53 protein-coding genes (2 of these 53 running past the window's edge) are annotated in these 57671 nt (G+C 61.1%); 36 read left to right on the top strand and 17 right to left on the bottom strand.

The window, feature by feature from the left end; genetic code table 11:
* The 3 genes from HMPREF3149_RS01530 to HMPREF3149_RS01520 form a co-directional block, all read left to right on the top strand.
* On the top strand, window positions 1-237 hold the final stretch of the coding sequence (locus HMPREF3149_RS01530) for a glycosyltransferase family 4 protein (protein ID WP_070536042.1). The gene continues 897 nt to the left of window position 1, outside the view; only the last 237 of its 1134 coding nucleotides appear in the window; its start codon lies beyond the left edge, outside the window; its stop codon occupies window positions 235-237.
* 23 nt (window positions 238-260) lie between these two features.
* Complete coding sequence (locus HMPREF3149_RS01525) at window positions 261-1217, top strand: ROK family protein (RefSeq protein WP_070536039.1); 957 nt, start codon at window positions 261-263, stop codon at window positions 1215-1217.
* A 64-nt stretch (window positions 1218-1281) separates the two neighbouring features.
* Window positions 1282-2028 carry a lysophospholipid acyltransferase family protein gene (locus tag HMPREF3149_RS01520; RefSeq protein ID WP_070536037.1) on the top strand — a complete coding sequence of 249 codons (747 nt, stop codon included), beginning with the start codon at window positions 1282-1284 and terminating at the stop codon, window positions 2026-2028.
* Between the two features lie 34 nt (window positions 2029-2062).
* Here HMPREF3149_RS01520 and HMPREF3149_RS01515 read toward each other — a convergent pair whose 3' ends face one another.
* Window positions 2063-2842 (bottom strand): glycosyltransferase 87 family protein, encoded by a 780-nt coding sequence (locus HMPREF3149_RS01515; protein WP_246819911.1) that lies wholly within the window; start codon window positions 2840-2842, stop codon window positions 2063-2065.
* Window positions 2843-2901: 59 nt separating this feature from the next.
* On the opposite strand from HMPREF3149_RS01515, the gene HMPREF3149_RS01510 reads away from it, so the two are divergent.
* Window positions 2902-3411, top strand: coding sequence for a polyadenylate-specific 3'-exoribonuclease AS (locus HMPREF3149_RS01510; RefSeq protein WP_042531587.1), 510 nt, complete (start codon window positions 2902-2904; stop codon window positions 3409-3411).
* Window positions 3412-3471: 60 nt separating this feature from the next.
* Entirely contained in the window at window positions 3472-4860 is a 1389-nt protein-coding gene (locus tag HMPREF3149_RS01505; protein ID WP_042531585.1) for a class II 3-deoxy-7-phosphoheptulonate synthase, read from the top strand.
* Window positions 4861-4885: 25 nt separating this feature from the next.
* Here HMPREF3149_RS01505 and HMPREF3149_RS01500 read toward each other — a convergent pair whose 3' ends face one another.
* Window positions 4886-6136: a protein kinase domain-containing protein gene (locus tag HMPREF3149_RS01500; protein ID WP_070536031.1), complete on the bottom strand. Its 1251-nt coding sequence runs from the start codon at window positions 6134-6136 to the stop codon at window positions 4886-4888.
* A 56-nt stretch (window positions 6137-6192) separates the two neighbouring features.
* On the opposite strand from HMPREF3149_RS01500, the gene HMPREF3149_RS01495 reads away from it, so the two are divergent.
* Window positions 6193-6585, top strand: coding sequence for an Rv2175c family DNA-binding protein (locus HMPREF3149_RS01495; protein ID WP_371440932.1), 393 nt, complete (start codon window positions 6193-6195; stop codon window positions 6583-6585).
* On the opposite strand, the gene HMPREF3149_RS01490 is transcribed toward HMPREF3149_RS01495, so the two are convergent.
* Genes HMPREF3149_RS01490 through HMPREF3149_RS01480 form a run of 3 tightly spaced genes read right to left on the bottom strand, consistent with a single transcriptional unit; the run spans window position 6554 to window position 9787 of the window.
* Complete coding sequence (locus HMPREF3149_RS01490; protein ID WP_070536028.1) at window positions 6554-8077, bottom strand: alpha-(1->6)-mannopyranosyltransferase A; 1524 nt, start codon at window positions 8075-8077, stop codon at window positions 6554-6556. The two genes, HMPREF3149_RS01495 and HMPREF3149_RS01490, sit on opposite strands and share 32 nt — an antisense overlap.
* A gap of 1 nt (window position 8078) precedes the next feature.
* Window positions 8079-9170: a polyprenyl synthetase family protein gene (locus HMPREF3149_RS01485; RefSeq protein WP_070536025.1), complete on the bottom strand. Its 1092-nt coding sequence runs from the start codon at window positions 9168-9170 to the stop codon at window positions 8079-8081.
* Between the two features lie 32 nt (window positions 9171-9202).
* On the bottom strand, window positions 9203-9787 hold the full coding sequence (locus tag HMPREF3149_RS01480) for a GNAT family N-acetyltransferase (RefSeq protein ID WP_042531575.1): 585 nt from the start codon (window positions 9785-9787) through the stop codon (window positions 9203-9205).
* A 232-nt stretch (window positions 9788-10019) separates the two neighbouring features.
* On the opposite strand from HMPREF3149_RS01480, the gene HMPREF3149_RS01475 reads away from it, so the two are divergent.
* The 21 genes from HMPREF3149_RS01475 (at window position 10020) to HMPREF3149_RS13515 (ending at window position 32151) form a co-directional block, all read left to right on the top strand.
* A complete protein-coding gene (locus HMPREF3149_RS01475; protein WP_070536023.1) occupies window positions 10020-10463 on the top strand; it encodes an SAV_6107 family HEPN domain-containing protein in 444 nt (147 codons plus the stop codon).
* 133 nt (window positions 10464-10596) lie between these two features.
* Window positions 10597-10995 (top strand): DUF3040 domain-containing protein, encoded by a 399-nt coding sequence (locus tag HMPREF3149_RS01470; RefSeq protein WP_070536021.1) that lies wholly within the window; start codon window positions 10597-10599, stop codon window positions 10993-10995.
* Between the two features lie 493 nt (window positions 10996-11488).
* The gene (mraZ, locus tag HMPREF3149_RS01465) at window positions 11489-11923 is read left to right on the top strand and encodes a division/cell wall cluster transcriptional repressor MraZ (protein WP_010190539.1); all 435 of its coding nucleotides are present in this window, start codon (window positions 11489-11491) and stop codon (window positions 11921-11923) included.
* Window positions 11924-12091: 168 nt separating this feature from the next.
* Entirely contained in the window at window positions 12092-13135 is a 1044-nt protein-coding gene (rsmH, locus tag HMPREF3149_RS01460; RefSeq protein ID WP_256366401.1) for a 16S rRNA (cytosine(1402)-N(4))-methyltransferase RsmH, read from the top strand.
* A gap of 50 nt (window positions 13136-13185) precedes the next feature.
* On the top strand, window positions 13186-13962 hold the full coding sequence (locus HMPREF3149_RS01455) for a cell division protein FtsL (protein ID WP_246819910.1): 777 nt from the start codon (window positions 13186-13188) through the stop codon (window positions 13960-13962).
* A gap of 304 nt (window positions 13963-14266) precedes the next feature.
* Window positions 14267-16135: a peptidoglycan D,D-transpeptidase FtsI family protein gene (locus HMPREF3149_RS01450; protein ID WP_070536016.1), complete on the top strand. Its 1869-nt coding sequence runs from the start codon at window positions 14267-14269 to the stop codon at window positions 16133-16135.
* 74 nt (window positions 16136-16209) lie between these two features.
* Window positions 16210-17802 (top strand): UDP-N-acetylmuramoyl-L-alanyl-D-glutamate--2,6-diaminopimelate ligase, encoded by a 1593-nt coding sequence (locus HMPREF3149_RS01445; protein ID WP_083280733.1) that lies wholly within the window; start codon window positions 16210-16212, stop codon window positions 17800-17802.
* Window positions 17799-19331 (top strand): UDP-N-acetylmuramoyl-tripeptide--D-alanyl-D-alanine ligase, encoded by a 1533-nt coding sequence (murF, locus tag HMPREF3149_RS01440; protein ID WP_070536014.1) that lies wholly within the window; start codon window positions 17799-17801, stop codon window positions 19329-19331. The genes HMPREF3149_RS01445 and murF overlap by 4 nt, the downstream gene beginning before the upstream one ends.
* A 23-nt stretch (window positions 19332-19354) precedes the next feature.
* Window positions 19355-20467 (top strand): phospho-N-acetylmuramoyl-pentapeptide-transferase, encoded by a 1113-nt coding sequence (gene mraY, locus HMPREF3149_RS01435; protein WP_070536011.1) that lies wholly within the window; start codon window positions 19355-19357, stop codon window positions 20465-20467.
* Window positions 20464-21855, top strand: coding sequence for a UDP-N-acetylmuramoyl-L-alanine--D-glutamate ligase (gene murD, locus HMPREF3149_RS01430; protein WP_070536009.1), 1392 nt, complete (start codon window positions 20464-20466; stop codon window positions 21853-21855). Before mraY ends, murD begins: the two co-directional genes overlap by 4 nt.
* Before the next feature lie 15 nt (window positions 21856-21870).
* Window positions 21871-23331 (top strand): FtsW/RodA/SpoVE family cell cycle protein, encoded by a 1461-nt coding sequence (locus tag HMPREF3149_RS01425; protein WP_070536006.1) that lies wholly within the window; start codon window positions 21871-21873, stop codon window positions 23329-23331.
* Window positions 23332-23360: 29 nt separating this feature from the next.
* On the top strand, window positions 23361-24434 hold the full coding sequence (murG, locus tag HMPREF3149_RS01420; protein ID WP_070536003.1) for an undecaprenyldiphospho-muramoylpentapeptide beta-N-acetylglucosaminyltransferase: 1074 nt from the start codon (window positions 23361-23363) through the stop codon (window positions 24432-24434).
* A gap of 39 nt (window positions 24435-24473) precedes the next feature.
* Window positions 24474-25964 carry a UDP-N-acetylmuramate--L-alanine ligase gene (murC, locus tag HMPREF3149_RS01415; protein ID WP_070536000.1) on the top strand — a complete coding sequence of 497 codons (1491 nt, stop codon included), beginning with the start codon at window positions 24474-24476 and terminating at the stop codon, window positions 25962-25964.
* Window positions 25957-26616 carry a cell division protein FtsQ/DivIB gene (locus tag HMPREF3149_RS01410; RefSeq protein WP_070535997.1) on the top strand — a complete coding sequence of 220 codons (660 nt, stop codon included), beginning with the start codon at window positions 25957-25959 and terminating at the stop codon, window positions 26614-26616. The genes murC and HMPREF3149_RS01410 overlap by 8 nt, the downstream gene beginning before the upstream one ends.
* 207 nt (window positions 26617-26823) lie before the next feature.
* Window positions 26824-28179 carry a cell division protein FtsZ gene (ftsZ, locus tag HMPREF3149_RS01405; RefSeq protein WP_042531550.1) on the top strand — a complete coding sequence of 452 codons (1356 nt, stop codon included), beginning with the start codon at window positions 26824-26826 and terminating at the stop codon, window positions 28177-28179.
* 24 nt (window positions 28180-28203) lie between these two features.
* Window positions 28204-28944, top strand: a complete 741-nt coding sequence (pgeF, locus tag HMPREF3149_RS01400; RefSeq protein WP_070535994.1) for a peptidoglycan editing factor PgeF — start codon at window positions 28204-28206, stop codon at window positions 28942-28944.
* Window positions 28945-28948: 4 nt separating this feature from the next.
* Window positions 28949-29653: a YggS family pyridoxal phosphate-dependent enzyme gene (locus HMPREF3149_RS01395; RefSeq protein ID WP_070535992.1), complete on the top strand. Its 705-nt coding sequence runs from the start codon at window positions 28949-28951 to the stop codon at window positions 29651-29653.
* A 68-nt stretch (window positions 29654-29721) separates the two neighbouring features.
* Entirely contained in the window at window positions 29722-30147 is a 426-nt protein-coding gene (locus HMPREF3149_RS01390) for a cell division protein SepF (RefSeq protein WP_042531544.1), read from the top strand.
* A 141-nt stretch (window positions 30148-30288) separates the two neighbouring features.
* Window positions 30289-30600, top strand: a complete 312-nt coding sequence (locus HMPREF3149_RS01385) for a YggT family protein (RefSeq protein WP_042531542.1) — start codon at window positions 30289-30291, stop codon at window positions 30598-30600.
* Between the two features lie 169 nt (window positions 30601-30769).
* Window positions 30770-31891 carry a DivIVA domain-containing protein gene (locus HMPREF3149_RS01380; RefSeq protein ID WP_070535989.1) on the top strand — a complete coding sequence of 374 codons (1122 nt, stop codon included), beginning with the start codon at window positions 30770-30772 and terminating at the stop codon, window positions 31889-31891.
* Between the two features lie 89 nt (window positions 31892-31980).
* Window positions 31981-32151 (top strand): hypothetical protein, encoded by a 171-nt coding sequence (locus tag HMPREF3149_RS13515; RefSeq protein ID WP_042531539.1) that lies wholly within the window; start codon window positions 31981-31983, stop codon window positions 32149-32151.
* Window positions 32152-32211: 60 nt separating this feature from the next.
* Here HMPREF3149_RS13515 and HMPREF3149_RS01375 read toward each other — a convergent pair whose 3' ends face one another.
* Complete coding sequence (locus HMPREF3149_RS01375; RefSeq protein WP_070535987.1) at window positions 32212-33288, bottom strand: HNH endonuclease signature motif containing protein; 1077 nt, start codon at window positions 33286-33288, stop codon at window positions 32212-32214.
* Window positions 33289-33651: 363 nt separating this feature from the next.
* Between HMPREF3149_RS01375 and ileS the strand changes: the two genes are divergently transcribed.
* Complete coding sequence (gene ileS, locus HMPREF3149_RS01370) at window positions 33652-36849, top strand: isoleucine--tRNA ligase (RefSeq protein WP_070535984.1); 3198 nt, start codon at window positions 33652-33654, stop codon at window positions 36847-36849.
* Window positions 36850-36916: 67 nt separating this feature from the next.
* On the opposite strand, the gene HMPREF3149_RS01365 is transcribed toward ileS, so the two are convergent.
* The 6 genes from HMPREF3149_RS01365 to HMPREF3149_RS01340 all read right to left on the bottom strand — a co-directional run bounded on the left by HMPREF3149_RS01365 (window position 36917) and on the right by HMPREF3149_RS01340 (window position 43386).
* Window positions 36917-38101 (bottom strand): MFS transporter, encoded by a 1185-nt coding sequence (locus tag HMPREF3149_RS01365; RefSeq protein WP_070536097.1) that lies wholly within the window; start codon window positions 38099-38101, stop codon window positions 36917-36919.
* A 122-nt stretch (window positions 38102-38223) separates the two neighbouring features.
* Complete coding sequence (locus HMPREF3149_RS01360; RefSeq protein WP_070535981.1) at window positions 38224-38865, bottom strand: GntR family transcriptional regulator; 642 nt, start codon at window positions 38863-38865, stop codon at window positions 38224-38226.
* 124 nt (window positions 38866-38989) lie between these two features.
* Window positions 38990-39595: a metallophosphoesterase family protein gene (locus HMPREF3149_RS01355; RefSeq protein WP_246819909.1), complete on the bottom strand. Its 606-nt coding sequence runs from the start codon at window positions 39593-39595 to the stop codon at window positions 38990-38992.
* A complete protein-coding gene (locus tag HMPREF3149_RS01350; protein WP_042531524.1) occupies window positions 39588-41249 on the bottom strand; it encodes an ABC transporter permease in 1662 nt (553 codons plus the stop codon). The genes HMPREF3149_RS01355 and HMPREF3149_RS01350 overlap by 8 nt, the downstream gene beginning before the upstream one ends.
* Before the next feature lie 34 nt (window positions 41250-41283).
* Entirely contained in the window at window positions 41284-42360 is a 1077-nt protein-coding gene (locus HMPREF3149_RS01345; protein ID WP_042531522.1) for an ABC transporter substrate-binding protein, read from the bottom strand.
* A 33-nt stretch (window positions 42361-42393) separates the two neighbouring features.
* Window positions 42394-43386, bottom strand: a complete 993-nt coding sequence (locus HMPREF3149_RS01340; protein ID WP_042533327.1) for an ABC transporter ATP-binding protein — start codon at window positions 43384-43386, stop codon at window positions 42394-42396.
* Between the two features lie 111 nt (window positions 43387-43497).
* On the opposite strand from HMPREF3149_RS01340, the gene HMPREF3149_RS01335 reads away from it, so the two are divergent.
* The gene (locus HMPREF3149_RS01335; protein ID WP_070536091.1) at window positions 43498-44922 is read left to right on the top strand and encodes a DNA polymerase IV; all 1425 of its coding nucleotides are present in this window, start codon (window positions 43498-43500) and stop codon (window positions 44920-44922) included.
* Here the strand turns inward: HMPREF3149_RS01335 and HMPREF3149_RS01330 are convergent.
* Window positions 44919-45857 carry an asparaginase gene (locus HMPREF3149_RS01330; RefSeq protein WP_070535979.1) on the bottom strand — a complete coding sequence of 313 codons (939 nt, stop codon included), beginning with the start codon at window positions 45855-45857 and terminating at the stop codon, window positions 44919-44921. The genes HMPREF3149_RS01335 and HMPREF3149_RS01330 overlap by 4 nt on opposite strands.
* A gap of 105 nt (window positions 45858-45962) precedes the next feature.
* Here HMPREF3149_RS01330 and HMPREF3149_RS01325 point away from each other — a divergent pair, with 105 nt between their 5' ends.
* A complete protein-coding gene (locus HMPREF3149_RS01325) occupies window positions 45963-46559 on the top strand; it encodes a WKL family lipoprotein (protein ID WP_070535976.1) in 597 nt (198 codons plus the stop codon).
* An 83-nt stretch (window positions 46560-46642) separates the two neighbouring features.
* On the opposite strand, the gene HMPREF3149_RS01320 is transcribed toward HMPREF3149_RS01325, so the two are convergent.
* Window positions 46643-47590 (bottom strand): DUF6263 family protein, encoded by a 948-nt coding sequence (locus HMPREF3149_RS01320; RefSeq protein ID WP_070535974.1) that lies wholly within the window; start codon window positions 47588-47590, stop codon window positions 46643-46645.
* 68 nt (window positions 47591-47658) lie between these two features.
* Here HMPREF3149_RS01320 and lspA point away from each other — a divergent pair, with 68 nt between their 5' ends.
* The 4 genes from lspA to HMPREF3149_RS01300 are packed head-to-tail and all read left to right on the top strand — an operon-like array spanning window position 47659 to window position 49920.
* Window positions 47659-48126: a signal peptidase II gene (gene lspA / locus HMPREF3149_RS01315; protein WP_371440930.1), complete on the top strand. Its 468-nt coding sequence runs from the start codon at window positions 47659-47661 to the stop codon at window positions 48124-48126.
* Window positions 48119-49042, top strand: a complete 924-nt coding sequence (locus tag HMPREF3149_RS01310) for an RluA family pseudouridine synthase (RefSeq protein ID WP_070535968.1) — start codon at window positions 48119-48121, stop codon at window positions 49040-49042. Before lspA ends, HMPREF3149_RS01310 begins: the two co-directional genes overlap by 8 nt.
* Window positions 49039-49638, top strand: coding sequence for a hypothetical protein (locus HMPREF3149_RS01305; RefSeq protein WP_070535965.1), 600 nt, complete (start codon window positions 49039-49041; stop codon window positions 49636-49638). The genes HMPREF3149_RS01310 and HMPREF3149_RS01305 overlap by 4 nt, the downstream gene beginning before the upstream one ends.
* 9 nt (window positions 49639-49647) lie before the next feature.
* Entirely contained in the window at window positions 49648-49920 is a 273-nt protein-coding gene (locus HMPREF3149_RS01300) for a permease (protein WP_070535963.1), read from the top strand.
* Here HMPREF3149_RS01300 and rarD read toward each other — a convergent pair.
* Entirely contained in the window at window positions 49917-50813 is an 897-nt protein-coding gene (gene rarD, locus HMPREF3149_RS01295; RefSeq protein WP_070535960.1) for an EamA family transporter RarD, read from the bottom strand. The two genes, HMPREF3149_RS01300 and rarD, sit on opposite strands and share 4 nt — an antisense overlap.
* A 64-nt stretch (window positions 50814-50877) precedes the next feature.
* Here rarD and dnaE point away from each other — a divergent pair, with 64 nt between their 5' ends.
* On the top strand, window positions 50878-54453 hold the full coding sequence (dnaE, locus tag HMPREF3149_RS01290; protein ID WP_070535957.1) for a DNA polymerase III subunit alpha: 3576 nt from the start codon (window positions 50878-50880) through the stop codon (window positions 54451-54453).
* Window positions 54454-54540: 87 nt separating this feature from the next.
* A complete protein-coding gene (locus HMPREF3149_RS01285; protein WP_070535954.1) occupies window positions 54541-55737 on the top strand; it encodes a cobalamin-independent methionine synthase II family protein in 1197 nt (398 codons plus the stop codon).
* A 98-nt stretch (window positions 55738-55835) separates the two neighbouring features.
* On the opposite strand, the gene HMPREF3149_RS01280 is transcribed toward HMPREF3149_RS01285, so the two are convergent.
* On the bottom strand, window positions 55836-56558 hold the full coding sequence (locus HMPREF3149_RS01280) for a hypothetical protein (protein ID WP_070535952.1): 723 nt from the start codon (window positions 56556-56558) through the stop codon (window positions 55836-55838).
* A 97-nt stretch (window positions 56559-56655) separates the two neighbouring features.
* Window positions 56656-57671: the end of a choice-of-anchor I family protein gene (locus tag HMPREF3149_RS01275; protein ID WP_070535949.1), read on the bottom strand. It continues 1021 nt past the right edge of the window; only the last 1016 of its 2037 coding nucleotides appear in the window; its start codon lies off the right edge, out of view; it ends in the stop codon at window positions 56656-56658.

Genomic DNA, 57671 nt, shown 5'->3' with positions numbered 1-57671 from the left:
CTGCCGGTCATCGCAGGGGATTCAGGTGGCGCGCCGGAGACCGTAACGCCTGAGACGGGCGTGGTGGTCCGGGGTTCCTCACTGCCTGAGCTGGTGGAGGCGTTGGAGCAGTTGCTTGGTGACGTCCCCTTGAGGCACCGCATGGGCGCCGCTGGGCGCCGCCACGTGGAACAGCACTGGACGTGGGAAATCATGGGAGCGCGCCTGCGGGATGTTCTTGAATGTGACCACACCTAAGGCTGAGGTATATCCTACTAGTCATGCTTGAACACTCTTCCTCCGCCGACGGCGACCCTACGAGCCTCACCATTGGCTTCGACATCGGCGGGACCAACTTGCGCGCAGCAGTGATTGATGAGGCGGGGGAAATCCTAGATTCTATGAGCGTGCCCACGGCGATGGACGCAGCTCAGCTCGACGATGACATCGTGCGCTGCGTGGATGAATTGTCGGACCGCCATGACATCGATGCAGTGGGGTTGGCTCTCGCCGGTTTCTTGGATCCCGAGTGTGAAGTTGTGCGTTTTGCCCCTCATCTTCCCTGGCGTGATGCGCCGGTGCGTGAGACCTTGAGCAAGCGTTTGGATGTTCCGGTTCGCCTCGAGCACGACGCCAACTCAGCGGCTTGGGGCGAGTGGCGTTACGGCGCTGGCCGGGGTGCGCAAGAATGGGTCTTCTTTGCCGTCGGTACTGGCATAGGTGCAACGCTGTTCACGGAGGGACGGATTTATCGCGGAGCTTTCGGCACCGCTCCTGAGTTCGGGCACCTCGTTGTGAACCCAGGCGGACGCGTGTGCTCCTGCGGTAAGCGCGGCTGTTTGGAGCGCTATGCCTCCGGTACCGCGCTGCCGGATACAGTCGCGGATCTGCGTGGGCAGTATGAGACCACGTTGTCGGAGACTCCGTCCGGGGAGGAGATCGCCGCAGCTGCTCGTCAGGGAGATCCTTTGGCTGTTGCAGTGATGAAGGACTTTGGCCACTGGCTGGGACAGGGGCTGTCCATGGTGGCGGATGTGCTGGATCCAGAGCTCATTGTTATCGGTGGGGGAGTATCCCAAGACGCGGATCTGTACCTTGATACAGCACGGGAGTGTATGGCTCGTCAGATTGTTGGCGCCGGTCACCGGCCGTTAGCGCGCGTCGCGACTGCCGAGTTGGGTTCGGCTGCGGGTATGATCGGAGTCGCTGATCTAGCCCGTCAGGAGCGCCGAGGTTAACACCGCACACTTCCCGTCGCGGATTCTTCCGCGTGGCCTGCACAACCAGATAGGACTATAAGCGATGCGAAACAAGTGGTACTGGGCATTTAAACACATCTTCTTTGGCCCTGCTCTGCGGGTATGGAACCGGCCGTGGTCCGAGGGGATGGATCGCATCCCGGAGACCGGCCCGGCTATCCTCGCGTCCTCGCACCAGGCCGTGATGGACTCGTTTTACTTCCCGCTGTTGTGCCCGCGGCAGATCACGTTCTTGGCCAAGAGCGAGTATTTCACTACGCCGGGTCTTGTAGGTCGCCTTCAGAACTGGTTCTTTAGCTCCGTGGGCCAGGTACCGATCGATCGCGTGGACAAGAACGCGGGCGATGCCATGCTAGCTAGCGCCGAGCGCATCATGGGTCGCGGTGATCTGTTTGGCATCTACCCAGAGGGCACGCGCTCGCCGGATGGCCGTATTTACAAGGGGCGCACTGGCATGGCGCGCATCGCGCTGACTACCGGTGAAAAAGTGCTGCCTATCGCGATGATTAATACGCGCAAGGCTAACCCCATCGGTTCGTGGATTCCGCGCCCCGTACGCGTCGGTATGCGCGTGGGCGAACCCATCGATCCGAAGGCGTGGGCGGCCGAGCGTGGTATGGATCCTGATGAGTATGAGACCGCACGTGCCTTTACCGATTATGTAATGAAGCAGTTGTCGGAGCTGACGGGACAGCCCTATGTGGACGTCTATGCCTCCGACGTTAAGGCTTCCCTGCAAGCTGGACACGGCTACCCGGAAGGGGCCGAGCCCAGTCCGGAGGCCCGATAGTCTGTGAGCTCTTGTTTTTCTCCCAGCGCCGTGCCTAGCGGCTCTCAGGCGCTGTGGGCTTTGGACAAGGCGTCGTGCTGGGGTGGTCGGTGAAGCCGCGGGCATGGGGATGCCGCCAAGTAGCGCCCATTGAGCCGCTGGAGAACCAGACGCTTGCTATGACGAGCACTACGGTGACAAAAACATAGTCATTACCGGGAATCTGCTGCCACCACGACCACCCTAGCTCGCGGTGGTCTGCGTAGGGGACGAGCCAGTGTCCGCGGGCGAGGAGGACGAACCACGTGAGGGCGGCGAAAGTCCAGCGTCGGCGCAGCACAAGGTAGACCGCGGCCAGGCTGAGCCACGTGTAGTGGTGGGACCATGAGACAGGGGAACACAGTAGGGCTGCGGAGGATGCCAGGAGCATGAGAGCGACCTCGTCGCCGGTGTGCTCTTCAATCCACCTCATAATCCACCACAGTGCCGCCATAGTGATGATGCATCCGAGGGACCACATCGATGAGGCATGTTCGGGAGCGATACGGCTAACCATGCCGCGAAGAGACTGGTTACCGGAGTACGCCATGTTCCCGATGCGCGAGGGATCCCATAGAGCCCGAGCCCAGTAGGTGAGAGAGCTGCCAGGGGCTGCGAGGAACCCGAGGGCGCCGCAGGAAAGGAACCCGCCTTCACGGTATACATCGAGGTCAATGGCGTATCGCGGTGTGCTACCGTCCCCGGCTCCGTAGGGCGAGAGATACATCAGCCACGCCATCGCTGCCAGGCCAACGAGGCAGAGGGGAAGAAGTGAGGAGCGGAGAGATTTTGTCACTGCCCTGAGTATAGGCCCCAGTGACGGTGGATTAAGGGGAGGGACTAGGATACGACAACGTGCGCTACTTCTACGACACCGAGTTCATCGAGGACGGATCGACCATTGAACTGGTCTCCATCGGCATCGTGGGCGAAGACGGTAGCGAGTACTACGCAGTGTCCACCGACTTTGACCCGGCCAAAGCCAATGCTTGGGTGCGCGAGAACGTCCTGGACAAACTGCCGAGTCCGGGGAATCCGGTCTGGAAATCCCGTGACACTATCCGCGAGGAGCTCCTTGAGTTCATAGGGCGCCAGTCCACCCCCATTGAGCTGTGGGCCTGGGTAGGCGCTTATGACCATGTCGTTCTGGCTCAGCTGTGGGGTGACATGGCGGGCCTTCCCAAGGGGTTGCCCCGCTATACGCGCGAGCTGAAGCAGTATTGGGAGTTTGCGGGGCGTCCGAAACTGCCGCCGGTGCCGAATGGTAACCACGATGCGCTTGTCGACGCCCGCCATAACCTCGCCAAGTTCCGCACCTGTGAGCAGCACCTGCCCTTGACTCGCGGTAACCGCGTGAATTTATAAGGTGGGGAGATTGGGGGATTAACTAACGCGCTATAGGTGCAAGGTGGTTTAATACTGGGTGTGAGTTGGACAGTAGATATCCCCAAAGACGCCCTTCCCGATCTCCCGCCGCTGCCGGAGGGAATCAACGAGAAGTTCCAGGACGCCATCGCCCGCGAAGCCAAGCAGCAGCCCAGCTGGGACCAGCTGCAGGCGGATAATGTGCGCAAGATTCTGGAATCCGTCCCGCCCATCGTCGTGGCCCCTGAGATTGAGGAGCTCAAGCGCAAGCTTGCCGATGTAGCCTTGGGCAACGCTTTCCTTCTTCAAGGCGGCGACTGCGCGGAGACTTTCGAGTCCAACACTGAGCCGCACATCCGTGGCAACATCAAGACCTTGCTGCAGATGGCCGTGGTCCTGACTTACGGCGCCTCGACTCCGGTGGTGAAGCTAGGCCGTATTGCCGGCCAGTACGCGAAGCCTCGTTCATCGGATCTGGATGCCAACGGCCTGTACAACTACCGCGGTGACATCGTCAATGGTGTGGAGGCCAACGAGGAATCTCGCCGCCATGACCCCGCCCGCATGATTCGTGCCTATGCGAACTCCTCGGCGGCCATGAACCTGGTACGGGCCCTGACGCATTCCGGCACCGCCGATCTCTACCGCCTACACGAGTGGAACCGTGAGTTCGTGGCAAACTCCCCGGCCGGTGCGCGCTACCAGGCGCTTGCGGATGAGATTGAGAACGGCCTGGCCTTCATGAATGCATGTGGTGTCTCCGATGAGACCCTGCGCTCGGCAGAGATTTATTGCTCGCACGAGGCACTGCTCAAGGACTATGAGCGCTCCATGCTGCGCTTGGGCACCGATACTAACGGCGATACCAAGCTGTATGATCTCTCCGCGCACCAGCTCTGGATTGGTGAGCGCACCCGTGGCATTGAGGATTTCCACGTGGCGTTCGCCTCCATCATCGGTAACCCGGTAGGCATCAAGCTTGGGCCAGGTGTCACACCGGCGCAGGCTGTTGAGTACGCAGAGAAACTCGATCCCAACCGCGAACCGGGTCGCCTCACCATGATTGCCCGCATGGGCCACGACAAGGTGCGCTCTGTCCTTCCTCCGATTGTGAAGGCAGTGGAGGACTCCGGCCACAAGGTGGTCTGGCAGTCGGACCCGATGCACGGCAACACCTTCACCGCCTCCAACGGCTACAAGACCCGTCACTTCGACAAGATCGTCGACGAGGTGCAGGGCTTCTTCGAGGTCCACCGCGAGCTGGGCACCCACCCGGGTGGCGTGCACCTGGAATTCACCGGTGAGGATGTCACCGAATGCCTCGGTGGTGCTGAGGACATCACGGACGTGGATCTGCCGGGCCGCTACGAGTCCGCCGTGGACCCGCGACTGAACACCCAGCAGTCGCTGGAACTGTCCTTCCTCATTGCGGAGATGCTGCGCAACTAGCAAGCTGCGGCACTTTCGCCGCAGGTTAGTATGGCCTCCAGAGGATCGGCCACGTGCCGTATTCTCCGGAGCCAAACCACCACGCTGCGACGGCAACAGCGAGCGTGGCGAGGCCGACCAGGATGAGGAAGCCGATGAGCGCGACCGCGCTGCGGTTGCTGAGCGGGCGTTCCTCGGGTTCCTCGATAGCACCCGGAGGCGCGTAGGGTTCATCCACGGGAGCCGGGGGAGCAGTGTGCGGAGCAGCTGGTGGGGGAGCCAAGGGAGGCTCGACTCTCGTCTCATAAGAGGGGCCGTCATAGACGGGTGTTTCTACGCGAGGGGTTTCAATCGCCGAGGTTGCGTCAAAGACTCGAGTATTGCCCGCGCCTCCAAAGTCGGTGGGAACGGCGGCCGTGCGTGCCGCGGCCGAGTTGTGAGGGATGGGGACAGTGAAGGCCGGTAGCTGGAGCTCGCGGGAGACGTCATCGAGCGCGTCGAGGAACTCACCGGCGTCGGCGAAACGCTCAGCGGGATGGCGTGCGGTGGCGGTGGCCACGAGGGCGTCGAAAAGCATGGGCACGCCCTCAATACGAGAGGACGGAGCCGGAACATCCGCATGGACACGAGCGGTGGCATGCGCCAGTGGGGTTTCACCGGAGAAAGGGACAGTGCCGGTGAGCAGCTCGAAGAGGACGATTCCGGCTGAATAGACATCAGAGGCGGGGGTGATGTCTGCACCTGTTACCTGCTCGGGGGAGAGGTAGCTGACGGTGCCGACAATGTGGCCGGAGCTGTCGTGCTCGGCGCGTGCTGAGCGCACGAGACCGAAATCACCAACCTTGACGCGGTGGGTGTTGGTGATGAGGACGTTGTCCGGCTTGATATCGCGGTGGACAAGTCCGGCATCGTGGACCTCACTGAGCCCCGCCAGCACTGAGTGCATGACCCCGGCGGCGGCATGCGGCGGCATGGGACCGCGCTCAGCTAGGAGTTCGCGCAGCGTGCCGCCGGTAATGAGCTCCATGATGAGATAGATGGGCAGCCCGTCTGCGGAAAAGTCGTGGACCCCGACGAGGTTGGGGTGACTGAGCTGCGCCATGGCGCGGGCCTCACGCTCGAAACGGGTAACGAAGACGGGGTCATCGTGGTAGCGCTCATCCATCACCTTAGCGGCTACGGCGCGGCCCAAACGCATGTCCACGCAGCGGTAGACAGTGGACATGCCTCCGCGGGCGATCGGCTGATCGATGCGGTAGCGTCCTTCAAGAATATCGCCCACGTTCAGCCTCGTCATGGATTCCAGTATGGCCGATCCCCGCGCCAAAGTGTGATCCCGCTACAGTTGTGTCTGTGACTAATTCTGCTAACTCTCACGAAAATTCCCATCCCGAGCTGCCGCAACTTCTGGCGGGTGAGGAGCTTCTAACGCTCAAGGAGGTAGCTGAGAAGCTAGACCTGCCGATTACCCGCGTCTTTGATTTGCTCAATGCCCGCAAGTTCATCGCCTGGCGTGATCCGGAGGGTAACCGACGTGTCCCAGCCGCCTTCTTCAACACCAAGGGCGCGATTTCCAAGTACGTCTCTGGCGTGATTACGGTGCTGTCGGACAACGGGTGGAGTGATAACGAAATTCTTGCCCACCTGTTTACTGAGGATGATTCCTTGCCAGGCCGTCCCATCGATGGCCTGCACGGTCACCTCGCGCGCGAAGTTATTCGGCGCGCGCAGGCGTCGGCTTTTTAGTGGACGCGGTAGCAGACGAAGGCACGCCCGCGAAAATCCACTGCGTGGCTGTCCAAGCCACCACGATCATGCCGATGACCCAGAACCAGTTATAGAGCTGGTGGTTTCCATCGCCGGCGAAGGCGACGCCGATGAACAGTGCTGCGCCAGTCGTGAGTTTGATGATGGACAGCGGTGGGCGGAACGTGCCCATGAGCGTCAGCACCGATGCGTAGTACCAGGGCAGTGTTACCGAGTTGAAGACAAAGGCCACCTGGTAGGCGGCGGCCGTGCCAGCGATGGCTCGGCGCACGCCGGTGCGTCCCCACCACCACACCAGGACAAGTCCCAGAAGCATGAGCACCATGCCGGCGGAGCGCAGCGCGCCCAGTACGTCGTTGTATGTGGTGTCGGGGGAGAAGAACTGGATGAGGGGCACGAGGACGTCGGCAAGCAGCGTTGGACCCGCTAGCGGGTTGATCACCTTCGAGTTGCCGCTGATTTGTGACAGCCATCCCCACGAGCTTCCCGACGCCCACGTGATCACCGCCACCGCCACCGCAACCTCCGCCACGGCGAGAACCCCCGCCATGAGGAAGATACCGACACGCTTGACCATGCGGGTACCGTCCGGAGCCCAGCGGTGCACCATGAGCCAAACGATAAACGGCGCGGCGATGACTGCCGTGGCCTTGAGCGAGACCGCAACGCCCACGAGGAGAAGGCTGGCATGGAACCGGTGGTGCACTGCTGCCAAGAGACCCACAGATACGAGCCCGACCATGACAGATTCATTGTGCATACCGCCAATGAGGTGCAAAATCATGACGGGGTTGGCCACGCCTAGCCACAGCGCTAGCGCTGGATCGCCGCCGATAGAGCGGGCAAGGCGCGGAATCGACCAGGCGATAGCCGCGAAACCAAGGACGGAAATCGCCTTGTAGACAATGATGCCCGCCGCAACGTGATCGCCCACGAGGTGCGTGACGGCGTTGCCCATCCACAGGTGAAGCGGACCATACGGCGTGGTGGTGTTGCGCCAGTCGTGAGAGACCTCAAGTAGGAAAGGTCCGGGGTTAACCGCTGCGCCTTCTGTATAGGGATCGAAACCATCGCGCACCATCGCTCCCTGCATGAGGTAGGAATACACATCTCGGGAGGCCAAGGGAGCTGCGACGAGAAGCGGGGCAATCCAGCAGAGGAGCATGCGCTGGATCTCGCGCAGACCCCCTTCCGGTGTGGGCTCCTTCAGTTGCGGCGCGATGACGTGACGTCCCGCCAGCACCCAGGCGGCGACGAGTCCAAAGAGGCCTATCCAATAGAGCACCATGCCAATGTTGCGGCCGTGACCGTAGGACAGAAAACCGATGTTGAGGGCTTCTAGAACGCCTCCCCGGTTGCGTGAGGCACCACCGGAGAAGGAAGCCAGCGCCAGGATGGTCGCGGCGACGATGCCCAGAGTTAGAGGCTGGGGGACGCGCAGTGTCAGGCGCGTGGACGAGCGGGCGGCCATGCTACATCCGACGAGCCGTGGACTTGCGAGCGAGCTCTTCCAAGGTCGTAGTGACTTCAGGAGAGACGGGGGCATCGTGGAGATGCGCCAGGCCCGAGCGGGTGAGGTCACTAATGCGCTGCTCGACGACGTCCGGTGCCCCCGAGGCCTCAATAATTTCCGCCATGCGCGCAATCTCTTGGGGATCCTCAGTCTGCCCAATAAGGCGACGTAGCTCGGCGGCCGCAGCGGGGTCGGATTCATCCGCGCGCTGCAGTGCAAGGGAGAGCAGGACGGTGCGCTTGCCCTCACGAAGATCGTCTCCGGCCGGCTTTCCTGTCACGGCGGGGTCACCGAAGACCCCCAACAGGTCATCACGCAGCTGGAAGGCAATGCCGATGTCATGTCCATAGCCGCGGAAAGCAGCAATGAGCTGGTCGGAAGCTCCCGCGACGGCAGCACCAAGGTGGAGGGGACGCTCAATGGTGTAGGCGGCCGTCTTGAATCGGTTCACCGAATCCGCCAGGGAGGCGTCCTCAGAGCCTTCTGCCTCGAGGGAAATATCCAGCATCTGGCCGCCAATGACTTCTCGACGCATCCCCCGCCAGGGGTCGCGCACACGGGCAAGCGCCTCCGGACTCAAGCCGGAGTCCTGGAGCATGTCCTCCGCCCACACCAGCGCCATGTCACCGATGAGGATGGCCAGGGATTGGCCGAAGAAATCCGAGTCACCGCCCAAGCCCAAGTCGCGGTGCCGCTTGGCGACGCCCCGGTGGACCGTCGGATTACCGCGCCGGGTATCAGATGCGTCCACGATGTCATCGTGAATAAGTGCGCAGGCCTGGATGAATTCCAACGATGAGGCTGCACGCAGCATAGCGTCGGGAGATTCTGGCCCCTCGAGGCCACGTGCGCCGACAAACCCTGCCCAGGCGTAGAGCGGGCGGATGCGCTTTCCGCCGTCGAGGACAAAGGATTCCAGGTAGGAGATGGCGTTGGTTACTGGCTGGCCAATAGCGGCGATGGCACTACGTTGGCCGGCGAGAAACTGCGCGAGCTCGTCGCGTACAGCGCCGGGAATGTCGTCCAAGGAAGGAATCTTCGGTTCAGTCACACTTGCCACGATACCTGGCAGGGGCACGGGGGTTAAGCGCCAGGCTGGGTGGCCTCGACGGGGTTAAGTGGCACGGAGGATTGAAGGATGGCGAAGGGGCGGGAATCAGCGGGGTAGTAGAGCTGACGGAGAAAGTCAGTAAAACCCATCCTCCGGTAGAGGCGGAAAGCCGAGTTAGATTCGGTCGAATGTTCTGGGGTGGATAGAAGGATGTAGCGAGCTGGAAGGTTCCACGCGAAGGCATCGAGGATGCTGTGCCCGAGCCCGTGGCCTTGTTCCCCTGGGCGGACATGGATCTCAGCGAGCTCGTAGTAGTTGTGCAGCACGTCTTCTTGTTCCGGGGTAGGGCCACCCCTGGTCATGAGAGCTCGGCGAAGCTGCCGGTCCCACCATGTATCAGGAGAACCTAGGAAGCCGTAGGCAAAGCCAGAGATTCCATGTTCGGTCGTTGCTACCACGCAGGAGAATCCTGGGCGGATGGCATCGGACCGCCAGCGGGCGATGGACTGGTCACGCAAGCCCGGCGAATAATTCATTGCCTCGATGTAGATGTCCACCAGTTGCGGGAGGGCAATGGCGAACTCTTGGGGGCTCAAGCGGCGCAGCGTATAACTCACGGTTCTAATAACAGCAGATCCTCATCGAACACGAAAGTAAAGCGGAAAACGAGTGACGTTGGCTATCCTTTATGTGTTCGAAAAGTCTTTACTGTCATGTGCTTAAACCATTGCTATGATCGAACATGTGAGCTAAACTTGGTGATGGATGTACAGAGGTGGTTCTACAGTGAGCCGCAACAGACAAGGCAAGCGTGATGTTTGCGAGCGAGATGTTCAAGGAGGAGTGGTCATGGCGCAGGTAATTTCAGCAACGGCGGCAGCGCGGAGCCGCAACCGGGAGGCACTGCAGAGTGTGCGTCGCGATCGTTTTATGGGGCAGGCTCTTGATTTGCTCGCAGATGCCCGCAAGAGTGCCGCCCGCGGGCGCCTAGAGGATGCGCTGGAAATGGCGTATCGCGCGTCCCTGCGCGCTGCGGGTGCACGTGTGGCAGCATCGACGGTCGCGCGTCGTCGCCGTTTGCCGTCGTCTGCCTGGGAGCAGGTGGCTCTCATTGGCCCCGCGGATGCTCAGTGGGCTGCGGAGTTTAAGGATTACTCGCGCGTGCGTTCCCGTGTGGCGTCGGGGCTGGATCCGGTGCCCGGTGAGGATGCTGTTTATGAGTACTTGGCACTTGCTGCTCGCTACGTGGATGTAACAGAATCCGAACTCGGTTTTGGCGGTCTTGCGGCTTAGTGTTGGAGGTTGCAGGAAGGGGTGCCAGGGGTGAACTGTCTTTGCGGGAACTATCTCGCTACTCTTGACGTTGTAGAGATATAACCCCCTAAAATTAGACCCCAACTACCTGCAACCTAGTACGGAGGACGCTGTGGCCCTTTCTGAGCAAGAACAGCAAGCGCTGCGTGAAATTGAACAGTCGTTGCTGGCCAACGACCCTGACTTTGGTGCGTCTGTATCCGGTGATTCCTCCTTCGGGGGAGGAACCGGTGCCATTACTCTCCGCGGTGTGGCCCTCGTCGTCGTTGGTTTATGCATGATGGTTGGGGGCATCGCTTTGGCGCAGCAGTCGCTCTGGTTCATCGCCTTGTCCGTGCTTGGCTTCCTTGTGATGTTCGGTGCAGGCGTGTGGATGCTTCGTGGCAACGCGGAGGGTTCGTTAGTGTCTGCCGCGGCATATCCTTCGCGCGCTAAGCAATCAAAAAAGAAGAATGGCGGAATGGGTAACCGCTTGGAGGATAACTTCCGCCGCCGTTTCGAGGAGCGCTAAATGCGCTAGCTCTTTCGGTGAGGCGCCGCACCACTTTGCGGCGATGGCTTCTGTCATCGCATGCAGAGAGGTGCGGCGCTTTTGTTTTGCCTAGATCCCCCACTTTGCCCCACATTCCCCACTTTGCCCCACCTGGCATTGAACTCTGGGGATGGCGAGCGCTTTCGCGGGGGTGGATGGGGAGAAGAGCGTCGGAAAGTGCAGGAAGAGCCTTTCGCGAGTGGGGGAAGGGGATAGAGCTCTCAAAGTGGTGAGTGTTACCGAGGGGGTGGATGGGGTGCAATGGGTAGTCTGTCAAGGGGGTGCCGGGGAATTCCCCCCACTGAAAACAATGCCTTTTATCTGGGGTTATAGAAAGACACGCCCGTGTAATTCGCTTCTAAGGTGTGGTAGGTGGGGGAAAGTGGGGTAGAGTGGGGCATAGCGGAGGAGAATTGCTCTCTTGTCGCAAGAGGAATCCGGAGTTTTCGAGTGACAGGAAGGTGGACCCGGGATGTTTCTCGGTACCTACACTCCCAAGCTCGACGACAAAGGGCGGCTTACGCTTCCGGCGAAGTTTCGTGAAGAGCTGGCCGGTGGCCTGATGGTCACCAAAGGGCAGGATCATTCGCTCGCGGTCTACCCGCGAGAGGAGTTCGCGGCACGAGCTCGGAAAGCAGCGGCTGTGTCACGCACCAACCCGGACGCGCGTGCGTTCATTCGTAACTTGGCAGCAAGTGCGGACGAACAGCGCCCCGACGGGCACGGACGTATCACGCTATCCGCGGGGCACCGCGAGTACGCAAACCTCACCAAGGAATGCGTGGTTGTTGGCTCGGTTGACTTCCTCGAAATCTGGGACGCAGCTGCATGGGCTGAGTACCAGGCGCAAACTGAAGACGCTTATTCGGCGGCAGATGCCGATGACGTGCTAGCTGGCCTTTTGTAGAGGCTGGAATAACGAGAGTGCGTGTACGGACTCTGCCCGAGGAGGATGATCTGGTGTACTTCCCCGATATCAGAAGCCTTCCTCGGACAGGGCCCTATACGCACTCGATTCTTATCGACCAAACCAGACAGCGAACTCAGGCGCCTTAAGAGAGGGGGACAGCGGGCTGTGGCACAGGATGAGAACATCACCTACGACGTAAAAGAAAACCACGGACACGTACCAGTAATGCGTGCGCGCATGGCGCAGTTGCTGGCGCCTGCCGTCGATGCACTGGGGGACAACGCCATCATCGTGGACGGCACGCTCGGTGCGGGTGGCCACAGCGAATACTTCCTTCATGAGTTCCCCTCAGTGCGCATTATTGGTGTGGACAGGGATGGGGCGTCGCTAGGCGCTGCATCACAGCGCCTCTCCGCCTTTCCGGACCGCTTCATCGGCGTCAACGCTCGCTTTGATGACGTTGGTGGTGCAATTGCGCGCGGCGACCATGAGATTTTTGCCATCGCACGCGAGCATGGAGTGGCCGGTGCGCTGTTTGATTTGGGGGTGTCCTCCATGCAGCTGGATCAGGTTGACCGTGGCTTTGCGTACAAGACGGATGCGCCATTGGATATGCGCATGGATCCAAGCCAGGGGATCACGGCTGCAGACATTCTAAACACCTACAGCCACGGGGATTTGGCCCGTGTACTCAAAACATATGGTGACGAGCGCTTCGCCGGAAAGATTGCTTCTGCAGTCCTCAAGGAGCGAGAAAAAGAACCGTTTACTACGTCTGCGCGCTTGGTTGAGCTTCTGTACGCAGTAATTCCAGCTGCCACTCGTCGTACCGGTGGTCACCCAGCTAAACGCACCTTCCAAGCACTTCGCGTGGAGGTCAACCGCGAACTCGAGGCCATCGAGAATGTCATCCCGGTCATTACGGATGCACTCGCCGTGGGTGGGCGTGCGGTGTTCATGAGCTATCAGTCCCTCGAGGATCGCATTGTGAAGCAGGCCTTCAAGGAGCTCAGCACCTCAACAACTCCGGCTGGCCTGCCGATGGATCTCCCCGGTACCGCCGCTCACTTTTCCATCGTGACGCGCGGTGCTGAGAAGGCCAGCGAGGACGAGATAGCTGAGAACTCGCGGGCCGCCTCAGTTCGAGTACGGGCTCTCGAGCGAGTCGAGGGAACGCCCTCTTTCCATGACCCGGGAGGAAAATCATGACGCTACGAGACCGCACAGTCCCATCCCCCCACCACGAGAGGATCCCCACCATGGGTGCCAGCCGCGATTTCACCACCGGATCTGACCACGCCGGTCAGGGAACCGCGCTGCTCGAACGAGGACGCCGCACGACTCCGTTGCCGAGCCGCTCTCCGCACCGCAGCACGGTGCCTCCTCGCCGTAAGAGCGAAGGTCTGCGTGGAAGCCGTCTCGGTTCTAAACAAGTAGTGAGCAACCGCGGTCGCCGCGTCGTTCACAAGCCGAAGAACAACGGTCTTTTTGCGCGACTCTCTGTTATCGCTATCGCGCTGCTCATCACCGGAGTGGTGGGAGCGATGTGGCTGTCGGGTCTGTCGACCTCTCAGACCTTTAAGATTCAGCAACTAACGGCTCACGAGTCCACCTTGAACAATCAGCTGGAAACCTTGAACCGCGACCTTGAGAATGTTCGTTCTTCTTCTGACGTTGCCCGCCGTGCGCACGAGGCCAAAATGGGTATCCCGGTACAGCCAGGCATCGTCGAGGCTGACGGTGAAGGAAAGGTTCAGGAAAAGCGCGAAGCGACCCCGGAGATGGAATCCGTCGTCGACGTTAACGGTGAACCAGTCCGTCCGGGCCGCGCCTCCAGTGACCCGAATGCAACGGCCAACATGTCAGACAACCTCAACGCCCGCCCGAACCTCCACAACGGTGTACCGCGCGGTGAGGACGTTGAGCAGGAAGCGCCAGCTGGCCAAGAGACCCACCCGGAGGAGTCAGCCCCGGCCGACGGTGCCGTGGAGCTGCCGGACATCCCGGCGCAAGCTCCCTACGCTGCCCGCGGCTAGATTCCGCGGCTGCCCGCGCGTGCCTGCGCGGGCGCGCGGTGATCATAGGGCAGAATTCGGGTGTAAGTACGCCCGCCGTCCGCGGTGGGGGAACCTAGCCCATTCGCTGCAGAAAGAAAGGTGACGTGTGACTCCACCACACTCCGGTGGCCGGCGCCCGAGGCGCCCTTCCACGGCCCGTGCCGCCCAGCCGCGCGGCACAGCACACCAGCCACGGCAGCGATACGACGCCGACAGGGTCATCCCTGCCACACGTGACAGGCAACCACGCACGGGTAAACCTGTCTTGAGCCAGCAGAAGACCATGCGGCGCCGTGTGCACGTCGTTGCCTCGCTACTCCTCGTGGTCATGGTGGCGTGGATGGGCCGACTCGCTTGGGTACAGATTGTGTGGGGCCCTGACCTAGCGGCTAAGGCAGCAGCCCAACGCACGCGTGTGTACATCGACACTGCCGGCCGTGGCGAAATTCTTGACCGTGAAGGCCAGCGCCTTGCCTACACCATGCGGGCCCGCTCGCTTACGGTGTCACCGACTCGTTTGCGTGATGAACTGCGCCAGCAGGAAAAGCTCGAAGCCGCTGATACCGCTGAGTACGCAGGTCTCGCCCCTGATGCCAAGGAAAAGTTCCTCGATGACAAGGTCACCGAGCGCCTCACCGACATGTCTGAGGGGATCCCACGGATGCTCAAGGATGCGGGCATTGACGCGGGTGATGTGGACTCGGAGCAGATCATGGATAAGCTCCGCGCCGATACCCAATACGAGGTTCTCGTTCGTAACGTTGATCCGGATGTTGCGGTGACGATCTCTGAGCAGTACCACGGACTAGCTGCGGATGAGCAGCAGATTCGCCAATACCCCAATGGGTCGATTGCGGAGAATGTCATCGGCAAAGTGTCTATGGACGGCCAAGGCCAGTTCGGATTCGAAGCCTCGGGTGACACCACGTTGACAGGAATCGACGGCAGTTCGACCGAGGATGTCTCCGCAAGCGGCCAGGTCATCCCCGGCACCCTCCGTGACCAGGTGCCGACCACTGACGGTAAGAACGTCACCTTGACCCTTGATCTCGATCTCCAGACCTACGTCCAGCAGAAGCTGGAAAAGGCAAAGGCGAACTCGAAGGCCAAGAGTGCTGAAGCTGTGGTTCTTGATGCTGCAACGGGACAAGTTCTCGCTATGGCGAATACGGGCACTATTGATCCGAATAAGGACATTGAGAAGCAGCTGGAGAAGAATAAGACCTTTGACAACCGCAGCATCTCGCACCCCTTCGAACCAGGCTCCGTGGCGAAAATCATCACCGCCGCTGCGACTATCGAGGAAGGCCTCACTGACCCCAACGAGGTTCATCAGGTTCCTGGTTCTATCGATATGGCGGGCGTTACCGTTAACGATGCGTGGCAGCATGGCGTTGAGCCATACACCACCACCGGTATTTTTGGTAAGTCATCGAACGTGGGCACGCTGATGTTGGCGGATCGTTTGGGCCAAGACACTTACGCTGAGTACCTGAAAAAATTTGGACTCGGCCAGACCTCGGGTATTGAGCTTCCCAATGAGTCGCCTGGCCTTGTTCCGGCACGCTCCCAGTGGTCGGGCGGTACGTTCGCTAACCTGCCTATCGGTCAGGGACAATCATGGACAGCTTTGCAACTGGCTTCGGTCTACCAGACACTAGCCAATGACGGCGAGCGGATTGAGCCCCGCATTATTGATTCCATCACCGGCCCGGATGGCACCAAGGAAGAGCTGGACGAGCCAGAGACCACTCAGGTCGTGAGCCCAGAAACCGCGGAGACTGTGGTCGACATGTTCCGAGCCGTCTTCCAATCAGACGAGCTAGGCATCAATAACGGTACTGCCGGCAACGCCCAGATTGAGGGCTACCAGCTGTCCGGTAAGACAGGTACCGCGCAGAAGGTCGATGAGGAGACCGGTGCCTACTCCAACTCCAAATACTGGATCACGTTTGCAGGCATTGCCCCTGCCGACGACCCCCGTTTCGTCGTCGCCATCATGCTCGACGAACCCGAATCCGGCGTCAATGACGACGGTTCTGGAGGGCAGTCTGCAGCTCCCGTGTTCAGCGACATTGCCGCCTGGCTGCTCAACCGCGATAACATCCCGCCCTCACCGCCGGCGCCCCAGCTAACGATGCGCGCTGAGTAAATGCCCACCTCAACACCACGATTTACTCACAGAATTTCAGAGCCAAAGAGAAAACAGAAAGCAAAGGAAACACAGTGACAAGCAGCATCAGCCTTGAACGCCTAGCGGAGATTGCCGGAGGTCGGGTGATCGGGGATGCCTCGGTTACCGTGGACTCCTGCGGCCTGAACTCTGCGAAGCTGGCACCTGGCGGCCTTTTCGCCGCGCTGCCTGGAACCCGTGTGCACGGAGCACGCTATGCCGCTGATACTCCGGCAGCCGCCATCCTCACGGATGAGGAAGGCCAGGCCCTTCTTGCCTCGGCGGGAGAATCGCGTCCCGTTCTTGTTGTGGAGGATATTCGCGCCATTCTCGGCCTTGTTGCAGCGGAAATTTATGAGCATCCTACGGAAAATCTCACCATTCTCGGCGTGACGGGTACCTCGGGCAAGACAACCACGAGCTATCTGCTTGAAGCAGGCCTTCTCCACGCGGGGTATTCCGTGGGGCTCATTGGAACTACGGGTACTCGTATCAATCGCGAACCCGTTCCCACCACACTGACCACTCCGGAAGCCCCGACGCTTCAGGAATTGTTCGCCCGCATGGTCTCAGAGGGCGTAACCCACGTGGTCATGGAGGTCTCCTCCCATGCTTTGGAGCTAGGCCGAGTGCGCGGCACGACGTTCGCCGTGGGTGGTTTCACCAATCTGAGCCAGGATCACCTCGATTTCCATCCCGCAATGGAGGATTATTTCGAGGCTAAAGCAGCGCTTTTCGACGGACCCCAGGCCGCCAACCGCGCCGTCATCTGTGTCGATGATGACTGGGGCGCTCGTATGGCTGAGCGTGCCGCGGCGCTGCCGCTCACGCGAGTGGCAACGCACGGTAGCGCTGACATCACCGCACGCCAGATCGCTACGGAGGCCACCGGTGCTCAGCAGGTCACACTGAGCGTCGCATCCAGTGGTCAGTCCTATGACTTCCGCCTGCCGATGCCCGGCGAGTTCAACATCGCCAACGCTGCCCTTGCCACCGGCATGGCGGCGGCTATCGGGCTTGATCCCCAGACTTTCCTCGAAGGCGTCGAAAAGGTCGCTGTTCCGGGTCGAATGGAGCGCATCGACCGTGGGCAAGACTTCGTGGCTGTCGTTGACTACGCCCACAAGCCCGCCGCCATCGCCGCTGTTCTTGACACCTTGCGCAGTCAGTTGGAGGGAACCAGCGGCCGTATCGGCATCGTCGTCGGCGCGGGCGGAGACCGTGACTCCTCCAAGCGCCCGCTTATGGGGGCCGCTGCGGCAGAACGCGCTGACCTAACCGTGGTCACTGATGACAATCCCCGTACCGAAGACCCGGCCACTATCCGTGCCGCGGTTATCAAGGGCGCCCGCGAGGCCAACCCAGACGGAGATATCCGTGAAGCTGATTCTCGCGCCAAGGCGATCGATGAAGTTGTGGCGTGGGCGCAGCCAGGTGATGCCGTCATCGTCGTGGGCAAGGGCCACGAGGTGGGGCAGCTCATCGGCGACACCATGCATCACTTCGATGACCGCGAAGAGATGGCTCGTGCCCTCGACGAGGTCCTTCGACAGAGCGCGGATGGCGCTTCCGCGCGGTACGGTGACAACGATAAGAAATCTCACACCTTGCCGCAGGAGCAGAACGAGCCCAAGGAGCATGCATGATCGCCCTCAGCCTCACCGAAATTGCTCAGATCACCGGCGGTCGCCTCGACAACGTTGAGAACCCAGACGCTCAGGTCACTGGGTTCGTCGAGTTTGATTCCCGCAAGGTTACTCCGGGCGGGCTCTTCGTAGCGTTGCCCGGTGCACGCGTCGATGGGCACGACTTTGCGGAGACGGCCATCGACAAGGGCGCCGTAGCTGTCTTGGCTGCGCGTCCGGTGGGCGTGCCCGCCATCATCGTTGAACCTCGCGGTCGAGTCGAAGGCGATGGTGCCAACGCGGACATCTACGCCAACGATGAGGATGGCTCGGCCGCAGCAGTTGTCGCCGCGCTTTCCGCAATCGCCCGTGCGGTGACCCAGCGTCTTTCCCAGAATAAGCTCAACATTGTGGGCGTCACCGGTTCCGCCGGCAAGACCTCAACTAAGGATCTCATCGCCACCATTTTCCGCACTGTGGGGGAGACCGTTGCGCCGCCGGGCTCCTTCAACAACGAAATCGGGCTGCCCTATACCGCCCTGCGCTGTGATGAGCACACCCAATTTCTCGTTGCGGAGATGTCCGCACGCGGTATCGGCCACATCCGCCACCTCACCGACATCACTTCTCCGCGTATTGGCGTGGTGCTCAATGTTGGCTCCGCGCACCTTGGCGAGTTCGGCTCCCGGGAAAACATTGCGAAAGCCAAGGGAGAGCTCGTTGAAGCTCTTCCGAGCGCTGATGACGGTGGAGTTGCCGTCCTCAATGCCGATGATCCTTTCGTGGCTGCCATGGCTCCGCGCACAGCAGCCAAGGTTGTTTACTACTCCACGGAGAACCGCCGCGGAGGTGCACCGGCAGCGCAGTACTTTGCCACGGACATTGAGCTTGACGACGTCGCCCGCCCCTCCTTCACCCTCCACAGCCCCGGGGCTGAGCCAGTAGAAGTCAAGCTCCAGGTGTTCGGTTCCCACCAAGTCTCCAATGCGTTGGCTGCAGCGGCCGCAGCGATTGAGCTGGGCCTGTCAGCAGACACCGTCGCCGGTGCGCTCTCGGGTCACCGCAACGCCTCAGAACACCGGATGGATGTGCGTACCCGCCGTGATGGTGTCACCGTCATCGATGATTCCTACAACGCCAATCCGGATTCCATGCGGGCGGCCATCGCAGCGTTGGCCTATACTGCCGCAGCACGTCCGGGTGCCCGGGCCATCGCCGTCCTTGGTGAGATGGGTGAGCTCGGCTCTGATGCCGAAGCAGCGCACCGTCAGCTGGGAGAGGTACTGGCCAAATACCACGTCGAGCACCTCATCGGCGTGGGGGAGAGCGCCAATTGCCGGGCGATGACGGAGGCGGCTGCGCAGCAAGGTATAAATACAGTGGTGTGCGCCGATGCTTCTGCGGCTGCGAAGGCGGTCGATGGTATCTTGCGCGCGGCCCCAGCAGGGGTCGATGACTGGGCCAGCCGCAGCGTCAAGGACGTGGTCTTGGTTAAGGCCTCTAATGCCCAACGCCTCTGGTTGGTCGCGGAAGAGCTGAACCACAGCTAGCCGCTAGAAAGGACTTCAAGCACGTGACTCAGATCATCATCGCTGGTGTGGTCAGCTTCCTCGTTGCGATCTTCACCACCCCGGTACTGATTCGGTATTTCTCCGACGCTGGCCGCGGTCAGGAAATTCGCGAGGACGGCCCTAAGTCGCACCTCCGCAAGCGCGGTACACCCACTATGGGCGGCTTGGCCATCTTGGCGGGCATCTTGGTTGCCTACCTTGTTGTGGGGTTCTACGGAATGTTCACCGGACATGTGGGTTTCACCGCCTCCGGTGTGCTGGTCCTCGGGCTAACACTTGGGCTTGGTGCAGTGGGATTTGCCGATGACTTCATTAAGCTGTTCAAGAAGCGCAATCTAGGTCTCAACAAGACCGCCAAGCTGGTGAGCCAGCTTGTGCTTTCTCTTCTCTTCGGCTTCCTTATCCTGCGTTTTCCCAACGAGAAGGGCTTGACCCCGGGGTCTACGAAGCTGTCCTTTACTCGTGACCTCAAGACCTTTGACCTCGCCGTCGGTGGTGCGGTGGTGGGAACCATTGTGTTTCTCATCTTCATGTACATCCTCATCGCCGCGTGGTCCAATGCCGTCAACCTGACCGATGGCCTCGATGGCTTGGCGGCAGGTGTGACCGCTATCGTCATGGGCTCCTACTCGCTCATGACCTTCTGGCAGTTCCGCTACTCCTGTGCGAATGAATTCACCGCTGGTTGCTATCAGGTGCGCGATCCACTCGACTTAGCCGTACTAGCCGCTGCGGGTCTTGGCGGTTGCCTGGGCTTCCTGTGGTGGAATGCCGCACCGGCCAAGATTTTTATGGGCGATACCGGCTCCTTGGCCCTCGGTGGCCTCGTGGCGGGCATCTCCGTGGCCAGCCGCACCGAGCTGCTCATGATTGTCATCGGAGCGCTGTTCGTTATCGAGACGGTGTCGGTGGTTATTCAGATTGTGGTCTTCCGCACCACCGGCAAGCGCTTCTTCCGCATGGCGCCTATCCACCACCACTTCGAAAACGGTGGGTGGGCCGAAACCGCCGTTGTGGTTCGTTTCTGGCTTCTGGCTGCAATGGCGGCCATGGCTGGCGTGGCAATCTTCTACGGTGACTGGCTCACCGCTGCCGGAATTGGCCTGAGCGCATGAGCCCGCGTCCCGAGTTTCTTGACGGCCGTGTCCTCATCGCCGGGGCAGGCGTTTCCGGCCGCGGCTGCGCGGCGGTGCTCGCTGGCCTCGGAGTCGATATCACCGTGGCCGACGGCAACGCGGAGTCCCGCGCGCGCATTGAGTCCGAGCTGGGCGTAGCCACGGCGGATACCGACGCGGTCGCCCTCGATGAGTATTCCTTCGTTGTCACCTCGCCGGGTTGGCGCCCCGATTCTCCGCTCCTGGCGCGCGCTTCTGATGCCGGTCTCGAGGTCATTGGAGACGTCGAGTTGGCCTACCGCCTCGACCGCGCTGAGGTGTTCGGTGTCCCGCGCCGCTGGCTAGCCATCACGGGCACCAACGGCAAAACCACCACCACGGGCATGCTTGCGGCCATCATGGCTGCAGATGAACGTTGCTCAGGTCTGCGCTCCCAGGCGGTAGGCAACATCGGTGTATCGCCTTTCGATGCCCTAGCGGCTGAGCCGCGAGTGGACATCCTCGTGGCAGAGCTTTCCTCCTTCCAGCTGCACTGGTCGTCGGAGCTGCGCCCGGAGGTCGGCGCGCTGCTTAACCTAGCCGATGATCACCTTGACTGGCATGGTTCCTTTGACGCCTATGCAGCGGACAAGGCGAGGATTCTCACCAGCACCCACGCGGTGTACGGCAAAGATGATGAGCACGTCGTTGCCCTGGTAGGGGACAGGAACGCCACGGCGTTTAGCCATACGGAGCCTGCGCTTGGTGACGTCGGAGTGCGCGCCGGTGGCTTATTCATCAATGGAGTCGCGGGGATGACGGCGACTGTCGTTGACGATGTCACCACCCTCCAACCGGCCGGTCTGGCCGGCGTGCTCGATGCAGCCGCGGCCGCAGCTGTGGCTGCTCTTGCCGGGGCACGGGCAGAGTCCATCACCGAGGGCCTCGCGTCCTATGTGGTGGCTGGGCACCGCGGTGAAATCGTGCACGAGCATGCCGGGGTGACCTACATCGACAATTCAAAGGCCACCAATCCCCATGCAGCAGAAGTTGCCATGCGTGGCCTTGACTCCGTGGTGTGGGTAGCCGGTGGCCAGCTTAAAGGCGCTGACGTCAGCGAGCTGCTGCGCACTCACGCTGCGAGACTGAAGGCGGCGGTGCTGGTGGGCGTCGACAAGCACCTGCTCGCACAGGCACTCACGAAGGCAGCACCCCATGTGCCCATCGTGCTCGTGGATAGCCATGACCCCCAGGCCGCGATGGATAATGCTGTTGCGGCTGCCCTGCAACACGCCGACACCGGCGATACCGTACTTTTGGCCCCGGCTGCGGCATCGTTGGATATGTACACCGGAATGAGCCAGCGCGGTGATATGTTTGCCGCCGCCGCCCGCCGTCTCGCCCGCTAAACAGGAGCACTCGCCGTGACCACTACCCAGAAGCCACCCCGCACGCTGGGCCATCGCGCGCGCGATATCCGCGAGCGCGTCCGTGCCTTCCCCGGGCTGGATTATCAGATGCTACGCATCGCCATTTTCTCGCTCATCGGCATTGGCGTACTCATGGCCTTTTCCTCGTCCATGGCCACCTCGCTTTCTGAGAACGACAGTCCGTGGTCCGCCGCCCTCCGCCAATGCATCCTTGTGGCTGCAGGCCTGGTGGCCTTCTGGATTGGACTGCGCATATCGCCGCGCACGCTGCGAGCTTTAGTGCCGTGGTTCCTTGGCCTCGCGGTTATCTTGCTTATCCTTGTGCTCATTCCTGGCATCGGTACCGGCCGCGCGCAGGTGGGTTCGCAGTCGTGGATCATGCTGCCGGGTGGTGTTGCCTTCCAGCCGTCTGAGTTCGCCCGCGTCGCTGTGGGCATGTACGGCGCTTCCGCGCTCGCGGATAAAACACATCGATCGATGCGCCTGACCGATCCCTTCATGATGTACTCCATTATTGCGGGCATCATGTTCGTGCTCATTGTCGCGCAGGGTGACTTGGGCATGGGCGTATCCTTGGCCCTCGTCGTGGTCTTTACCCTCATCTTCGCAGGTGTGGACTGGCGCGTGCCCACCGTCGTTGGTGTCTTCGGCGTCATCGGAATGGCTACTGTTTTTCTGGCCGGTGGTTTCCGTTCGCACCGCTTCCAGACCTACTTCGACGCCTTGCGCGGCAACATCGAGGACACGCAAGGCACAGGTTTCCAGGCGTATCAGGGCTTCCTCTCGCTTGCCGACGGCGGCTTTTGGGGCGTCGGCCTTGGTCAATCCCGCGCCAAGTGGTTCTACCTGCCCGAGGCTAAGAATGACTTTGTCTTCGCCATTATCGGTGAGGAGCTCGGCTTGTGGGGCGGTGCATTGGTGATCGGCCTCTTCGCGGTCCTCGGCTACTTTGGTCTGCGCACCGCCAAGCGAGCCCAAGACCAGTTCCAATCTTTGCTTGCTGCGACGCTGTCCGTCGGCGTGGTGGTGCAGGCCTTCATCAACATCGGCTATGTCATTGGCGTGTTGCCGGTGACGGGTATTCAGCTGCCGATGATTTCTGCTGGTGGTACCGCGGCAATCATTACCATTGGTTCAATGGGCTTGCTGTGTAACGTCGCCCGCCACGAGCCGATGCAGGTATCCGCCATGCAGAACTTTGGGCGTCCGCTTTTCGACCGCATCTTCCTCATCCCGGAGCCGACCCCGCCGAATGAGCGTCGAGGTGGCGCGCACCGAGCGGATCGTGAGCGCGCGGAGGGGCCACGTGGCCAGCGCGGTCAGCGTGGCCAACGCCCGCGGCCTCAGCGCCGAACAGAGCGCAGCCGCGAGGAGCGCTTCGGCCGTGCGGTGACAGGCCGGCGCGTCCCACGGCAGGAGGCGCCTCCGGAGCGTCGGCGCGGCGAGCGCCGGTAGCCGCGGGCGGCGCTGGTAGCCTGTAGTGCATGAATGCCACGCCAATTTCCGTCGTCATCGCAGGTGGCGGCACTGCCGGACACATTGAACCAGCGCTCGCAGTGGGGGAGGAGTTACGCCAGCGCCACGGCGCGCGGGTGACTGCTTTGGGGACCCCGCGTGGCCTAGAAGGAGACATTGTTCCGGCGCGCGGTGTTGACTTGCGCATGATTACCCCAGTGCCGGTGCCGCGCAAGATTAATGCTGACGCGGCCAAACTGCCGTGGCGCGTTGCGAAGTCCGTACGGGAGACTCGCGCGGTGCTCAAGGACGTTGCTGCCGACGCCGTCTTCGGCACCGGCGGCTATGTCGCCGCCCCAGCCTATCTCGCAGCAAAGTCCTTAGGCATTCCCTTTTTTGTTCTAGAGACTAACGCGTTGGCCGGCATGGCTAACAAGCTGGGCGTGCGTCTCGGTGGAACTGGTTTCAACGCGCAGGAAGGTTCTGGTATGCCCGGTGAGGTTCTCGGTATTCCGGTGCGCCCCGGGCTTGGTGAGGATCCGGATGGTTCCGCGGCCATGGCCGCGCGCACGAACTGGAACCTGGGGGATGACCGTCCCACGATCGTGGTGACAGGAGGCTCGCAGGGGGCGGTGAGCATTAACCGGGCTGTGGCCGGGGCGATCGAGAACCTCACGCGGGATTTCCAGGTTCTTCACGCCTATGGCAAGAAGAACGAGAAACCAGCAGAGCGCGAGAACTACGTACCGGTGCCGTACATCGATGACATGGCGGGCGCGCTGGCCGTGGCTGACCTCATGGTGTGCCGCTCGGGTGCGATGACTGTCGCCGAAGTATCCGCGGCAGGTCTGCCAGCCGTGTATGTTCCGCTCCCACACGGTAACGGCGAGCAGGCGCTCAATTCTCGCAAGCTCGTGGAGGCTGGTGCAGCTGTTCAGATTCCGGACGCCGAACTAACCCCTGAGCGCCTCATCGATGAGGTGCGAGCTATTCTTGACAATCCTGCTACCTTGGCATCGATGCGAGCGGCAGCTAACGCCAGCACGGCTGGTGATGTTGCCGCCGTGATCGCGGACCGCATTGCGTCGAGCGTGCGCGGCTAGGTCTATCTCTCTTCCCCCCACGAATGAAGGATTTTCACCATGACTGCAACTCCTGCTACCACTGACCTGTCCCGTGTTCACCTCGTGGGTATTGGCGGCTCCGGTATGTCCGGTTTGGCGCGCATTCTTGTTACCCGCGGTGCGGTGGTGACGGGCTCGGATGTTAAGAAGTCCACCGCCGTGGAGGTGCTGCGCACCATGGGTGCCACGATTGCCATCGGGCACAAGGCGGAGAACCTCGAGCTGGCCGGCGAGAAACCCACGGTGGTGGTGACCTCATTTGCGGCGATTCCGCAGGATAACCCAGAACTGGCTGCTGCCCGTGCGGCAGGAATTCCGGTGATTCGTCGCTCTGATTTGCTTGCGGAGATCATGGCGGGCCACCGCCAGGTCCTGCTCGCCGGCACGCATGGCAAGACCTCCACGACGTCGATGGCGGTCAACGCGATGCAGCACGCGGGCATGGACCCGTCTTTCGCCATCGGTGGACAGCTCAACCGTGCGGGCACTAACGCGCATGGCGGTACCGGTGATGCCTTCGTTGCGGAGGCGGACGAATCCGACGCCTCACTGCTGCGCTATAGCCCGACCGTGGCCGTGATTACCAATATCGAGCCTGATCACCTGGACTATTTCCGTACGGCGGAGAGCTACTACCAGGTTTTTGATGACTTCGCCGATCGCATCGTGGACGGCGGCTACCTCGTGGTGTGCCTTGAAGATGAACAGGCCGTGGCCACCGGTGAGCGCGCGGTTGAGCGCGGAATCCAGGTGTTGGGCTACGGCGCGCGCACTGAATCTTCGCTGCCATGTGGTGTTGAGATAGTGGAAGAGTCTGTGTCGGCGGCGGGTGCGCACGTGCGTGTGCGCTTGGCGCTTCCCGGCGTCCCCTCGCAAGAACTCACCTATGACCTCCACGTTCCTGGGCACCACATGGTGCTCAACTCTGCCGCTGCGTTGCTGGCTGGTGCGTTGGCGGGAGGCGATCCGGCTGAGCTGGCTGAGGGGCTGACGGACTTTACAGGCGTGCGCCGTCGCTTCGAGTACCGCGGTTCACAGGGCGGAATCCGTGTCTTTGATGATTACGCGCATCACCCGACGGAGGTCGCCGCGGTGCTCACGGCTGCGCGTTCCAAGGTAGAGGCGGAGGGCGAGGGCGCTCGCGTCATCGCCTGTTTCCAACCACACCTATACTCCCGCACGATGGAATTTGACGCGGAGTTTGCGGACGCCCTCGCGCTTGCCGACGCCGCCGTGGTCCTCGACATCTACGGTGCCCGCGAACAGCCAGTTGAGGGAATCACCTCCCGCATCATCACTGACAAGATGCCGGAGGACATGCCGGTTATCTTTGAGCCGGACTTTTCTGAGGCCGCAGGCGACGTCATTTCTTTGGCGCAGCCCGGCGATGTGGTGCTCACGATTGGTGCTGGAACCATCACCTACGTGGCGGGGGAAATTCTCACTGAGCTGGAGCAGCGTGGAGATGTCGAAGAAGCGTCGTCGGCGGTAAAGGGCCAGGATGTCTAAAAAGTCAGGGGTACTTGCCGTCGGTGTGGTCTTCCTCGTGGCACTTGTGGCGGTGGCCGCAGTATGGCTGTTTCCCATTCTCACTGTGAAGTCCTTTGAGGTGGAGGGAACCGAACACGTGACTGCAGAGGAGGTTGAGCAGGCGAGTGGCGTGGCTACCGGCTCGAACTTGGTGCGGTTGGACGCCCGCCAGGCGGCGCATGGAGTGGCCTCGTTGCCGTGGATAGAGTCTGCGACGGTATCGCGCGCGTTCCCGTTCACGGTGCACGTGAACGTCGTCGAGCACGAAGCCGTGGCCTACGTCAAGGATGGCGGCCGCACTGTGCTGGTGGATGATGAAGGCAAGGAATTTGCTGAGGACACCCCGCCGGCCGAGGCCATTGAACTCACTGGGCATACGGAATCGGGCTCCCCGGAAATGCAGGCCGCCGTTGAAGCGATGTCAGCGCTTCCGGCTGACGTGCGTGCGAAGGTAAAAACCCTCGAGATTAAAGACACCTATTCGCTCACCTTCGTCACTGATGATGGCAAAACTGTCTTTTGGGGCGCTGCCGAGGACAATGCGAACAAGGCCATTGCGTTCGAGGATGTGCTCCAGTTGGAGGGCGAATCCTGGAATATTTCTAATCCAGCGTTGGTGACTCGACGCTAAGCCCGTCGCCGGTGGGACGGGTGGGGCGCCTGTTAATAAAACCGCACGTCAGCAACCCTAAAGTAGAGGTTGAGGGTACCGACACGCGGCAAAATGTGCGCCCAAATAACCGTCTTGTCGTTAAAGATGGATGTAACCGCCTCTCACGGTTAGGGGCGCCTCCTCGTTTACATATAAACCCTTATTCGAAAGGCAAGAGACCCTCGTATGATCTCATCTAGCAACAACCTCGCGGACATCAAAGTCGTCGGCGTCGGCGGCGGCGGTGTCAACGCTGTCAACCGCATGATCGAAGAAGGGCTCAAGGGAGTCCAGTTTGTCGCCATCAATACCGACTCCCAGGCGCTGATTTTCTCCGACGCGGACACCAAGCTCGACATCGGCCGCGAGGCCACCCGCGGCCTCGGTGCAGGCGCTAACCCTGAGGTAGGCAAGACCTCGGCCGAGGATCACAAGACCGAGATTGAGGATGCTCTTCAGGGATCCGACATGGTCTTCGTCACCGCCGGCGAGGGTGGCGGCACCGGCACCGGTGCCGCCCCGGTCGTCGCGTCCATCGCGAAAAAGATGGGTGCCCTCACCGTCGGCGTTGTTACCCGTCCGTTTAAGTTCGAAGGCGCTCGCCGCACCCGTCAGGCGATGGCCGGCATCGAGGAGCTTCGCGAGGTTTGCGATACCCTCATCGTTATCCCGAACGATCGCCTCATGCAGCTCGGTGGTGAGGAGCTGTCCATCGTCGAGGCCTTCCGCGCTGCCGATGAGGTTCTCCACAACGGTGTTCAGGGTATTACCAACCTCATCACCATCCCGGGCATGATCAACGTCGACTTTGCGGACGTGCGCTCCGTGATGTCAGATGCCGGTTCTGCGCTCATGGGCATCGGCTTTGCCCGCGGCGATAACCGCGCCCTTAACGCCGCCGAACAGGCCATTAACTCTCCGCTTCTGGAATCCACTATGGAAGGCGCCAAAGGCGTGCTGCTCTCCATCGCTGGTGGTTCCGACTTGGGCCTCCACGAGGTCAACGCCGCTGCGTCCATGGTTGAGGAGCGCGCCGACGAGGATGCGAACATCATCTTCGGCACCATCATTGATGACAACCTTGGCGACGAGGTCCGTGTCACCATCATTGCCACCGGCTTTGATGCCCAGGCCAACATGACGACGCAGCCTGCGCACACCGGCCACGGCCAGCAGGCTACCCCGGCTGCTCGCCCGGGTTCCCTCTTTGAGAACCGCGGCGAGGCACAGCAGGAGACTCCCGCTGCCTCCCGTGCCGAAGCCCCACGCGAGGAGTACACCCGTTCCGAGCCGCAGCGCGCTGAGGCTCCGCGAGCGGAGCGCATCGAACGTGAGGAGTACGCACCGCGCCATTCCTACGAGCGCGAACAGCCATCCGAGCCGGCTCCGTCCAGTGGCCTGTTCACCAGCTCTGACCGTTTCCGCCGCGAGGAGCGTGAGGGCCGTGACGACTACCGCCTCTCCCGTCCGGATGAGCGCCGCTCCCGCGGTTTCGACGATGACGGCGATGACGATCTCGACGTGCCCTCCTTCATGCGCTAGTCGCAGCCCGCTACTCTGGAGTGCATGCCAGTAAACGAGGAAGCACACCCATCGAAGCGCCCCGTCCGCATGGTATTTACCAGCCGTGCCGGCGGGGTATCGTCATCTCCGTATGACTCTTTCAACCTTGGGGATCACGTCGGCGATGACCCTGACGCCGTCGCCGCGAACCGAGCGCGTCTCCTGCGGGCCACTGGTCTTGAGGACATTGTCTGGATGGAGCAGTTGCACACCAACACAGTCACCCGTGTAGGTGCAGAGTGCCGCGGCGTGAACACCCCGGTAGAAGCGACAGACGCACTGGTTACCACGGAGAAACGTCTCGGCCTCGGAGTTCTCGTCGCTGATTGCACACCGGTGCTGCTTGTCGACGTCCCCTCAGGCGTCATCGGAGCCGCCCACGCCGGGCGCCTAGGCGCACGCAACGGCATTGTCCGAAATACCGTCAACACCATGATGGAGCTCGGAGCCTCCCCGTCGACCATGCAGGTGCTTATGGGGCCGGCCGCCGCGGGGCGGAATTATGAGGTGCCGGAGGAGATGGCGAGGGACGTCGAGAAGCACTTGCCCGGTTCCCTCACGCGCACAACGAAGGGAACATGGGGTATCGACGTTCGTGCAGGTCTCGTGCGCCAGCTTATGGAACTCGGGATAACCGCTATTGAATCCGATCCGCGCTGCACGATTGAGGATACTGAATTCTTTTCTTATCGCCGTGATGGCGTCACAGGACGCCAAGCGGGCGTGATTTGGCTGGAAGGATAACGACATGACTGAGCAGAACCGACTCGACGAACTTCGCGCTGGACTCGAACGTACCTGTGCCGATATCCAGCGTTTTTCCGAAGCGGCCGGGCGCGAGGCACCGCAGCTTTTGCCCGTCACCAAATTCCACCCCGCAGGGGACATCGCTCTGCTTGCACAGCTGGGCATCACCGATGTTGCGGAAAACCGCGAGCAAGAGGCCAGAGCCAAGGCTGAAGAACTGCCTGACGTGCATTTTCACATGATCGGTCAGATCCAGACCAAGAAGGCCAATCATGTTGCGCGCTGGGCACACAGCGTGCATTCGCTGGATTCTGAGAAACTCGCCCGCGCCCTCGACCGCGGCGTGGCCCTGGCCCAGGAGCGTGGCCAGCGCAAGGGGACCCTACCGGTATTCATTCAGGTCTCCGCCGACGCCGACACCGCCCGTGGTGGCTGCCCTCTTGAACAGGTTTCAGGATTGGTGACGATTGTGGAAGAGCTAGAGAATCTCGACCTTCAAGGCTTCATGGTTGTCCCTCCGTTAGACAGTGAGCCAGCCGAGGTTTTCACGCGGGTCAAAGGGCTTGTGGAGGACACCTCCGAGCAGCTTGGACGCTCACTGAAACTTTCTGCTGGAATGAGTGCAGACATGCAGGCAGCAATTGAATCTGGAACCGATATCGTGCGTGTCGGAACCGGAATTATGGGACCACGGCCAGTAGTTTAAGTGACATCGCAAAAGCGCATTTCAAAGACACTAATCTCACAGAAAACTAGGTCAGAGGGAGACCCAGAATGTCACTGATTGATAGGACCAAGGAGTTCTTCGGGCTAGGCCCGATGGACATGGACGCCGACGACGCCTACTACGCCGATGAGCGCACCTACAATGCTCCGTCGTACACGGCACCGTCCTACGAGAAGCAGGAAGAGGAATTCGTTCCCACCATCGTGGCCCTGTCGCTCGTTTCCTTCGACGATGCCGCCAAGGTCGGTGGCCCTTTCCGCGACGGAGACGCCGTTGTCTTCGAGCTCACCGACGCTGACCGCGGATCTGCCAAGCGCTTCGTCGACTTTGCAGCTGGTCTGTGCTTCGCGCTGGAGGGCCGCATGAAGAACCTCACCAAGGGTGTTGACACCAGCCGTAAGGTCTTCGCGATCGTGCCGAAGGGTGCTGACATCTCCACAGTGGAGCTGGAGCGCGCCGCACACCTGCGCTAACGAATCTCGCCCGCCGCCGTTATCCCGCTTCTCCGTGTTGGCTTCAGGAGAAGGTGATAACGGTGGCTTTCGGCGTTTTATGGCGAAGCGCCGGGCAGGGGAGTACCGCTCGCGGGGGTGGTTCCGATAGGCTCGGGCGTTGTGAATGCTTTAGGTTCAATTCTCCTCGTCGCGGTGAGCCTCTATTCGTGGATTTTGCTCGCGCGCATCGTCATCGAGATGATTCAGTCTTTCTCGCGCCAGTTCAACCCTCCGCGGTGGTTCATGATGGTGGCTGAAGTGCTCTTTGTTATTACTGATCCGCCAGTCAAGGCGCTGCGCAAAGTGATCCCGCCGTTGCAGCTTGGAGGTATCGCGCTGGATGTGTCGATCATCGTGCTCTTTTTGCTGCTCGCGGTCCTATCGAAGCTCATAAAGTGGTTCTTCTTTGGAGCTGCTGGGGTGGCTGTATAGCCGGTCGGGTGTATTAAACCCTCCGGTTAACGTTGAGACTAGTGCCCGCGTTAGATAATGTGTTGATTTGGATACAATGAGTTATCACAATCCGTATTATTAACCGCATATGTACCCGGCCTCTGGACCCACTAGAGGTTTGACCGATTTGTAAGGGGAAGAGAAGTCAATGCCACTGTCACCAGCTGATGTACACAACGTCGCTTTCAGCAAGCCGCCAATTGGCAAGCGTGGCTACAACGAGGACGAGGTCGATCAGTTCCTCGACCTTGTTGAGGATGCTCTTGCTCAGTTGCAGGATGAAAACGACGAGCTCCAGGCCCAGGTTGAGGACCTGAAGTCTCAGTCCAAGGGCGGCGCTGCTGCAGGCGCCGGCGCCGCTGCAACCAAGGTTGATGAGGCCGCCGTGCGCAAGGACGTTGAGTCCAAGCTTCGTGCTGAGTACGAGGCTAAGCTGGCTGACTCCAAGAATGAGATTGCCAAGGCTAAGGAAGAAACCAAGAAGGCTCAGGAGCAAGCAAAGGCCGCCCAGGCTCAGCCTGCCCAGGCCCCTGCCGCACAGCAGCAGGACAACTCCGCTGAGCTCAAGGCCGCTCGCGAGGAGGCTGCTGCTGCAAAGCGCGAGCTCGAGGCTTCCAAGCGCGAGCTGGAGAACACCAAGAAGGAGCTGGAGTCCGCGAAGAACTCCGGCGCTTCCACCGCTGCCGCCGGTATTGCTGGTGCTGGTGCTGCCACGTCCGGTGAGGGCCTGGCTACCCCGGATACCCACATGCAGGCTGCTCGTGTGCTCGGCCTGGCTCAGGAAATGGCAGACCGCCTCACCAACGAAGCCAAGGCAGACTCCGAGTCCATGCTGGCAGAAGCTCGCACTGCAGCAGAGAAGCAGCTTGCCGATGCTGACTCTCACTCCAAGGCCCAGCTTGCCGATGCCCAGAAGCGCTACGAGGCTCAGCTCCACGAGGCTGACACCCGCTCCAAGAAGCTGGTTGCTGACGCAGAAACGAAGGCAAAGCAGACTGAGTCTGATGCCACCTCCCGCGCTGAGGCTCAGATCCGCCAGGCAGAGGAGAAGGCAGCTGCTCTGCAGGCAGACGCTGAGAAGAAGCACACCGAGGTTATGAACACGGTGAAGCAGCAGCAGACCGCCCTCGAGGCGCGTATCTCCGAGCTGCGCACCTTCGAGCGCGAATACCGCACTCGCCTCAAGACGCTGCTTGAGTCCCAGCTCGAGGAGCTGGAGGCTCGCGGCACCGCGGCACCCAACGGTGAAGCTGGCAAGGCTAACAACTAATCATTGAATTGACGGCGTCCCTTCCGGGGGCGCCGTTATTCTTTTTGTGTGCACGTGAATTCTGGCGGCCATGGAAAGGGGGAGCGGGCATGCTCATTGGTGCGTTGGTGCTGGCCTTCGTGGCGTTCGTGGCGTTCGTGAACTACATCCTCACGGCTGCTGACTGGTCACTGTACCTGCTATTTGCCTCTGCAGGAGTAGGCATTGTCCTCTTCGTAGCGGATACGGTTCTCAAACTGCGCCGCAAGCACGACGAGTAGCCCTGGCCCTCAGAGAGCTTCTGAGGACGAGGGCTGGTTCGTCGACCAAATCGGAGGGGGTTAGGGCGCGTTGCTGCGCGGAGGTCCGGTTGCTTCGACTGCCGCCTGCCGCGGTGTGGGCGGCGGGGGAGAACCGAAATAGCGTTTCGGAATTCCCCTGACTCGCACCATTCGCCCGCGGCCTGGCGGAGCATTAGGGTCATCTTGATTGATGCCGTTGTGATAGGCGCAAAGCATGACCAAGTTTTCCGGGTTGGTAAAACCGCCTAGCTTCCACGCGATGAGGTGATGCACCTGACATTCGTCGGCGGGCTTCATACAGTCATCCCACGCGCAAGTGGGGGACTCTGCCATGGCCATGATGCGCTGTTTGAGGCTTGCTGAACGCTCCTCGCGGTAGAGGTTGACCGGTCCGCGCACGGGGTGAAATAGGGTAGCATATGTGCCGTCGAGGTCGATTTCTCCCGAGATGACCTTGTTGACGTACTCGGCGCCGGTCATCGTGGCACCGTTGGTCATGCGAAGCGTGATCTCCTCGCCGTCACCGTCGAGAATCTTAGCCAGCGCGTCCAGCGGAACAAGAATATTGGTCTGCAACCCCTTGCGTGGAGCCGCACCTTTAAAGAAGGCATCCCGAATGGATTCGATGGGGCGTTGCTCATCGACGACGTCGTTAAGCTCCGCGATGACCTGGGACGATGCCGTAATCGCCATGGTCCACAGGGCATTACGTCGGCGGTATATCTTTACCCCGGCCGTGCGTTTCGGGGACGCCGAGTGTTCCTTAAGCTTCTTCTTGGCCAAAGATTCCATCGCCAGAGTGTCAGCATTCGTGCGACACAGCTCCAAGCGCATTCGCCAGCCTAGGGCCTTGGTTTTGGCCTTGCGTGCATAGCGGTCGATGACTTCCAAGGTAGGCAGGGAATGCCCGCGCTCGCGAGCAGCCTTTACTGCGTCACGCTGCATGCGCGTCATGCCAGTCGTGCCAAAGAAGCTGTCATGCAAACGGAGTAATTGCCGGGCAGTTTTATCAGGCGCCCCGGCAGCAACGAGGTCAGCTTCAGACATCCCATCGCACCCGGCGACAACATCGATGCCGGCCCCGAGAGCGTTAAGAAATTTCTGAAGTGCGTTCACGGTTCCCGAGCCTAAACTGCGTTTCACTCTGATTGCACTAGAAAAACTGTTCCTGTGAATAACCCGATCCCACCTATCTCTTACGGATACTGGCGTACCTATTTTGGGATCGAGGGAACCCGCGCCTGTGAAAACTTGACCACCTCGGTATACTTTTGAGCTGTATGCAATGATCCGGCCATCACCGTGGGAGCATTCCGGAAGAACGTGAGGCATGCGTGCCGCATTAGTAGAACCGGGCGGGTAGGGACCGTCATCTCCTTCACATCAACGAAGCGGGGCGCACCATCAGCGCCCAAGCGGGGTGGTACCGCGAGCCGAAAGGCGCGTCCCCGCACCAGCGAACGAGTGAAGGATTTTTTGATGAGTGACACCCCCGCGAACGTCGGCAATGTCTACCCCAAGGTCGACATGACCGCTGGGTCTTCCCGCTTCCCCGATATGGAGCTGGAAGTCCAGAAATTCTGGAAGGCCGATGACACATTTAAGGCCAGCCTTAAGCAGACGGAAGGCTGCCCGGAGTACGTCTTCTACGACGGCCCGCCGTTTGCTAACGGCCTGCCGCACTACGGCCACCTGCTCACTGGCTACGTCAAGGACATCGTCCCGCGTTACCGCACCATGGCCGGTAACCATGTGCCGCGTGTTTTCGGATGGGATACGCACGGTCTGCCGGCGGAGCTCGAGGCAGAAAAGCAGCTCGGCATCACTGACAAGGCCCAGATTGAGGAGATGGGTCTGGAGAAGTTCAATGAGTACTGCGCCAAATCCGTCCTTGAATACACCGATGAGTGGGAAGAGTACGTCAACCGCCAGGCCCGCTGGGTGGATTTCGAAAACGGCTATAAAACCATGGACCTGGACTACATGGAGTCCGTCATGTGGGCTTTCAAGGAGCTCTACGACAAGGGCCTGATTTACCAGGGCTTTAGGGTTCTGCCGTATTCCTGGGCTGAACACACGTCGTTGTCGAACCAGGAGACGCGCCTGGATGATTCCTACAAGATGCGCCAGGACCCGACCCTGACGGTGACCTTCCCGGTGGCGGGCGCACGCGAGGGCAGCGCGGCGGAGAAGACGCTGGCGGATAACGCCGAGCTTGTCGACGCCTCCTTCCTCGCCTGGACCACCACTCCTTGGACCCTTCCTTCGAACCTGGCTTTGGCCGTACATCCGGAGGTCACCTACGTCTTGTTTAAGGCTACTGAGGGTGATTTCGCTGGCCGCACATTCATCATGGCCGAAGCCCTTGTAGGCACCTTGGAGAAAGAGCTTGGTCAGGCAGAGGTGTTGAAGACCTTCCAGGGGTCTGATCTGGAGGGTTTCAAGTACCAGCCCATCTTCGATTTCTTCCCGGATGTCGAAAACGCCTACCAGCTGCTGCTTGCTGATTACGTCACTACCGAGGACGGTACTGGTGTGGTCCACCAGGCTCCGGCCTTTGGTGAGGACGATATGCTCACCTGCCAGAAGTACGGCGTGGGTCTGGTCATCCCAGTCGATGAGGATGGCAAGTTCACCTCTCAAGTGCCGCCGTACGAGGGCCAGCTCGTCTTCGATGCGAACAAGGCCATCATCAAGGACCTCAAGGCTGCTGGCCGCGTGGTGCGCCATGTGACCATCGAGCACTCCTACCCGCACTCGTGGCGTTCGGGCGAGCCGCTGATCTACATGGCGCTGCCGGCCTGGTTCGTGAAGGTGACGGAGTTCCGCGACCGCATGGTCGAGCTCAACCACAACGAGATTGAGTGGCTGCCGGAGCACATCCGCGATGGTCAGTTCGGCAAGTGGCTAGAGGGCGCTAGGGACTGGAACATCTCCCGTACTCGCTACTGGGGTGCGCCGATTCCGGCGTGGATCTCCGATAACCCGGAGTACCCGCGCGTGGATGTCTACGGCTCGCTGGATGAGCTGGAGCGTGATTTCGGTGTGCGCCCGACGAGTTTGCACCGCCCGCACATTGATGAGCTGACTCGCCCGAACCCAGATGATCCGACGGGTAAGTCCATGATGCGCCGCGTGCCAGACGTGTTGGACTGCTGGTTTGAGTCTGGGTCCATGCCGTTTGCGCAGAAGCATTACCCGTTTGAGAACAAGGAGTGGTTTGAGACCCACTCGCCGTCGGATTTCATCGTGGAGTATTCCGGTCAAACCCGTGGTTGGTTCTATGTGATGCATGCGCTGTCGACGGCGTTGTTTGACCGCCCCGCGTACAAGAAGGTTGTGGCCCACGGCATCGTTCTGGGCAATGACGGCCTGAAGATGTCGAAGTCGAAGGGCAACTATCCGAACGTCAACGAGGTCTTTGACCGCGATGGTTCGGACGCGATGCGCTGGTTCCTCATGTCCTCGCCGATTCTGCGCGGCGGTAACCTCATCGTGACCGAGCAAGGCATTCGCGAAGGCGTGCGCCAGGCTATCCTGCCGATCTGGAACGCCTACACCTTCCTGCAGCTCTATGCCTCCCAGGAGGCGACGTTCGATGTCAGTTCAACCAATGTGCTCGATCGCTACATCTTGGCCAAGACGCATGACTTGGTGAAGAACACCAATGACGCACTGGCCAATACCGACATTGCCTCGGCCACGGAGGAAGTCCGTCTCTTCGCTGACGCGCTGACTAACTGGTACGTGCGCCGTTCCCGTGATCGTTTCTGGGAGGGTGAGGAGACCCATGAAGAGGCTTTCAACACTCTCTATACGGTGCTGGAGACCGTCACCCGCGTGGTGGCGCCACTGCTGCCGCACGTGGCTGAGGTGATCTACCGCGGTCTGACCGGTGAGCGTTCCGTGCACTTGGCGTCCTACCCGAAGGCGGAGGACTACCCGGCTGACGACGCTCTCGTAGCTGCCATGGACGCTACCCGCGCGGTGGCATCGGCAGCGTCGTCGGTGCGCAAGTCCAACAAGCTGCGCAACCGTCTTCCGTTGCCCAAGCTGACGGTGGCGATGCCGGAGTCGGCACGCTTGGCTGACTTCAAGGACATCATCCGCGATGAGGTCAACGTTAAGGACGTCGTGCTCACTGATGATGTTGATGAGGTCGGCACCTTCGAGGTTGTTTGTAACGCCAAGGTTGCGGGCCCGCGCCTAGGCAAGGATGTGCAGCGCGCCATCAAGAACCTCAAGGCGGGCAATTATGAGCGTGAGGGCGACGAGGTCGTCGTCGATGGCGATATTCGTCTGTCGCCGGAGGAGTACACCGAGCGCCTCCAAGCCGCCAACCCGGAGTCTACGGCGCGCGTGGACGGCGTGGACGGTCTGGTCGTTCTCGATACCGAGGTGACCGAGGAGCTTGAGGCTGAAGGCTGGGCCGCCGACGTCATCCGTGGCTTGCAGGATGCCCGTAAGGCCGAGGACTTCGTGGTCACCGACCGCATCTCGGTAGTTCTTTCGGTTCCGGCAGACAAGGAAGAGTGGGCACAGCGTCACCGCGAGCACATCGCGGCGGAGGTTCTCGCTACGGACTTCACCGTGACTGTGGAGGAACTGACTGCCGATGCTGGCCAGGCCGTTCATGACGTTCTCAAGGGCGTTACCGCAACGGCGGCCAAGGCCTAAAGCCATCACAAGCAGACAAAAGCTCCACCTCCCGGAAGGGGAGAGTGGAGCTTTGTGCTGTGCGGAGTTAGCGTCGAGCACCGGGCAGGTGCGCGCGCCAGGCCAGGATGACATTGACCAAGCACACTAGGGCGAGAGTGCTGCCGATGATGAATAGGTTGGTGAACCCGATGTAGGGAGCTAGGGCGCTGAAGGCCATGGGGATGAAAAAGCCGGTGTAGGAGATGGAATAGTACACGGCGGTCAGGCCGGCGAGCTCGCGCTCACCTGCAATGCGCTGTACCTCGGAGAGGCCGGCGACGAGAGCCAAGCCATAACCAGCGCCCATGGTCGCGGCCGCCGCGATGCCGAGCGGCAGGGAGAGCGAGTGGGCAGCAAGGGCGCCGAGAATAGCACCAATAGTGATCACGCCCATGGCGATGGCTGAGGCTCGAGCGGATTTATGGGTATCCACGAGACTGCCTAGCATTTGCACGCCTACGCCGCAGCCCAAGGTGATGACGGTCATGAGACCGGAGAAGGCAATGGGAGCACCGCCCGCCGAATTAGATAGCAGCTGTGGAAGCAGGGCATAGGCTGCGCCAGCGCAGCCGAAGACCCACGGAGCTACCGGGATGACAACGCGAACGAAGCGCTTGTGGGCGGCAGTGGGGACATGAAGCATCCCGAGCATCTCGCGAACAGTGAGATCCAGAATGGTGGTTGTGACCGTGCCGTGGCTGGGCTGACGGGTCTCCGGGGTATGGAGGATCCAGATGGCTGTGACCACGGTGAGGAGCATGTGCAGGATGTAGGCGGTGTGCGTTGGCCAAGGACCCCACTGCGCCAGAACCGAGGCAATGCCAGCACCAACAAGGAATCCTGCGGTCAGGCACAACGACGCCTTGCGCGCACCGGAGGCAGGATCACCGCCGGCGCGGGTAATGAGTTCGGTAATCCATGTGGAACCGACCGCCATGACTAAGCCCAAGGCCATGCCGCACAGGACTCGGCCCAGAGCGATGATGAGGGGCTCCTCGGGAGCGATGGAGAGTAGGAAAGAACCGGCGAGGGAGAGCGGGGCGGCCGGAAGCAACATCGGACGGCGGCCGATGAGGTCAGAGAGCGGACCGCCGATGAGCAATGCTGGAATAATACCGATGACGTATGCCGCGAGCAGACCATTGACCGTGACCTGGGAGAAGTGCGAGGCCTCGCGGTACATCACCAGCAGGGGCGTGAACTCGTTGCCGCCCCATGCCACGGCCACCATGGAGCCAGCGACGGGAAACCAGGCATGCGAATGTAGGGTTACGGGGGACTGGACAGGGGCAGTAGGTTGGTCCGAGTCGGCGTCCGGTGCGTCGACATCTGGGTGCGAATGTGCGGAGACAGTCACAGTTGCTTCCTTGAAGAGTTGAGGTGGGATTCTAGTTCGGTGAGGTAGGTGTCGAGGTGGCCGGCGCGGAGGGCGTCGGCAAGCACGGTGTGTTGGGCTACGAACGCTCGGGCGCGTTCCACGCTGCGCCCCACGGCCGTCGCGGTGAAACGCTGCTGGCGCTCGCGCAGGGTATGGCCCAAGTTGGCCAGCAGGCGATTGCCGCCGTTGTCCATGATGGTCTGGTGGAATTTGGCGTCGAGCTGGGCGTATGCGCGCAAGTCGTCCTGATCGAGCGCGGCATGCTGCTCCTCGATTATGGCGTCGAGGACATCGGCGATAAGACCGCGTTCCTCGGCAGAGAGGGTGCAGATATGGCGGGCAGAGTGCTCGTCGACAAGCAGGCGGGCCTCGTAGACCTCGCGAATTTCACGGGGACTAATCGGCACCACGAGCGCACCGCGCTTGGGGTAGAGCTTCAGAAAACCTTCGACCTCTAGGCGGAGGAAGGCTTCACGCACCGGAGTGCGGCTCATTCCTAGTTCGGCGGCGAGGGCGGCTTCAGAAAGCATCTCCGAGTCGTCGACCTCGTCATCAATGATGCGGCGCTTGAGGTGGTCATAAGCCCGTTCCGCGGCGGGCACCCTGTCTTTCTGCATGCATACATGATGCATGCATGTGGGGGCTGGGGTCTAGTGGAAATGCCGAATGGTGAGAGATCGATCACGCGAAGGACAAGTGAGAGCTAGTTCTCTCCTGAGCGTGTTAGTGCAGGTGGAGAAGCTACAGGCGGGTGAGGGTGGCGGTGGGGACGTCGTAAAGCACAGCGCTACCCATGCCGACCCAGCCGATGAACGGTTCCTCGTTGAGCACTTGAGGGGCGTGGACGTGCCCCAGAACCCAAGCATCGTATCCACATGCCTCGAGTTCTTGAGGAGTAACAGGCAGACACAAGCCCTTGGAAAACTCACCGGACACGGACGAGTGCAGTAGACCGAGGTGCGGGCCGTGATGCTGGCGCGCCGGGAAAGTGAGCATGCGCGGATCCGGATCGGAAGCAACTGCAGCCGTAACAACGGTAGCGCCAGCACAGGTGAAGGAATGCACCTCAGTCGGGTGGACCATGACGTCCGCTGGGAAGGTGAGCTCGTGGTGGACATCGTGGTTGCCAGAAATGAAATGGACCTCGTTGAAGCGCTCGCCGGCGCGGCTCAACACCTCATAGGATTGGGGCACGTAGGTTGCGGGGTCGGCATCGCGGTCGATGATGTCACCGAGGCACACGCAGGCGTCCGCGGTAGCGTTCTCCAGCATGTCCAGCGCCCAGTGCAAGCCGGGCGCGCCGGGCTTGCCTAGGTGGAGATCCGCAAAAATGAGAATGCTAGACACTAGTTTTGCGCCCCTGCCACCACGTGATGAGGACGAGCACCACGGTGGAGGTGCCCACACCGATGAGGGTCATTGCCATGGCCTCGGCGCGGTGGCCTTGATCGAACTGATTCATAATCCACGGTGCCAGGAGGTTCAGCTGACTCGGGCGGATAAGCGACGACATCACAAGCTCCCGGAAACCAACGAAGAACGCCAATAACCATCCGGCGAAGATACCGGGAGCGAGCAGTGGGAGCGTGATGCTGCGCAGCGTGTGGGAAGCTGTTGCCCCTGAAACTGCGGCGGCTTCGTACACAGTGGGAGAGACTGCGCTGGCGGAGGTCTTGATGTTCTGCACGGCCATCGGCAAGAAGAGCACGGTGAAGGCCAAGACGAGGATGCCCATGGTGCCATACGGAGACCACGGCAGCCACGGGGCGTTCCACAGGAGAATGAAGCCAATGGCGAGAACTATGCCGGGAACGGTATCGGGAGCCACGGCGAGGAAGTCGGCGACACGGGCGCTGAGGCGCTTGGTGTGCTGAGTGAGCAGCGTGACTGCAATGCCGAGGACGACGGCCGTCGTAGCCCCGACCGCACCGAGGGCAATAGAGCGCAGGAGCGCCTCCTGGGCAGACGGCATCTGGAGAACGATGGCGAAGTAGTCAAAGGTGAGGTTCTGCGGTGTGGGCGGTGCAGAGCGCAGGATAGTCATCGCAGCCAGGGTGATGGAGATGTACGGGATAAGTACCGAGCAAGCGAAGATAAGGAAGGTCACCAGACCACCAATGGACTTACCCACTGCGCCAACACGCAGTGACACCTGGCGGGACACTCGGCCGCCACCGGTCAGGTCGCGGCGCGAGACCCACTGCTGAAATGCCCATGCGGCCACTCCTAGAGCGAAAAGTACTGACGATGAAGCCGCAGCGTCGGAAAAGCTGAGCGGGTCAATGGTGACATCCTGGTAGATGGAGGAGACCAGCACCTTGAAGCCGATAGCGTAGCCCAAGGTAACTGGGGTGCCGAACTCGCCGGCGGCCTTGATGAAGACAATCAGCGCGCCAAGCGAATAGGGGCCTACCACCGCCGGCATGATGATACGGCTTAACTGTTGCCAGCGGCTGGCGCCTGCCACCTGCGCCATTTCCAGAGACGAAGCAGGAATGGAGGTCAGGCAGTTGCGGAGAATGAGGTAGAGGAACGGGAAAAGTTCGCAGGCCATAATGAAGGCCATGCCGGGCACGGAGTAAATGGCGTCGTGAGCGAGCTTGCCCAGGGTATGCCCGAGGAGCATTTCGGCGACTCCACCGCGGCGGGTGAAGTCCATCCAGGCCATCGCTGCGGCAAAAGGCGGGGTCATAAACGGGATCATGATGGCGATTTCTATCCAGTTCGCCTTAGAAAAAGGTGTCCATGCACGCAGAAACGCGAGGGGTGCGGCAAACAAGGTAGAAAAGACCACCACGAGCAAGGAGAGGATGACCGTGTTGAGCAACACCTCTCCCATGCCTGGCTCCACAATCTTGTGGAGCGAGGACGGCTCATCGCGGTAGCCCACCACGGCACTGATGAGCACCGAGACCAGCGGTGCGGCGACGAGCACAAGCAGGACGATGAGTACTGCATAAATGCCGAGAATGCGCTGCGGGGTGCGTGTCGTGGTGCTCATGAGATGGGGTTACTCCGTGGTAAGAAAGCAGGGGCTACTTCAGGTAGCGCTGGGCAAACTTTTCCTTGACGTCCTTAGAGGTGGACACAACGGTGTCGAGATCCTCGTTCAGGGTCGTGATCTCATCCAGCTTCGGGCCGTTCTTCGGGGTGATTTCGGTGTTGGCCGGGATCATGTTCTTGGAGGCGGAAATCTCCTGGGCCTCGTCAGAGAAAAGGAAGTCGACGAAGGCTTCGGCGGCCTCCTTGTTGTCGGTGGTTTTGAGAATCATGACCGGACGCGGGGTTACGGTGGTGCCGGAGGAGGGGATGACGACCTCCAGCGGCTCGCCCTTGGACTTGGCGGAGTAGGCGGAGTAGTCCACGCCTCCCATGACGATGCCGCGAGAGCCGGAGGTGACCTGGTCGAGAGCAGGGCCATTTGCGCCCTGGACAATCATGCCGTTGTCGAAGAGCTTGTCAAAGAGCTCCCAAGTCTTGTCCTCACCCCACTGGGACACCATGGCGGCGATGAGGTCAGCAGCGGTACCGGACTCACGCGGATCCGGCATGATGACCTGGTCCTTGTACTTTTCGTCAGCGAGGTCCTCCCAGTCTTGCGGGACCGAGTCAACAACGTTGGTGTTGGTTACCAGGGCCAATGCCGAGCCGTCGCGGCCGGTGAACGTGCCGTTCTTGGAAACCCAACTTGGAGTGATCTTGTCTGCGCCCTCCGGGGTGTACTCCTCTAGAGCGCCAGCCTTGTCCTGCTTGGATGCAGCGGACCAGGAAGCCAGGTACACGACGTCTGCCTGCGGGTTAGCTTCCTCGGCCTTGAGCTTCGCGGTGATCTTGCCGGTGGTGTCAGCGAAGACGTTGACGGTGACGTCGGTCTTCTCTTCGAAGGCTTCGACGAGGGCGTCGGTAAGCCCCTGCGGGTTTGCAGAGTAGTAGTCCAAGTCGCCGGACAGGCCTTCTGGAGCCTCCCAAGCTTCAGCGGAGGATGCCTCGGAACCGGTGGTGTCAGTGGAGGCATCAGTCGACTCGGCGGAGTCAACGGAACCGCAGCCAGTCAAGGCCAGAGCGGACGCCGCAGTGGCGGCTAGGGCGAGAGAGAGTTTCTTGTAGACCATGGAGAATCCTTAGAGGTAGAAAATCTGATGGGGTTAGTACGCGAGGCGCACCGTCGAACCGCGCTCGATTCGGGAGCGGCTGTAGGCCACCCACGGCTCGTCGGAGCCTTCGACGTCACAGTGCAGTTCGTAGCGTCCGCCGATGTACTGGGCGGTGCGGACAGTGCCGTCCACATGGTGCGGGAAAGACCCAATGTCTTCCTCCGCGCCGAGGACGGAGAGGTTTTCGGGGCGGACGTCGGGAAGCCCGTCACGGCGATTCATGGTGCCCACGAAACCACCAACGAAGGACGTGGCGGGGGAGTCGTAGAGAGTGACAGGGTCAGCGAACTGCTCGATGACGCCGTCTTTCATCACCACAACCCGGTCCGACATCGCGAGTGCCTCCGACTGGTCGTGGGTGACGTAGATAACCGTGAGGCCGAGGTCTTGGGCGAGCGCGGTGAGTTCAGCTCGAATTTGGACGCGCAGGGCGGCGTCGAGTGCTGACAGAGGCTCATCCATGAGCAGCAGCTGTGGGTTGGACACGAGGGCACGGGCAATGGCCACGCGCTGTTGCTGACCGCCGGAGAGCTGGTTGGGGCGGGCTTGAGCCTTCGGGGTGATGCCAACCATGTCCATGCAGGTGCGCACGCGTTCGGCACGCTCGGCAGCGGATACCTTGTTGCCAGCGGTGGTGAGGGGGAATTCGATGTTTTTCTCCACCGTCATGTGTGGCCACAGCGCGAGGTCTTGGAAGACCATGGAGAGGTTGCGTTTGTTGACCGGAACATTGGTGTGAGGGCCGAAGACCTCGGTGCCGGAAAAGGTGATGGTACCGGTATCGGGGGTTTCAAGGCCCGCGATGCAGCGTAGGAGCGTGGACTTTCCGCACCCGGAGGGGCCGAGGATGGAAATGAACTCGCCGGAGTTGATGACGAGGTCGGTGGCATGGAGGCCGGTGTTGTCCGCGAACTCACGCTTGATGCCGTTGACGACCACGTGGGCCTGAGAGGCAGGGGTGTGCGGCGAAAGCTGAGAAGTCACATCAGGGAAAGTTAGAGTACGAAAGTAAACGAAAGGGAAACGTCGTGTGGTGGTTGCCTTAAGGAAAACGAAATGACAGGTAACACCGAGGCGGGGTTTAGACTGGGGCGCATGCAACGCTGGGTCCTTCACATTGACATGGATGCATTCTTCGCCTCCGTGGAGCAACTGACCCGGCCCACGCTGAAGGGTCGACCCGTGCTGGTGGGCGGGGCCGGTGGGCGCGGCGTGGTGGCGGGGGCTTCGTACGAAGCCCGCACATACGGTGCGCACTCGGCTATGCCGATGTTCCGCGCGCAGCAGCTTGTTGGCTATCAGGCCGTGGTGGTGCAGCCGCGCCGGGCGGTGTATTCGGTGGCCTCGCGCCGAGTCTTCGGCATCATTGCTGAGCACGCGGGGCTCATTGAGCAGTTGTCCATTGATGAGGCCTTCCTGGAACCGGCTGCGCTTGTCGACGCCACCCCCACCGACGTCCTTGAATGGTCCGAGAACCTTCGCCGCGTCATCCGTGAGGAGACTGGTCTGCCCAGTTCAATCGGTGCTGGGGCGGGCAAGCAGGCAGCGAAGATTGCGTCCGGGGAGGCCAAGCCCGATGGCACCTTCGTTGTGCCGCACGACCGTTTTGATGAGCTTCTTCACCCGCTGCCAGTAGGGAAACTGTGGGGAGCGGGACCGGTGACGCAGCAGAAGCTCGCGGCAATCGGGGTGGACACGATTGGGCAGCTGGCGGCGATGAGCCGCAAGGAGGTGGAGATTTCCCTCGGTGGCGTGGTGGGCGTGCAGTTGTGGCAGCTGGCGCAGGGCATTGATGATAGGCCGGTGGCGCCGCGAGCGATTGCGAAGCAGATTTCCACTGAGTTCACCTATCCCACGGATTTGCGCACAGTGGCAGAGGTGGATGCGGCGCTGACCCGCGCGGCGGAGGGCGCGCACCGCAGGCTGCTCAAGGATGGCCGCGGCGCACGCACAGTGACGGTGAAGTTACGGATGGCGGATTTTCACATCGAGTCGCGCTCAGCTACTTTGCCGTATGCCACCGATGATCTTGACATTCTCAAAGCCAAGGCGTTGAGCCTGGCGCGCTATCCTGACGAGCTAGGGCCCATTCGACTCGTGGGCGTGAGCTATTCGGGACTGGAAACCGCCCGTCAAGATGTGCTCTTCCCCGAGTTGGACCGCGAGGTCGTTCGGTCAGCCCCAGATACGGATTATGAAACCGGCGTGAGCGATCATGCTCCCGGTGAGCCCGAGTCTGGGACAGGATTGGGGCCGGAGTCGGGAGAGCTGGGAACAGCGGGGACGGACCCGGCGCGCCGCTGGCACGCTACTCAGGATGTGTACCATCCCGATTTCGGGCATGGCTGGATTCAAGGCACAGGGCATGGGGTGGTCAGCGTACGTTTTGAAACCAGCGCGACAGGTCCGGGGATTGCCCGGTCTTTTGCTACGGATGATAAGGACCTGCAGCCGGCTGACCCCGTGGATTCCCTGGCCTGGGAGGACTACCTGGACAGCGTCGACTCGGAGGAAGACTAGTCAGCGGTGTAGGTCCGGGTGGCCGGGGCTTGGGCGAAAATGTCGGCCACGGGCGTGCCGGTGGCCAGCGCCGCGGCGAGTAGGATGCGGGCCTGGCCAGCGCGGAAGGCGCCTGAGGCCACCGCGCCCAGTTCGCCCACAGTGGCGCCGCCACCGGCACCTCCGTAGGCCAGCTTGGTCTTTCCATAGGGCGTGCGGGTGCTGATGACAACAGGAATCCCCGACTCCAAGGCGCGGGCCACGCCGGCGCCCATCTCTTCGCCCATGTTGCCCGAGCCCAAGGCTTCAATGATGAGGCCGGAGGAGTGGGTAAGGGAGGCGTCGACAAGCGCAGCGTCCGAACCCGGATACGCTGCGATGATGGAGACGGTGTGGGGAGCGAGCGGCACCAGGGGCAGGGGTGCGTGGAGTGGTTCGCCCACCGGAAGCTCTTCAAAACCGTTGAGGTGGGATGTGTGCCACTTGCGTGCGCCGCGCCCGGCAATGGTGCGCCCGCCAAACTGAACCCACACGCCTGAGTTCTTGGTACGCAGGAGCTCGAGGGCATCGCGCAGGTTACGCGGACCATCGCCCTGCGGATGATCGAAGGAGCGCTGTGCGCCTGTTACAACGATGGGCCCAGAACCAAGATCAAAAAGCGATAGCGCCAGCGCGGTCTCTTCCATGGAATCGGTGCCGTGGGTGATGAGAACGCCCTCAATCTCGTCACGAGCAAGCTGGGACTGCACGCAGGCGAGGAGTTCATCCAGATCCGCCAGGGTGATAGAGCTTGAATCGAGCTGACGAAACTCGATGACGTCGAAGCTCTGTGCATCAGCAGGTGAGTCGTCGAGGGACTCTACAAGCTGTTGCCCGCTGACGGTGGGAACGAGGGAGCCATCTTCGACGGTGGTGCAGGCGATGGTGCCGCCGGTGGCGATGAGCGCAAAAGTCATTCCACCAGGGTACTTCAAGCGCAACGCTGCGCGGGAAACACAGGGTGATGTTCGTGAGCGCTAGAGTGAAAGGGATTAACCACGACCCCCTAGTGAGGAGTATCTGTGAAATCCATCAAGCTGAGCGTCGCAGCCCTGGCCCTAGGCGCCGCCACCACCCTGGCTGCCTGCTCGTCTTCTGACGATGACGCGGTCAACACCAGCAGCGCCGCCAAGCCTTCCGGCGAGACCTCTGCATCCCAGGTCGTCTCCACCGAGATGCCGTCCGTGGAGGAACTCAACGAGATCCTGACCAAGGCCTCTGACCCGAACGTGCCGCAGGAGGAGAAGATTCAGCTGGTGCAAGGCAGTGAGACCGCGCCGGAGCTTTTCGACGTCATGTCCCAGTCCCAGGCTGAATCCGGTGCCACCTTCGAGGTTGTTGCCCCAGTCATTCCGGGCCTTGTGCCGGATTCCGCTCTGGCTACCGTCCATATCAACACCCCGGACGGCCAGCAGCAGACTGCCGACCAGGTCGAGTTCATCAACGAGGGCGGCTCCTGGAAGCTGTCCAAGACTTGGGCGTGTGTCCTCGTGACCAACATCGTGCCGCCAGAGGAAGTTCCGGAGATGTGTGCTGACTCTGTTGTTGATGCGCCTGCCGGTGGCGGCGCCGAAGGCGAGATGCCCGCAGAGGGCGGCGCAGAAGCCCCCGCGCAGTAATCTAGTTCGCTACCCACACATTTACGTACGCCCGCATCCCCCCTGGCTTCGAACCGGGGGAGTGCGGGTGTTTCTGCGTGCTCTTAGTCGGTGTGGAACTCCATTTCAGTTGCGTTGGACTGCATGACGCGGAGGTCCGAGCCCTCGGAGCCGTAGGAGATGAGGGTGGTGATGGAGACGGCGCCAGCCGTGGGCAAGGGCTTGGAGAGATCAACAGTGACGGTGCCCTCGGATGTGGTTGATGAGTCGAGGACCTTGAGCTCCTTGCCGTGAAGCTCGGCGGGGGCATCGGCGCTGTCGAAGGACAGGGCGCCCAGGGACGGGCGCTGCTCCACGGATACATCGAGGGTAGCGACATCACCCTCGAGTTTGTTCAAGGTGTACGTCGTGGTCTGCAGCAAGGTCGATTCACCGGTGACACGAGACTCCACGGTCCACTTAGCGCCGGGGCCAATCTCCTCCTCAGGGAAGACGATGGGCAGTGAGGTCAGGCTGGTAATCGCGCGCTCCACCGTACTGCGAGCCTCATCGGTGGCTGCCTGCGGGGCGGCGAGGCGCAGCGAATTCATCTGACCGGTATCGGTGCCGCGCCAGCCAAACTGGAAACCTTCGGCCGACGCCACATCAGCGTGTGCGGCTTCCGGCTTGCCCACGGTGACAAAAGCATTGCGGCTCGCCGGCACCTGTCCCTCGACGTTCTCGGTCGCAGCCTCCACGGAGGCTTGCAGCGGGAGAGTGACCTCGTCGGTGGCCTCAGGTGAGGAGCCTTCGCTGCCGTCCTTGCGCAAGTCCTGGTTGAAGCCAGTGGCCACCGTGTAGGTCAGGGACTGCTCGGAGTCGAGATCCTGGTACGCCAGCACACGACCGGCACCATCACCGGGGGAGAGGATGGTAACGCGCGGGGCATCGAGGGGCAAGCCCACGGGCTCCTCCACAGGCTTGGCCGGCTGGGAATAGGTACAGCCAGCGAGCGCGCCGGTTACTCCCAAGGTGGCGGCGGACAGGACTGCTAGGACTCTCACACGAAACACGCATTCCAAATTACCGGATCAGGCTGTTTAGAATGGAACGGGTGAAAGCAAGGAGTTATATCGGAACAATGGCCGCGGTGGTTCTCGGCGTGGCCGCCGTCGACCAAGCAGTCAAGCAGCTCATGCTGTCGATCCTCACCAAGGGTGAAGCGATGCCGGTGATTGGCAACTGGTTCCGGTTGTACCTCCTCTTCAATCCCGGCGCGGCCTTCTCTATGGGCGGCGAGGGCTCCACGTGGCTGTTTACCACCATCCAGTTGGTTTTCGTCATCGGCGTCGCCATTGCTGCTCCTCGGCTCCATGATTCTTGGCAGGCCGTGGGTTTGGCCATGATTGGCGGCGGCGCCCTGGGCAACCTCATGGACCGGCTCTTCCGCGAGCCCGGCTTCTGGTTTGGGCACGTGGTGGATTACATCTCCGTGGGTAACTTCGCCGTCTTTAACATCGCGGATGCGTCGATTACGTGTGGGGTCGTTGTCTTTATTATCGGGATGCTCCGGGCCGAGCGGAAGGAGGCGCAGGAATCTGATGCGTGAGAGTCGTAGGTTGCCAGTACCCGAAGGTTTGGAGGGCATGCGCGCTGATGCGGCCCTGGCCAAGCTTCTTGGGCTGTCTCGGGCAAAGGTGGCGGAGCTGTGCGCGGCGGGGGACGTAGAGATCGACGGCGTCGCTGTAGGCAAGTCCGAGAGGCTCACTGCCGGGGGGTGGGTGGATGTCATGATGCCCGCTCCGGACGAGCCCCTCGTTCCGAAGGAAGAGCTGGTCGAGGGGATGGATGTCCTCTACTCGGATGAGGACATCATCTGTGTGTACAAACCGGTGGGCGTGGCCGCACACCCCACGTTGGGCTGGGACGGCCCCACCGTGATTGGTGGGTTGCGGGCGGCGGGCTATGCGCTTGCCGACGCCGGCCCTACCGAACGCAAAGGCATTGTCCACCGCCTCGACGTGGGAACGTCTGGCGTCATGGTTGTGGCAGCCAGCGAACGTGCCTATTCCCAGCTCAAGACGGCCTTTCGCGAACGCACCGTGGAAAAGACCTACCACGCGGTGGTCCAAGGTCTGCCGGATCCCATCGTTGGCACTATTGATGCCCCGATTGGGCGCCATCCGTCGGCGGGCTGGAAGTTCGCGGTGGTCGATGACGGCAAGCCGGCGGTGACGCACTACACGCTGCTCGAGGCTTTCCGCGAGGCCAGCCTCCTCGAAGTCCACTTGGAGACCGGCCGTACGCACCAGATTCGCGTCCACATGTCTGCCACTGGGCACCCGTGCGTCGGTGATCCGATGTATGGCTGTGATCCGAACCTAGCCAAACGGGTGGGGCTTATCCGCCAGTGGCTGCATGCGGTCACCTTGGGCTTTACTCACCCGGGCACCGGTCAGTGGTTCGAGTGCACGGCCCCGTATCCAGAAGATCTGGAACATGCGGTTGAGGTTCTGCGCGGATGATGAACCGGCGAGTCCCTAGCGCTCACATCTATCGGCGGCGGCGCATCGCTGCCCTCGTGCTGCTGGCCGTGGCGGCCTGTGCCGTGGTGCTTGCGTTTGGTGTGTTCGGTACCCAACCGAGTACCGCGCTGCAGGGCGATCAGCTGGGACCAGATGGCGCAGAAAGCGCCGCCGAGTACCGCGAGCGTGCCGAGGAATCACTGGCGCAGGTCGACGAGCCGACGTATGCGCTGGTGGGGTTTAATGACGCACTTACCCCCGAGGAAACCGCTGACCTCCTGAGCCCTGTTCAGCGCATGAACGCCATCGTTATCGGCTTGGCAGCCCCCGTGGTCGTCCCGGAGCCTACTGCGGGCAAGGACCGCTCCGATGTCATCGATACTGTGCTTCACCGCGTGGCAGACCGCGCCCGCGACATCGGTGAGGAGGCCCCCACCACCGTCGATGCTGCGGTGGTATATTCCAGCGGTGCCGAGCTGCGTGCGCTCGCCGCCGACCCCCGCGTAAAGACAGTGGAGGCCGCTCCTGTCGACGCCGCCTGGGGCTCTTTCGGAGTTCGCCCGCCGTCCAACGTCCACCAGTCCGAGAAACCTTAAGGAGTAACCGTGCGCCTATTTCCTAAGACCTCTACGTGGCCTGCTAATTACCGCTTCGCGTACATCCTCGTGTGGGCAGGAGCTATCATCACGGTTCTGTCTTTCATCGCCCTCGCAGTCCTCGGCAGCGATGGAATGACCTTGGGCATTCTCGGCATTGTGGCACTGTACTGCATCGCCATGGCCGCGCTCATGCCGCGCTGGGCGCTCAACGCCGATGAGGAGGCTGCCAAGCGCACGCGTGCCAAGCAAGCCCGCGAAGAGCTGCGCAACCGCTCCTAGCTCGGGGTTTGATCTGGGGCGGGGTGGAGGCGGGTGTGACGTCGAGAAGCGCGGCCCATGCGCACCAAATCCGCGAGGTAAATGATGACCGCCACCCAGATAATGATGAAGCCAATCCAGCGTTCTGTCGGCATATGCTCCTGTGTGACGAAGACCGCCCACAGCATCTGCATTACCGGAGTCATGTACTGCAGCATGCCAATGGTGGATAGGCGCAGGTGTTTCGCGCCCTGGGCAAAACAGAGCAGCGGCAACGCAGTGACTAGGCCGGAGGTCACCAGAAGCGCGATGTGTCCAGGACCCTCGCTGGTGAATGTGGACTCGCCTTGGGCCTGCAGGTAGCCCAAGTACATGAGGGCAAAAGGCAGCATAACAATCGTTTCTGCGGCTACAGACCCCATCGAGGACACCGTAATCTGCTTCTTAAGCAGACCATACAGCGCGAAACTAAAAGCCAGAGCCAGTGAATAATACGGTGCCTGGCCGGTCATGAACGTCAGCCATAGCACCGCCGCAAACGCAATGCTGACCGACGCCACCTGTGCCTTAGTGAGCGTCTCCTTGAGGAACATGATGCCCAAGGCCACCGAGACGAGCGGGTTGATGAAATAGCCCAAAGCGGCGTCCGCCACGTGGTCACTGTTCACCGCGATGACATAGGTACCCCAGTTGATGGTGATGGTGATTCCGCAGGCCAGCATCCAGCCCCACGTGCGCAGGCTCATCGCCTTGAGCTCACGCCAGCCGCCCGTCACCACCAACATGAGGGTCACGAGCACCGCAGTCCACACGATGCGGTGAGCAAGGATTTCGAATGGGCTGGCGGGGCGCAGCAGGGGGAAGAAAGCCGGAAAGAAACCCCACATGAGATAGGCGGCGATAGTGTAGAACATCACAGAAAAATGTACAGGACGTTGAGTAATCCGGGAAGTTTGACGGCCCCGCTAAGATGACCGCATGGCCAAAAACTCCTCCTTCGTCCACCTGCACAACCACACCGAATTTTCCATGCTCGACGGCATGGCCAAGGTGGATATGTTGGCCGATGAAGTGGTTCGCCAAGGCATGCCCGCGGTGGGCATGACCGACCACGGCAACATGTACGGCTCCAACGCTTTCTATCAGAGGATGACGAGTGCTGGCGTGAAGCCCATCATCGGCATCGAGGCCTACCTGGCACCCGAGTCCCGCTTTAACAAGAAGCGCGTGCTGTGGGGAACCCCAGACCAGAAGCGCGATGACGTCTCGGCGTCCGGTGCCTACCTGCACCAGACCATGGTGGCGGAAAATGAAACAGGTCTGCGCAACCTATTCAAGCTCTCCTCCCTAGCCTCCTACGAAGGTCAGCTGGGCAAGTGGCCGCGTATGGATGCGGAGCTCATCGCTGAGCACGCGGAAGGCATCATCGCCACCACCGGCTGTCCATCTGGTGATGTTCAGACTCGCTTGCGCCTGGGTCAGTTCAACGAGGCCCTCGAAGCCGCGGCGATGTGGCAGGACATCTACGGCAAGGACAACTTCTTCTTGGAGCTTATGGATCATGGGCTGGACATCGAGAAGCGCACGCGTGACGGCCTGCTCGAAATCGGCCGCAGGCTCGATCTGCCGCCGCTGGTGACCAATGACTGCCACTACGTGCTGGAATCCCAGGCGCCGTCCCACGAGGCCATGCTGTGTGTGCAGACCGGCAAGACCTTCATGGACCCGGACCGTTTCAAATTCGACGGCACCGGCTACTACATCAAGTCCGCAGCACAAATGCGCGAGCTGTGGGACCACATGGTTCCGGAAGCCTGCGATAACACCTTGTGGATTGCGGAGCGCGTTCAAGACTACGGCGCGATTTGGGAGGAGCATACCCATGACCGCATGCCGATTGCGGACGTCCCCGAAGGCCACACCCCAACTTCGTGGCTGACCCACGAGGTCATGGAGGGCTTGAAGGACCGCTTTAACGGGGGCGACGTTCCACAGGAATACATCGACCGCGCCGAGTATGAGATTAGCGTCATCGACATGAAGGGCTACCCGTCCTACTTCCTTATCGTGGCTGAGCTCATCAAACACGCCCGCTCCATTGGTATTCGCGTCGGCCCGGGCCGTGGTTCGGCGGCAGGTGCGCTCGTGGCCTACGCGTTGACGATCACCAACATTGACCCCATCGAGCATGGCCTTCTCTTCGAGCGATTCTTGAACCCAGAACGCCCGTCCGCACCCGATATCGATATCGACTTCGACGATCGCCGTCGCGGCGAGATGATCACCTATGCTGCTGACCGCTGGGGCGAGGACAAGGTCGCGCAGGTGATTACCTTCGGCACGGTGAAGACCAAGCAGGCTATTAAAGACTCCGCGAAGGTGCACTTTGGCCAGCCTGGATTCCAGATGGCGGACCGTATTAACGGTGCACTGCCGCCCGCTATCATGGCGAAGGATATCCCGCTCGCCGGCATCATGGACCCGGATCACGCGCGCTACTCTGAGGCTACCGAGGTCCGTCAGATGATTGAGACCGACCCAGACGTCAAGAAGATTTATGAGACCGCGCGCGGTCTTGAGGGCGTTGTTCGTCAGGCAGGTGTCCATGCCTGTGCGGTGATTATGGCCTCGGTCCGTCTGATGGACCACATTCCTATGTGGAAGCGCCCAGCCGACGGCGCCTACATCACCGGCTGGGATTACCCCGCCTGTGAGGCCATTGGCCTGCTGAAGATGGACTTCCTGGGCTTGCGCAACCTCACCGTGATTGGTGACTGCCTGGAAAACATCAAGAAGAACCGCGGTGAGGAAATCGGCCTCGAGGATCTACACGCCGATGACCCGAAGGTCTCCAAGGTGTATGACCTGCTCTCGCGTGGCGATACCCTCGGCGTGTTCCAGCTGGACTCCGGCGGTATGCAGGAGCTGCTCAAGCGCATGAAGCCGACGGGCTTCAAGGATATCGTTGCGTCGCTGGCGCTCTATCGCCCCGGCCCGATGGGCGTGAACGCTCACTGGGATTACGCCGACCGCAAGAACGGGCGCAAGGAAATCACTCCGATTCACCCGGAGCTCGAGGAACCGCTGCGAGAGATCCTCGATGAGACCTACGGCCTCATCGTGTACCAGGAGCAGATCATGCGTATCTCGCAGAAGGTGGCCAACTACACCGCTGGTGAGGCAGACGGCTTCCGCAAGGCCATGGGTAAGAAGAAGCCGGAAGTTCTGGCGCAGCAGTACGACAAGTTCTGGGGCGGCATGCAGGATAATGGCTATTCCAAGGAAGCGATGGATGCGCTGTGGGGCACGATTGAGCCCTTCGCGTCCTACGCGTTTAACAAGTCCCACGCCGCAGGCTATGGTTTGGTGTCTTTTTGGACGGCGTACCTCAAGGCCTACTACGCGCCGGAATACATGGCTGCACTGTTGACCTCCGTGGGCGATAAGAAGGATAAGTCCGCCATCTATCTTGCTGACTGCCGCCACCTGGGCATCCGTGTGCTCTCGCCGGATGTTAACGAGTCCGTTGAAACTTTCCAGGCCGTGGGTGAGGACATTCGCTTCGGCATGGGTGCCATCCGCAACGTTGGTGGAGAAGTGGTGGATTCCATCGTCAAGACTCGGCGTGAGAAGGGAGCGTTTACGTCCTTCTCTGACTACTTGGACAAGATTGAGCTGGCTGCGTGTTCCAAGCGCGTGACGGAGTCACTCATCAAGGCCGGCGCGTTCGACTCCCTGGAACACCCCCGCAAGGGTCTGATGCTCATCCATGAGGATGCCGTGGATTCCGTCCAGACCACGAAGAAAGCAGCGGATAAGGGGCAGTTTGACCTCTTCGCCGGCTTCGGCGGGGCCGAGGAAAACGGTGAGTCGGTATCTGCCTTTGCCATCGACGTCCCCGATGAGAACTGGGACCGCAAGCACGAGCTCGCCCTCGAACGCGAGATGCTGGGGCTGTATGTCTCTGGCCACCCACTTGATGGTTTTGAGGAAGCGCTTGAGGCGCAGACCGATACCCCGATTACGAAGATTCTGAACGGTGAGGTTGGCAATGGCCAAGAGTTGGTGATTGGTGGCATCATCTCGGGCGTCGACAGGCGCTTCTCCAAGCGTGATGGCTCGCCGTGGGCCATCGTGAGCATGGAAGACCACAACGGAGCCCAGGTGGACATCCTCGTGTTTAACCAGGTGTATTCGCTGGTAGCGACCCAGATTGCAGAGGACAATATCATCTTGGCCAAGGTCCAAGTGAAGATTCGCGATGAGCGCATGTCGCTCTTCTGCTCCGATATTCGCGTTCCTGACCTGGGCCCCGGCAATGGAGCGGGCTTGCCACTGCGTCTGACCATGCGCACCGACCAGTGCACGATGGATAACATTGCCAAGCTCAAGCAGGTGCTGGTCAATAACCGAGGCGAATCCGATGTGTACCTCACGCTTGTCGACGGCGAAGAGTCCACCATGATGGTCCTCGGCGAGCACCTGCGTGTGGAGCGCTCCAGCAACCTCATGGGTGACCTGAAGGCCACGATGGGGGCCGGCATCCTCGGATGAATTTAAGGTGATGCGAGATCCAGTGGGAGCGTGATGTCTACGTTATTCTAGACAGCATAGTCTAGAAGAAAGGACATTCCTTCCCCCATGGTCAACAAGATTCGCACGACTCACGTCGGCTCGCTGCCGCGCACGAAGGAACTGCTGGAGGCCAACCTCGAGCGTTCTGCAGGAACCATCTCAGATGAGAAGTTCCACGAAATCTTGGAGCGCTCCGTCGCGGATGTGGTGAAGCGCCAGGTGGATCTCGGCGTCGACATCATCAACGAGGGCGAGTACGGCCACATCACCTCCGGCGCGGTGGACTATGGTGCCTGGTGGAACTACTCCTTTACCCGCCTGGGTGGTCTGACCATGACGGACAAGGACCGCTGGGAAATCGGCGATAAGATTCGTTCCGAGCCGGGGAAGATTCGTCTGTCCTCGATGAAGGATCGCCGCGACCGTGCCCTGTTCTCTGAGGCTTACAACGACCCGGATTCAGGCATTTTCACTGGGCGCAAGAAGGTAGCTAATCCGGAGTTCACCGGCCCCGTGACCTACATCGGCCAGGAGCAGGTCGAGGCTGATGTGAAGCTGCTTGCCGACGCCCTCCCCGCAGACACCGAGGGCTTCGTCGCCGCCCTATCCCCGGGTGCTGCCGCACGTCTTCCCAATAAGTACTACGAGGATGAGTCCGAGCTGGTCCGCGCCTGTGGTGAGGCTTTGTCGGTGGAATACAAGGCCATCACCGATGCAGGATTGACCGTGCAATTCGATGCCCCGGACCTGGCGGAGGCCTGGGATTCCGTCGTGCCGGAGCCAACCGTGAAGGATTTCCAGGCCTTCTTGCACGAGCGCATTGAAATCCTCAACGAGTCCATCAAGGACATCCCGCGCGAGCAAACTCGTCTGCACATCTGCTGGGGATCGTGGCACGGACCGCACGTGACGGACATCCCGTTTGAGGACATCATCGATGAGATCCTGCAGGCTAAGGTCGGCGGGTTCTCTTTCGAGGGAGCGTCGCCGCGCCACGCGCATGAGTGGCGCGTGTGGCAGGACCACACGCTGCCGGAAGGAACCGTTATCTACCCAGGAGTGGTGTCTCACTCCACCAATGCCGTTGAACACCCGCGCCTAGTTGCTGACCGCATCATCCAGTTCGCCGAGCTGGTCGGTCCAGAAAACGTCATCGCGTCGACCGACTGCGGCCTCGGTGGTCGCCTGCACCACCAGATCGCGTGGGCTAAGTTGGAGTCCCTCGTTGAGGGCGCTGAGATTGCAACGAAGGAATTGTTCTAGGGCCTAGCCTGGGGGAGGAGCAGAGTCATCCACGGCTAACACAAGGGGAGGCGCTGCGGAGAAAGTCTCGCAGCGCCTCCCAGTGTGGACTCTGTGGCTTAGTTCGCAGCCTTTACGTCGGCCTTGTCGTTCTTCTTACTGTTGTCCCAGTAGAAGCCCATGCTCTTGAGGAAGGCGCGCAGGCCGTTCAGGATGGACGGGTCGAACTCAGCCGCGACGACCGCAACGCGGATTCCCGCGGAGAGCAGAGCCAAGGCGCCGACAACCCACGCGGAGATTTCCTTCGTTTTCTCCGTCGGGCGAGCAGACTGGACGAACTCGGGCATCTCGTCCCACTCTTTCTCCAGCTTCGCTTCCTTCTCCGTCTCAATGCACTCCGGTTTCTCCGGCATGCCTGAGGAACCGTAACCATTCAGCACGCCGTAGGCCAGCTCCTGCGGGCCCATGAAGGACGACCCTGCAGTGCCGTCGGCGACGGCAGCCTCGTGGTCCTTACGCGCCTGGTTGACCTCATCCTTGCACTCCTGGGACAGCTCTGACGTGTTGGGGTGGCCAACATCTGAGGAACCGCCGTCGAAGCCGGTGGTCTCCTTCGTCGGCTTTTCAGCCGGCTCCTGCGCAGCTTCCTGTGCGGAGGCGGCCTGGGAAGCATCGGCGGAAGCGTCCTGGGAGATGGGCTCGGAGGAGGCGTCGGCAGCCGCGGCGGTCGCAGATGCGGTGGCCGATGCGGATGCGGAGGTGTCGTTGTCCGCCGCAGCCAGCGGGGTGACCAGCGCCAGCGTGGTGGCGCAGACGGTGACAAGGGATGTGGAAAGACGCATAGCGAGGGTTCTCCTTGTGAAGGGAAAAGGCAAATATGAAAAGGCTTCTCAGAAAGCTCATTTCAATGTAGCAGCCCCTTCCCGTGGGGGATAGGGCTTAGAGGAACTTCTCCAGCTGTGCACGCAGCGGAGCCGGAGCGAGGCTGAGTACGGTCTCTCGGACGCCCGGAACACGCAGAATGCCAATGGTTGCGGCCAGCGCGGCAATCACACCAATGACGGAACCGGCGATGACACCACCAGAAATCGAGCGGGAGCTGTTCTCCGCAGAGCCCTTGGAATCCTTGCCGCCCTGGGTGTCCTTGTTGTCGTCGTTTTGGTCAGAATTGCCCTGGTCGGTGCCGGCATCCTGCTCGTCCTTGCCATCCTGATCGCCGCTGTTGTTGCCGGCGTCATCGGAGTTGGAGTCGTCCGGTTCTCCATCGGTGGAGCCAAGGAGGTCCTCGACGGAGTAGACAGTGGTGGTACCAGAAACCTCGTTGCCGACGATGAGCAGGTAATCACCGTTTGGGGAGTCCGCCTTATCTACGAAAGCGAAGCCCTCTGGGCCGAGGTCGCCGGCATCAGCAAACTCATCGGTGGAGAAGTCGCGGTTGTTGACGTAGGTGACAAAGGAAGCGTTGGCGGGGTCGGTGACGTCGTAGACGAAGATGCCGCCGACACGCTCAGCACCAATGAAGGCGTAGGTGCGCTCGCCCACCTTGCCAATAACGAGGGCCTCTGGCTCGGGACCCTTGTTGTCGGAGCGGTCATCGAATTCAGCTTCGTCATTGTTGGCGTTGTGGTGGAACACGCCCGGCTCGTTGAGCTCTGCGGTGATCTCCTCGAACTCAGAACCGGAGTCGAAGACAACGGTGCCGTTTGCATCGTAGATGCTGAAGGAGCGGGAGCCGTAGGCGTACAGTTCGTCGAAGCAGCCCTTCTCCTCATTCCAGCCGGAGGCGTTGGTGAGCTTTAGGTTGCCGGCCTGCTTCTTGTCGGCGAGGTCTTCCAGGGAGACGTCGCCAAGCGCGCCCTCGCACACCTTGCCATCCTCAACGAGATCTCCAAGCTCCACCTCATCGGTGTAGACGCCGGAGCCGTTGTCCTTTTCCTTCACGCCCCACTCGCGCG

The organism is Corynebacterium sp. HMSC05E07 (assembly GCF_001807225.1).
Taxonomy (GTDB): domain Bacteria; phylum Actinomycetota; class Actinomycetes; order Mycobacteriales; family Mycobacteriaceae; genus Corynebacterium; species Corynebacterium singulare.
The sequence above is the reverse complement of the archived record's forward strand: the minus strand, read 5'-3'. Positions and strand labels throughout refer to the sequence as shown.

Bases quoted from the DNA above. Each gene is read 5' to 3' on its own strand.
- murD (WP_070536009.1), top strand. From the start codon at position 20,464: ATGAGCCCGCGTCCCGAGTTTCTTGACGGCCGTGTCCTCATCGCCGGG.
- mraZ (WP_010190539.1), top strand. From the start codon at position 11,489: ATGTTTCTCGGTACCTACACTCCCAAGCTCGACGACAAAGGGCGGCTT.
- HMPREF3149_RS01455 (WP_246819910.1), top strand. From the start codon at position 13,186: ATGGGTGCCAGCCGCGATTTCACCACCGGATCTGACCACGCCGGTCAG.
- HMPREF3149_RS01380 (WP_070535989.1), top strand. From the start codon at position 30,770: ATGCCACTGTCACCAGCTGATGTACACAACGTCGCTTTCAGCAAGCCG.
- HMPREF3149_RS01310 (WP_070535968.1), top strand. From the start codon at position 48,119: ATGCGTGAGAGTCGTAGGTTGCCAGTACCCGAAGGTTTGGAGGGCATG.
- HMPREF3149_RS01280 (WP_070535952.1), bottom strand. From the start codon at position 56,558: ATGCGTCTTTCCACATCCCTTGTCACCGTCTGCGCCACCACGCTGGCG.
- HMPREF3149_RS01365 (WP_070536097.1), bottom strand. From the start codon at position 38,101: ATGGTGGCCGTGGCATGGGGCGGCAACGAGTTCACGCCCCTGCTGGTG.
- HMPREF3149_RS01285 (WP_070535954.1), top strand. From the start codon at position 54,541: ATGGTCAACAAGATTCGCACGACTCACGTCGGCTCGCTGCCGCGCACG.
- HMPREF3149_RS01500 (WP_070536031.1), bottom strand. From the start codon at position 6,136: ATGACGAGGCTGAACGTGGGCGATATTCTTGAAGGACGCTACCGCATC.
- ftsZ (WP_042531550.1), top strand. From the start codon at position 26,824: ATGATCTCATCTAGCAACAACCTCGCGGACATCAAAGTCGTCGGCGTC.
- HMPREF3149_RS01410 (WP_070535997.1), top strand. From the start codon at position 25,957: ATGTCTAAAAAGTCAGGGGTACTTGCCGTCGGTGTGGTCTTCCTCGTG.
- ileS (WP_070535984.1), top strand. From the start codon at position 33,652: ATGAGTGACACCCCCGCGAACGTCGGCAATGTCTACCCCAAGGTCGAC.
- HMPREF3149_RS01520 (WP_070536037.1), top strand. From the start codon at position 1,282: ATGCGAAACAAGTGGTACTGGGCATTTAAACACATCTTCTTTGGCCCT.
- HMPREF3149_RS13515 (WP_042531539.1), top strand. From the start codon at position 31,981: ATGCTCATTGGTGCGTTGGTGCTGGCCTTCGTGGCGTTCGTGGCGTTC.
- HMPREF3149_RS01345 (WP_042531522.1), bottom strand. From the start codon at position 42,360: ATGGTCTACAAGAAACTCTCTCTCGCCCTAGCCGCCACTGCGGCGTCC.
- lspA (WP_371440930.1), top strand. From the start codon at position 47,659: ATGGCCGCGGTGGTTCTCGGCGTGGCCGCCGTCGACCAAGCAGTCAAG.
- dnaE (WP_070535957.1), top strand. From the start codon at position 50,878: ATGGCCAAAAACTCCTCCTTCGTCCACCTGCACAACCACACCGAATTT.
- HMPREF3149_RS01490 (WP_070536028.1), bottom strand. From the start codon at position 8,077: ATGGCCGCCCGCTCGTCCACGCGCCTGACACTGCGCGTCCCCCAGCCT.
- HMPREF3149_RS01360 (WP_070535981.1), bottom strand. From the start codon at position 38,865: ATGCAGAAAGACAGGGTGCCCGCCGCGGAACGGGCTTATGACCACCTC.
- HMPREF3149_RS01330 (WP_070535979.1), bottom strand. From the start codon at position 45,857: ATGACTTTTGCGCTCATCGCCACCGGCGGCACCATCGCCTGCACCACC.
- HMPREF3149_RS01335 (WP_070536091.1), top strand. From the start codon at position 43,498: ATGCAACGCTGGGTCCTTCACATTGACATGGATGCATTCTTCGCCTCC.
- HMPREF3149_RS01450 (WP_070536016.1), top strand. From the start codon at position 14,267: ATGCGGCGCCGTGTGCACGTCGTTGCCTCGCTACTCCTCGTGGTCATG.
- murC (WP_070536000.1), top strand. From the start codon at position 24,474: ATGACTGCAACTCCTGCTACCACTGACCTGTCCCGTGTTCACCTCGTG.
- HMPREF3149_RS01525 (WP_070536039.1), top strand. From the start codon at position 261: ATGCTTGAACACTCTTCCTCCGCCGACGGCGACCCTACGAGCCTCACC.
- HMPREF3149_RS01390 (WP_042531544.1), top strand. From the start codon at position 29,722: ATGTCACTGATTGATAGGACCAAGGAGTTCTTCGGGCTAGGCCCGATG.
- HMPREF3149_RS01395 (WP_070535992.1), top strand. From the start codon at position 28,949: ATGACTGAGCAGAACCGACTCGACGAACTTCGCGCTGGACTCGAACGT.
- HMPREF3149_RS01305 (WP_070535965.1), top strand. From the start codon at position 49,039: ATGATGAACCGGCGAGTCCCTAGCGCTCACATCTATCGGCGGCGGCGC.
- murF (WP_070536014.1), top strand. From the start codon at position 17,799: ATGATCGCCCTCAGCCTCACCGAAATTGCTCAGATCACCGGCGGTCGC.
- pgeF (WP_070535994.1), top strand. From the start codon at position 28,204: ATGCCAGTAAACGAGGAAGCACACCCATCGAAGCGCCCCGTCCGCATG.
- murG (WP_070536003.1), top strand. From the start codon at position 23,361: ATGAATGCCACGCCAATTTCCGTCGTCATCGCAGGTGGCGGCACTGCC.
- HMPREF3149_RS01350 (WP_042531524.1), bottom strand. From the start codon at position 41,249: ATGAGCACCACGACACGCACCCCGCAGCGCATTCTCGGCATTTATGCA.
- HMPREF3149_RS01475 (WP_070536023.1), top strand. From the start codon at position 10,020: ATGGCGCAGGTAATTTCAGCAACGGCGGCAGCGCGGAGCCGCAACCGG.
- rarD (WP_070535960.1), bottom strand. From the start codon at position 50,813: ATGTTCTACACTATCGCCGCCTATCTCATGTGGGGTTTCTTTCCGGCT.